The 45,078-nt window shown below is 67.4% G+C and carries 56 protein-coding genes and 1 pseudogene; 6 read left to right on the forward strand and 51 right to left on the reverse strand.

Annotated elements, in window-relative coordinates:
- Positions 1-91: 91 nt before the first annotated feature.
- Complete coding sequence (locus ABEA67_RS17700) at positions 92-397, forward strand: hypothetical protein (RefSeq protein WP_345467846.1); 306 nt, start codon at positions 92-94, stop codon at positions 395-397.
- Between the two features lie 12 nt (positions 398-409).
- Here ABEA67_RS17700 and ABEA67_RS17705 read toward each other — a convergent pair whose 3' ends face one another.
- From ABEA67_RS17705 to ABEA67_RS17835, 27 genes are all read right to left on the reverse strand, one after another.
- Positions 410-1,129 (reverse strand): hypothetical protein, encoded by a 720-nt coding sequence (locus ABEA67_RS17705; protein WP_345467848.1) that lies wholly within the window; start codon positions 1,127-1,129, stop codon positions 410-412.
- Between the two features lie 98 nt (positions 1,130-1,227).
- Positions 1,228-1,518, reverse strand: a complete 291-nt coding sequence (locus tag ABEA67_RS17710) for a hypothetical protein (RefSeq protein ID WP_345467850.1) — start codon at positions 1,516-1,518, stop codon at positions 1,228-1,230.
- A 191-nt stretch (positions 1,519-1,709) separates the two neighbouring features.
- Positions 1,710-2,105 carry a hypothetical protein gene (locus ABEA67_RS17715; RefSeq protein WP_345467852.1) on the reverse strand — a complete coding sequence of 132 codons (396 nt, stop codon included), beginning with the start codon at positions 2,103-2,105 and terminating at the stop codon, positions 1,710-1,712.
- Positions 2,102-2,845, reverse strand: coding sequence for a hypothetical protein (locus tag ABEA67_RS17720; protein WP_345467854.1), 744 nt, complete (start codon positions 2,843-2,845; stop codon positions 2,102-2,104). The genes ABEA67_RS17715 and ABEA67_RS17720 overlap by 4 nt, the downstream gene beginning before the upstream one ends.
- A 69-nt stretch (positions 2,846-2,914) precedes the next feature.
- The gene (locus tag ABEA67_RS17725) at positions 2,915-3,625 is read right to left on the reverse strand and encodes a M15 family metallopeptidase (protein ID WP_345467856.1); all 711 of its coding nucleotides are present in this window, start codon (positions 3,623-3,625) and stop codon (positions 2,915-2,917) included.
- Positions 3,622-3,984 (reverse strand): hypothetical protein, encoded by a 363-nt coding sequence (locus ABEA67_RS17730; RefSeq protein ID WP_345467857.1) that lies wholly within the window; start codon positions 3,982-3,984, stop codon positions 3,622-3,624. The genes ABEA67_RS17725 and ABEA67_RS17730 overlap by 4 nt, the downstream gene beginning before the upstream one ends.
- Positions 3,977-4,450: a hypothetical protein gene (locus ABEA67_RS17735; RefSeq protein WP_345467858.1), complete on the reverse strand. Its 474-nt coding sequence runs from the start codon at positions 4,448-4,450 to the stop codon at positions 3,977-3,979. Before ABEA67_RS17735 ends, ABEA67_RS17730 begins: the two co-directional genes overlap by 8 nt.
- Positions 4,450-4,797, reverse strand: a complete 348-nt coding sequence (locus ABEA67_RS17740) for a hypothetical protein (RefSeq protein WP_345467859.1) — start codon at positions 4,795-4,797, stop codon at positions 4,450-4,452. The genes ABEA67_RS17735 and ABEA67_RS17740 overlap by 1 nt, the downstream gene beginning before the upstream one ends.
- Positions 4,798-4,889: 92 nt before the next feature.
- Positions 4,890-6,872, reverse strand: coding sequence for a hypothetical protein (locus ABEA67_RS17745; protein ID WP_345467861.1), 1,983 nt, complete (start codon positions 6,870-6,872; stop codon positions 4,890-4,892).
- Complete coding sequence (locus ABEA67_RS17750; RefSeq protein ID WP_345467863.1) at positions 6,869-7,663, reverse strand: hypothetical protein; 795 nt, start codon at positions 7,661-7,663, stop codon at positions 6,869-6,871. Before ABEA67_RS17750 ends, ABEA67_RS17745 begins: the two co-directional genes overlap by 4 nt.
- Complete coding sequence (locus tag ABEA67_RS17755) at positions 7,660-9,612, reverse strand: hypothetical protein (protein WP_345467865.1); 1,953 nt, start codon at positions 9,610-9,612, stop codon at positions 7,660-7,662. Before ABEA67_RS17755 ends, ABEA67_RS17750 begins: the two co-directional genes overlap by 4 nt.
- 11 nt (positions 9,613-9,623) lie before the next feature.
- Positions 9,624-17,696, reverse strand: a complete 8,073-nt coding sequence (locus ABEA67_RS17760) for a phage tail tape measure protein (RefSeq protein WP_345467867.1) — start codon at positions 17,694-17,696, stop codon at positions 9,624-9,626.
- A gap of 77 nt (positions 17,697-17,773) precedes the next feature.
- A complete protein-coding gene (locus ABEA67_RS17765; protein WP_345467869.1) occupies positions 17,774-18,172 on the reverse strand; it encodes a hypothetical protein in 399 nt (132 codons plus the stop codon).
- Between the two features lie 5 nt (positions 18,173-18,177).
- Complete coding sequence (locus ABEA67_RS17770; protein WP_345467871.1) at positions 18,178-18,618, reverse strand: hypothetical protein; 441 nt, start codon at positions 18,616-18,618, stop codon at positions 18,178-18,180.
- Positions 18,619-18,635: 17 nt separating this feature from the next.
- Positions 18,636-19,004, reverse strand: a complete 369-nt coding sequence (locus ABEA67_RS17775; protein WP_345467872.1) for a hypothetical protein — start codon at positions 19,002-19,004, stop codon at positions 18,636-18,638.
- 2 nt (positions 19,005-19,006) lie between these two features.
- Positions 19,007-19,303, reverse strand: a complete 297-nt coding sequence (locus ABEA67_RS17780; protein WP_345467873.1) for a hypothetical protein — start codon at positions 19,301-19,303, stop codon at positions 19,007-19,009.
- A gap of 7 nt (positions 19,304-19,310) precedes the next feature.
- Positions 19,311-20,036 carry a hypothetical protein gene (locus tag ABEA67_RS17785; RefSeq protein WP_345467874.1) on the reverse strand — a complete coding sequence of 242 codons (726 nt, stop codon included), beginning with the start codon at positions 20,034-20,036 and terminating at the stop codon, positions 19,311-19,313.
- The gene (locus tag ABEA67_RS17790; protein ID WP_345467876.1) at positions 20,033-20,416 is read right to left on the reverse strand and encodes a hypothetical protein; all 384 of its coding nucleotides are present in this window, start codon (positions 20,414-20,416) and stop codon (positions 20,033-20,035) included. Before ABEA67_RS17790 ends, ABEA67_RS17785 begins: the two co-directional genes overlap by 4 nt.
- A 42-nt stretch (positions 20,417-20,458) precedes the next feature.
- On the reverse strand, positions 20,459-20,836 hold the full coding sequence (locus ABEA67_RS17795; RefSeq protein WP_345467878.1) for a Rossmann-fold NAD(P)-binding domain-containing protein: 378 nt from the start codon (positions 20,834-20,836) through the stop codon (positions 20,459-20,461).
- A 3-nt stretch (positions 20,837-20,839) separates the two neighbouring features.
- Positions 20,840-21,256 (reverse strand): hypothetical protein, encoded by a 417-nt coding sequence (locus tag ABEA67_RS17800; protein ID WP_345467880.1) that lies wholly within the window; start codon positions 21,254-21,256, stop codon positions 20,840-20,842.
- Positions 21,240-21,698 (reverse strand): hypothetical protein, encoded by a 459-nt coding sequence (locus ABEA67_RS17805; protein WP_345467882.1) that lies wholly within the window; start codon positions 21,696-21,698, stop codon positions 21,240-21,242. The genes ABEA67_RS17800 and ABEA67_RS17805 overlap by 17 nt, the downstream gene beginning before the upstream one ends.
- Entirely contained in the window at positions 21,695-22,060 is a 366-nt protein-coding gene (locus tag ABEA67_RS17810) for a hypothetical protein (RefSeq protein WP_345467884.1), read from the reverse strand. The genes ABEA67_RS17805 and ABEA67_RS17810 overlap by 4 nt, the downstream gene beginning before the upstream one ends.
- Before the next feature lie 11 nt (positions 22,061-22,071).
- On the reverse strand, positions 22,072-23,250 hold the full coding sequence (locus tag ABEA67_RS17815) for a phage major capsid protein (protein WP_345467886.1): 1,179 nt from the start codon (positions 23,248-23,250) through the stop codon (positions 22,072-22,074).
- Positions 23,251-23,316: 66 nt separating this feature from the next.
- The gene (locus tag ABEA67_RS17820; RefSeq protein ID WP_345467888.1) at positions 23,317-23,712 is read right to left on the reverse strand and encodes a hypothetical protein; all 396 of its coding nucleotides are present in this window, start codon (positions 23,710-23,712) and stop codon (positions 23,317-23,319) included.
- Between the two features lie 43 nt (positions 23,713-23,755).
- On the reverse strand, positions 23,756-25,027 hold the full coding sequence (locus ABEA67_RS17825) for a DUF305 domain-containing protein (protein ID WP_345467890.1): 1,272 nt from the start codon (positions 25,025-25,027) through the stop codon (positions 23,756-23,758).
- Positions 25,028-25,114: 87 nt separating this feature from the next.
- The gene (locus ABEA67_RS17830) at positions 25,115-26,380 is read right to left on the reverse strand and encodes a hypothetical protein (RefSeq protein WP_345467892.1); all 1,266 of its coding nucleotides are present in this window, start codon (positions 26,378-26,380) and stop codon (positions 25,115-25,117) included.
- A 56-nt stretch (positions 26,381-26,436) separates the two neighbouring features.
- Positions 26,437-27,774 carry a phage terminase large subunit gene (locus tag ABEA67_RS17835; protein ID WP_345467894.1) on the reverse strand — a complete coding sequence of 446 codons (1,338 nt, stop codon included), beginning with the start codon at positions 27,772-27,774 and terminating at the stop codon, positions 26,437-26,439.
- 86 nt (positions 27,775-27,860) lie between these two features.
- Between ABEA67_RS17835 and ABEA67_RS17840 the strand changes: the two genes are divergently transcribed.
- A complete protein-coding gene (locus ABEA67_RS17840) occupies positions 27,861-28,553 on the forward strand; it encodes an HNH endonuclease (RefSeq protein WP_345467897.1) in 693 nt (230 codons plus the stop codon).
- 37 nt (positions 28,554-28,590) lie between these two features.
- Here ABEA67_RS17840 and ABEA67_RS19490 read toward each other — a convergent pair.
- The 24 genes and pseudogenes from ABEA67_RS19490 to ABEA67_RS17955 form a co-directional block, all read right to left on the reverse strand.
- Positions 28,591-28,764 (reverse strand): annotated as a pseudogene (locus tag ABEA67_RS19490) (hypothetical protein); the annotation flags it as partial.
- 86 nt (positions 28,765-28,850) lie between these two features.
- Positions 28,851-29,576, reverse strand: a complete 726-nt coding sequence (locus ABEA67_RS17845; protein WP_345467899.1) for a terminase small subunit — start codon at positions 29,574-29,576, stop codon at positions 28,851-28,853.
- A 25-nt stretch (positions 29,577-29,601) separates the two neighbouring features.
- The gene (locus ABEA67_RS17850; protein ID WP_345467901.1) at positions 29,602-29,865 is read right to left on the reverse strand and encodes a hypothetical protein; all 264 of its coding nucleotides are present in this window, start codon (positions 29,863-29,865) and stop codon (positions 29,602-29,604) included.
- Complete coding sequence (locus ABEA67_RS17855) at positions 29,862-30,074, reverse strand: hypothetical protein (RefSeq protein ID WP_345467903.1); 213 nt, start codon at positions 30,072-30,074, stop codon at positions 29,862-29,864. Before ABEA67_RS17855 ends, ABEA67_RS17850 begins: the two co-directional genes overlap by 4 nt.
- 58 nt (positions 30,075-30,132) lie before the next feature.
- Entirely contained in the window at positions 30,133-30,753 is a 621-nt protein-coding gene (locus ABEA67_RS17860) for a hypothetical protein (RefSeq protein WP_345467906.1), read from the reverse strand.
- Positions 30,754-30,865: 112 nt separating this feature from the next.
- Positions 30,866-31,282, reverse strand: coding sequence for a putative PDDEXK endonuclease (locus tag ABEA67_RS17865; RefSeq protein WP_345467908.1), 417 nt, complete (start codon positions 31,280-31,282; stop codon positions 30,866-30,868).
- Positions 31,279-31,539 (reverse strand): hypothetical protein, encoded by a 261-nt coding sequence (locus tag ABEA67_RS17870; protein ID WP_345467911.1) that lies wholly within the window; start codon positions 31,537-31,539, stop codon positions 31,279-31,281. Before ABEA67_RS17870 ends, ABEA67_RS17865 begins: the two co-directional genes overlap by 4 nt.
- A gap of 119 nt (positions 31,540-31,658) precedes the next feature.
- A complete protein-coding gene (locus ABEA67_RS17875; protein ID WP_345467914.1) occupies positions 31,659-32,240 on the reverse strand; it encodes a hypothetical protein in 582 nt (193 codons plus the stop codon).
- Positions 32,237-32,449, reverse strand: a complete 213-nt coding sequence (locus ABEA67_RS17880; RefSeq protein WP_345467917.1) for a hypothetical protein — start codon at positions 32,447-32,449, stop codon at positions 32,237-32,239. The genes ABEA67_RS17875 and ABEA67_RS17880 overlap by 4 nt, the downstream gene beginning before the upstream one ends.
- Positions 32,446-33,792 carry a replicative DNA helicase gene (gene dnaB / locus ABEA67_RS17885; RefSeq protein ID WP_345467919.1) on the reverse strand — a complete coding sequence of 449 codons (1,347 nt, stop codon included), beginning with the start codon at positions 33,790-33,792 and terminating at the stop codon, positions 32,446-32,448. The genes ABEA67_RS17880 and dnaB overlap by 4 nt, the downstream gene beginning before the upstream one ends.
- On the reverse strand, positions 33,789-34,928 hold the full coding sequence (locus ABEA67_RS17890) for a hypothetical protein (protein ID WP_345467922.1): 1,140 nt from the start codon (positions 34,926-34,928) through the stop codon (positions 33,789-33,791). Before ABEA67_RS17890 ends, dnaB begins: the two co-directional genes overlap by 4 nt.
- Positions 34,925-35,863, reverse strand: a complete 939-nt coding sequence (locus ABEA67_RS17895; RefSeq protein ID WP_345467924.1) for a DNA cytosine methyltransferase — start codon at positions 35,861-35,863, stop codon at positions 34,925-34,927. The genes ABEA67_RS17890 and ABEA67_RS17895 overlap by 4 nt, the downstream gene beginning before the upstream one ends.
- The gene (locus ABEA67_RS17900; protein WP_345467926.1) at positions 35,860-36,072 is read right to left on the reverse strand and encodes a hypothetical protein; all 213 of its coding nucleotides are present in this window, start codon (positions 36,070-36,072) and stop codon (positions 35,860-35,862) included. Before ABEA67_RS17900 ends, ABEA67_RS17895 begins: the two co-directional genes overlap by 4 nt.
- A complete protein-coding gene (locus ABEA67_RS17905) occupies positions 36,053-36,763 on the reverse strand; it encodes a hypothetical protein (RefSeq protein WP_345467929.1) in 711 nt (236 codons plus the stop codon). The genes ABEA67_RS17900 and ABEA67_RS17905 overlap by 20 nt, the downstream gene beginning before the upstream one ends.
- Positions 36,764-36,820: 57 nt before the next feature.
- A complete protein-coding gene (locus ABEA67_RS17910) occupies positions 36,821-37,927 on the reverse strand; it encodes a DUF7666 domain-containing protein (protein WP_345467931.1) in 1,107 nt (368 codons plus the stop codon).
- A 54-nt stretch (positions 37,928-37,981) separates the two neighbouring features.
- Complete coding sequence (gene bet, locus ABEA67_RS17915; protein ID WP_345467934.1) at positions 37,982-39,166, reverse strand: phage recombination protein Bet; 1,185 nt, start codon at positions 39,164-39,166, stop codon at positions 37,982-37,984.
- Positions 39,167-39,269: 103 nt separating this feature from the next.
- Positions 39,270-39,488, reverse strand: a complete 219-nt coding sequence (locus ABEA67_RS17920) for a hypothetical protein (protein ID WP_345467936.1) — start codon at positions 39,486-39,488, stop codon at positions 39,270-39,272.
- The gene (locus ABEA67_RS17925) at positions 39,488-39,745 is read right to left on the reverse strand and encodes a hypothetical protein (RefSeq protein ID WP_345467939.1); all 258 of its coding nucleotides are present in this window, start codon (positions 39,743-39,745) and stop codon (positions 39,488-39,490) included. Before ABEA67_RS17925 ends, ABEA67_RS17920 begins: the two co-directional genes overlap by 1 nt.
- On the reverse strand, positions 39,745-40,593 hold the full coding sequence (locus tag ABEA67_RS17930) for a DNA cytosine methyltransferase (protein ID WP_345467941.1): 849 nt from the start codon (positions 40,591-40,593) through the stop codon (positions 39,745-39,747). Before ABEA67_RS17930 ends, ABEA67_RS17925 begins: the two co-directional genes overlap by 1 nt.
- Positions 40,593-40,760: a hypothetical protein gene (locus tag ABEA67_RS17935; protein ID WP_345467943.1), complete on the reverse strand. Its 168-nt coding sequence runs from the start codon at positions 40,758-40,760 to the stop codon at positions 40,593-40,595. The genes ABEA67_RS17930 and ABEA67_RS17935 overlap by 1 nt, the downstream gene beginning before the upstream one ends.
- Complete coding sequence (locus ABEA67_RS17940; RefSeq protein ID WP_345467946.1) at positions 40,757-40,996, reverse strand: hypothetical protein; 240 nt, start codon at positions 40,994-40,996, stop codon at positions 40,757-40,759. The genes ABEA67_RS17935 and ABEA67_RS17940 overlap by 4 nt, the downstream gene beginning before the upstream one ends.
- Positions 40,993-41,376, reverse strand: coding sequence for a hypothetical protein (locus tag ABEA67_RS17945; RefSeq protein WP_345467949.1), 384 nt, complete (start codon positions 41,374-41,376; stop codon positions 40,993-40,995). Before ABEA67_RS17945 ends, ABEA67_RS17940 begins: the two co-directional genes overlap by 4 nt.
- Positions 41,377-41,664: 288 nt before the next feature.
- Entirely contained in the window at positions 41,665-41,823 is a 159-nt protein-coding gene (locus tag ABEA67_RS17950; protein WP_345467951.1) for a hypothetical protein, read from the reverse strand.
- Entirely contained in the window at positions 41,820-42,059 is a 240-nt protein-coding gene (locus tag ABEA67_RS17955) for a helix-turn-helix domain-containing protein (protein WP_345467953.1), read from the reverse strand. Before ABEA67_RS17955 ends, ABEA67_RS17950 begins: the two co-directional genes overlap by 4 nt.
- A gap of 135 nt (positions 42,060-42,194) precedes the next feature.
- On the opposite strand from ABEA67_RS17955, the gene ABEA67_RS17960 reads away from it, so the two are divergent.
- Genes ABEA67_RS17960 through ABEA67_RS17975 form a run of 4 tightly spaced genes read left to right on the forward strand, consistent with a single transcriptional unit; the run spans position 42,195 to position 45,049 of the window.
- Positions 42,195-42,701, forward strand: a complete 507-nt coding sequence (locus ABEA67_RS17960; RefSeq protein WP_345467955.1) for a helix-turn-helix domain-containing protein — start codon at positions 42,195-42,197, stop codon at positions 42,699-42,701.
- On the forward strand, positions 42,698-43,369 hold the full coding sequence (locus ABEA67_RS17965) for a hypothetical protein (protein ID WP_345467957.1): 672 nt from the start codon (positions 42,698-42,700) through the stop codon (positions 43,367-43,369). The genes ABEA67_RS17960 and ABEA67_RS17965 overlap by 4 nt, the downstream gene beginning before the upstream one ends.
- A 4-nt stretch (positions 43,370-43,373) precedes the next feature.
- On the forward strand, positions 43,374-43,664 hold the full coding sequence (locus ABEA67_RS17970; RefSeq protein ID WP_345467959.1) for a hypothetical protein: 291 nt from the start codon (positions 43,374-43,376) through the stop codon (positions 43,662-43,664).
- On the forward strand, positions 43,661-45,049 hold the full coding sequence (locus tag ABEA67_RS17975) for a recombinase family protein (protein ID WP_345467961.1): 1,389 nt from the start codon (positions 43,661-43,663) through the stop codon (positions 45,047-45,049). The genes ABEA67_RS17970 and ABEA67_RS17975 overlap by 4 nt, the downstream gene beginning before the upstream one ends.
- Positions 45,050-45,078: the final 29 nt, after the last annotated feature.

The raw sequence follows: 45,078 nt of genomic DNA on the forward strand, positions 1-45,078 counted from the left end.
TTCGCCACCAGGATGGATTTCCGGGCAGTCCGTCTGTGCGTCATGCCCCAGGCTAGCGCGCAGCCTGCCCTCCCCCTGCTAGCATTACGCCATGAACAAAAGAATTGTCGTGAAGTTTGTTCCACCCGCACCCGTGAAAGTTCCGAACGGCAAGAGCACCACGCGCACGCGGACCTGGCAGGTGGACAAGCTGATCGAGTTTCTGCGGGCGGGCCTGACCCCTCTCGTGCAGCAGGCCCACCCCGGCGTTGAGCTGGAAGTGGTGGAAGGCCGGGCGGCTGACGTGCGGTTCGACGGCTGGAAACCAGAGAAGCCGAGCGTGGTCCGGGAGCAGATTGGCGAGATGATTGGGACGGTCATGGAGGACCTGGAGGCCGAGGAGTACCTGAGCGCCTGAGTTGTCCGGGCCTCACTCCCCCTTGCCGTGGGCAGGCACCCCCAACGTCATGCGCCGCAACGTCACCGCACTCCGGCTGATGCCCCACCCCTCCGCCAGGTCGCCGTCGAAGGCGGTCCCCAACCGGGCGTCCATCTCGGGCGTCCACTTGATGTTGCGCGTGTCCTTGTAGCTCCGCTTTTTCAGGTGCCGCCGCCGGGTAGCCGCCAGCGTTTTGCTCACGCCCAGCGCCTGGGCGGCCTGCTCGTCCGGCATGGTGCCCAGCACGGCGTCCATCTCCGGCGTCCACGTTACGGCGTGCGGGTGGGGCTGGCGCTCGGCCATGCCTACGGCGATGCTCTCCCGCATCCGGGTCTGCGCCTCCGGCTCCAGCGCCTTCTGGCGGCCTTTGGCGGCCCGCTCGGGGGTGAGCTTGTCCACTACCAGTTCCCGGTAGAGCCGCTGCGTGCCGGGGTTGTTCTGCGCGTTCACGCCCAACGCCTTGCGCCAGCCCCAGACCGTCCCCTCGCTCACACCGAACGCCTCCTGGATGTCCTTCGCCGCCTCGGTTCGCACGGCGCGAGCCAGCGTCTCGGTGAGGATGAGCGAGTGCTTGCCGGTCTTGCGGCGATAGGGCCAGGGGATAGGGGCGTTGGTGTACCCACCCACCTGCACGCGGCCGAGCAGCACGTCATCCAGCCAGTCGCCTGGCTGGACGCTGGGGATGGGATAGCGGGTGGGGTCGAGTGGCATACTGGGGACCTCCTGGACAACTGGGAGAGGATTGAAGCGCATCACTCCTGATGCAAGAACCGCCCCGACTTGGTTGCCGGGGCGGTTCGCCTTTGGGCCTACTCTTCGGTCTCTTCGCCATCCTCGTTGTATCGGGTGCCATCGTCGGTGGTCAGGATCTCGCCGTCCCAATCGCCCCACTCGCTGTCACCACCGAAGCACACTGCACCGCGTCCGTTGGGCCAGCGGGTCATCTGGCCGCGCTGCCCGCCCGTGTAGAGAATGCCCCAGGTTTCGCAGCCCGTCTCCAGTTCGGTGCCTTGGTCGAGGGGCAGCATCTCTCGGGCGTCTTTGATGTTCTCGGCGGTCACGATGTTGCGGTGGTAGGGGGTGTGCGTGTAGTTCGTCATCTTCATCACTCCTGGTCGGCTTCGGGATGTGGATTTTGGTTGCTCCCTCGCCTGAAACAAAGATACAACGTGTGACGTGATATGTCAACACATAGTGTCAGACTTGCCCAATCTCCATTTTTAACCACAAAAAGCCCCCGCGCCGCCAGCAGGGAGCCGGGGCGCGGGGGCAGAGAGGGGTGAGTTGTCCGTTACTTCAGCCAGACCAGCACGGGGCGTGCGCCCACGCTCTCGCGGTAGGCCAGCACGCCCGCGTCGAGCACGGTGCCCGCCAGCGTCACGCGCACCTGCTGCCCGGCGGGCACGTTCGGCAGGTTGCAGGTGAACTGGGTCCGCGCAGCGTTCGTGCGGCACCAGGTTGCCGCCGCCGCGTCGGGCGTCAGCCCTGTCCCCAGCGCCGTAAGGGCAGGGCCGTCCCCGGCCCGGCTGGGGTCGCCGGTCAGGGCGTCGGGGCCGGGATTGGCGAGCACCAGGCTGCCGTTCTCACGGGTGAGGGTTGCGTGTTCGTTCGGCTGCGCGAGTTGCGCCACCGGGGCGCACGAGGCGAGTCCCAGCCCCGCCACCAGAAAGAGCAACATCTTCTTCACAGCAGGCCTCCCTGTTTCAGTTCGAGAATCACGCCCAGGACGCGGTTGCGGCTGTCCGCGCTGAGATGCGCGTCCCCGTCCAGCAGGTCGGGGGCCACCACCGCCAGCCGCCCGCCAATCCGCAGCAGCCGCGCCGGGGTGGGTTGCAGCCCCGCCTGACTCAGCAGGCTCTCCAGCAGCGCGTCCAGCGTCAGCGCCAGGGTGCCCCCGCCCAGCAGCCCGCGGGCCGCGCCCGGCGTGGTGTCCAGCCCCGGAATGACCTCCAGCCCCGATGCGGGCGGCGCGCCCCGCACCTCCGGCGGGGTGACCACCTCGCCCACCACGACCGGCACGGGGTCCGGGAGGCCCGCCGGGGCGAGCGCATTGCCCTTGGCGTTGCTGAACACGCGGGTGATGTAGTCGCCGTTGGCCTTGACGAACGCTACCAGCGCTACCAGCAGCGCCCCTCCCAGGTTCAGGCCACCCCGCGTCGCGGCTGCCTGGGCGAGGGCGAACCCCAGCGCCACCAGCAGGCTCAGCACGGCGCTGACGGCGACGGTCGTGGGGCCGGTCGTGCGCCCCAGCTTCTTGGCGATGCTGGTCAGCGGCTGCACCAGCACCGCACTCAGCAGGCCGATCAGGACCGCGACCACGCCCTGATACTCGGCCGGGATGCCGCTGGGCAGGTCTGTCCCCTGCGCGAGGGCCAGCCCCGTCCCCAGCACCAGCACCGACAACGTGAACAACGACAGTTTCCGCATTTCCCACCTCCGGGAACGAAAGCGGGCGGCCCCGTGAGGGAACCGCCCTGGCGAGTGGCCGACTTGCTGTCAGGTCTTCGCGCGGTCGAGTTGCAGCGCGCCGTCCTGATAGACGGTGAGGATGGACGTGCCCACCTGCACCCGGCCGTCCTCCAGCCGGGTGATGAGCTGCCCGCCGTACACCACGGCCGGAACGTCCATCGTGGTGTTTTTCCCATCCTGGCCGCGCAGGAACACGCGGCGACGGGTGGTGCTGGCGGGCGTGGTACTCGGGGGGCGGGCCGCCGTCACCGGCGCATCCCGGAGGGGCCAGATGCTCCCCACGATGACGTTGGCGCGGATGCCGTGGGCGGCGGCCCAGACGCTGCCGCTGATGTTCTGCTTCGGGCCGTTCACGCCCGCGAGCTGGAGGTGCGGGCGCTCCCAGGGAAACGTCTCCAGCCCGTACCTCGCGGGCGGCACCGCGGCGTAGATGGCGTTGTAGGTCGCGTGGCTCCAGTCCTGCACCCACCGCTCCCCCACCAGTCGCAGCGGCACCCAGTCGGCCGCCAGGCCGTACTCGTGCGAGGAGTCGAGCGTATAGGTGACGACCGGGCCGGGCCGGGTGCGGCCCTGGGCGTAGAGCCAGGCCTGCCGCTCGGCGGTCCGGAAGGTCTCGTAGACGCAGACCTCTATTCCTCGCGGCTTGCCCCAGGCACGGGCGTCGGCCAGCCAGTGTTCGAGGGGTGTGCGGTAGAGCTGGTGGAGGTGGTTGGGGTCACGGTCCTGTGCGGTGCTCATGGCTCTCCTTTGAGGTCAGGGTCCGGCGGCCAGACGGTGCGCGGCTGGCAGTCGTGGAGCTGCTCCAGGAACTCGACCCGGATGCGCGCCTGGTCGCGCTGGTAGCGCATGGTGTGGACGGTGTGCAGGGTCTCCTCCAGCTCGGCGGCCAGCGTGTCGAACTTCGCCTGGAGGGCGTCGAGTTGCGTGCGCATCTGCGCAACCTGGGCAGTCAGGTCCGCCTTCTGGGCGTCCCCCACCTTCCCGCCCCGCACCTCGCGCACCAGCATGGCGAGGCCGTAGAACACGGCGATGATGATGGCCGCCGGGCCGCCCTTCGTGACCAGGCCGATGAGTTGGGTCACGTCCACGTTATCCATCCCGCCCCTCGTCGGACTCGACGCGGGCCAGCCATCTCAGCCAGCGTGGAGGGCGCTCCACCAGCCGTCCCCACCAGCCCGTGCCCTGCGCCCAGGCGACGGCCGCGCGGGCAAGCAGCAGCCCGCTGACGGCCGCCAGGATGCTGTAGGTCATGACGGCGCTGGTGATGCCCACCCCGGCCCCGAAGGAGGCCCCCGCCGCCAGCAGGTACAGCCCCGTCAGCGCATGGGCGAGGACCCGCAGCCCACCGCCGCGGGGCATGACCAGCAGCAGCACCCCGTTCAGCAGGCTCCACCAGCCCCACCAGGCCCAGGGCATGAAATCGTCGAAGCGCTGGTAGGACGGCAGGAACTCGGGCAGGAAGGGCCGGTGGTACACGCTGAAGGCCCAGCCCAGCATGATGACGGCCAGGATGTTGCTGGGATTCAGGGGGTCCCAGCGGCTGAACAGATAGTGCCGCTCCATCACCGCACCCCCAGCCGCCGCCACGTCCGGTCGTCCAGGGTGTAGGTGAGGCGGTGCGTGAACAGCCACACGCGCATCACCTGCCCTACCGGGATGACGTTTGGCTGGCCGATGACGCTGCCGGACAGGGCGTTTTCCTTGCGGACCTTCACGGGGCGGGTGCAGCCGGGTGCAGCACGGACAACGGCCTGATACCCGACGCCGACGATGCGGTCACGGAAGGCGATGGGCGTGCAGTATTTGCCTGTGGGCGGCGAGAGGGTGAGGGGCATGGCGGCCGTGAGGGCCGCCGCCGGAAGCAGCAGTGCCGCCCCTATCAGCAGGGCGGCGCGTCGGTTATGGGCCATGTGGCCTCCAATCTCCCGGCGGTGAAACGAAGCCGCCTCAGGCCGGGTGCTGGGGCGGGGGTGGGCCGATAACGGGCCGATGCTGTGTGGTATCAACTCTCAATCAACCCGTGCGCTCGCATGACCGCCAGGATGGCGTTAATGGCGCGTTTGTTGTCGGCCGCACTACCGTCGCTGTCGGGGATGGCAGCCTGTTGCTCGCCTACCACCTGTTTACCATTGGCCCAAAACGCCGTGCCACGCACGTTGCCGTCAAAAATCGTAGCCAGCGCATTGCAATGCAGCACGCCCGCCTCGCCCGGTGCGGCAAACAGGTCCACGTTGTTGCCCAGCCCGAGGCGGGTTTCCGCTGCCGTGACGTTCAGTCGGAACGCCTGCCGCCCCGCCGCATCCTGATAGAGCGCGGCCAGTCCGTTCCGTTTGCTGTGGTAGGTCGCGGTGGTGATGCCTGCGCCCTGCCCGGAGTACCCGAACGCCCCCGTCGTCGGCTGTGCCAGGAAAGCGGCCTCGGTTGTTTTGCCCGTGGCCGCGAATCCGTAGGTGTGCTGCCCGCTCGCCCCGAACGCGATGGGGGAGCGCGACTCATCCTCGAACCCCACCTGCGGCGACTGGGCCGGGATGCCCTCCGCGCCCGGCTGGTGCTGCACTGCATAGCCAGACTTGTGGCCCCCCAGCACCCGCATCCCGTGGTAGTTGTCCCCGCCCACATCCCAGCCGATGAAGCCACGCTCGCCTTTGTTGTACGTGCCGCCGCCGTACATGTGGACGCGGGTTTTCTCGTCCTCAGCGGGGTCGTAGCCACGTTTGAAATTGAACGTGGTGATTTCCTGGCCGTAGGCCACCGTCGCCATGCTGTCCGGCCTGAGCCAGGCGGTTACGTTCTGCCCCCACATGGCCGTCTGCGGATTGACCGAGACGGCCATGCCGTTCGCGGGGACGCCCGCCTGCCCGGTCCCGGTACTGGTCCACTGCGTCACCGTCAGGGTCTGGGCCTGAGCGTCCCAGCCGGTGAGCAACCCGCCCCATTTCGGGCTGTGGGTGGTGTCCACCCACATGCCCACGCGCAGGCGGCTGTAATCCACCCCCGGCGCTTTCGCACCTGTCGTGGTGTAGGTGGTCTGCGCCGCCGTGCTGAGGTTGGCCGCCCGGCCTTCGATGCCGACATACAGCGCCGCCGTGTCTCTGGCTGGGTAGCTCGCGGCGTCGGCGGGGCTGTTCAGGCCCAGGATGCGGGTTTCGGGGTCGGGGAGGTCGCTGGCGATGATGCTCACGACAGTGGCGTTCTCGCGCAGGCCGTAGGGGTCCCGGTGGATTTTGAGGCCCCGGTCGGTGTAGTGCATCAGGTCAGGGTCGCGCTCCGGCACGCCGAGGGGGCCGTTCGGGATGGACGGCAGGCGGCGGTAGTCGGTGAGTCCAGCCAGGGCAGGTTGTTTGTCCAGCACCTCGGAGCGCCCCGGTAGCCCCTGGCCCCGCTCCACCCACGCTCCGCTCACGCGCTCCAGGCGCACGAGGCCGCCCTCAGCGGTGCGTTTCGCGCCCCGCGTGCCGTCCGGCGCGGCGGGCGGGTCAGCAGTTGTCTCGCTGATATGCGCGGGGTTGATGCCGGTCGTCGCCAGCGCCTCAGCCGCACTCTGCGCGGTATCGGCCAGCGCCTGCCGCGTCTCCGCATGCAGCACCTCCCCCTCATCAAGCATGGTCCCCAGGGCGCGGAGCTGGTCCGGCTGGGCTACCTGCGCCCGCCCCGCCAGCAGGGCCGCGTTGATGTCCAGCACGCCCGCCGCCGTCTCGACCGGCAGGAAAGTGCGGGTGAGCACCACCTCCCCGTCCTGTTGCACCGTCAGGGTCATGCGCGGCGGCGTGTCGTGTTGGCCGGGGACGGCGGCGGCCTCCACGTAGTCACCCACCCCGTCCGGGCCGCGCAACTCGCCGTCCAGGTCGTACACGCCGATGTCCATCCCCGAGGCCCGCCCCAGGCCGTGGCTGCCCATCGGCCCCGAGCCGCCCTCGCTCTCAAAGTGCGCCGTGAAGCGGGCAGCGCTCCCCCGGCGGTCAATGCGGTGCTTGTAAACGGTCAAAGGATTCCCTCCTGCCAGGTCACGCGGGCGGTCGCACCCGGCGCGGTGATGGTGATGGTGCGGTTGCGCGGGGTGAGCTGCGGCTGCGGCCCGTAGAGGCTCACGCCGCGCTCCACTCCGGCCAGCAGGCACAGGCCTGCCCCGTCCAGCTCGTCTATCCGCAGCGTCTGTCCGGGCGGGATGGTCCCCCGCCAGGTGGTGCGCCCCAGCGCCGCGTCGATGGTCGGGTCCACCACGGCGGTCTGCCCGGCGGTGATGTCCACCCGCAGGTCACACGGAGCCTGCCCCCCGATGGGGAGGGTCTGCGGCGACCCGACCGGCACCGGCTGGGAGCGGGGCGAGCGGAAGCGGTAGGCACTACCCGGCGCGAAGTTGGCCTTCACGGTGCCGCCCAGGGCCGCCGCGCCCCGCCAGGTGCGGTCGATGCCGGTGAAACGGGCGATGGGCAGTGTCAGCGCCCCCTCCTGCACGTAGCGGCAGCGCACGGCGGCGTCGGCCACCTGGCTCATCAGCCCCTGAATACCGGGGTGCGTTCCGGCCCAGACCCCCACCACCACGCCGTACTCGCTGCCGGGCAGCACGATGTCGTACCCCGCGTACACCTGCGCCCCGGTGTTCGGCACGGCCACCACCTGCCCGCCGGGTTTCAGGCTGTGAAGATTCTGCTCCAGCACGCGCACCTCCTGCTCGCCCGTCACCTTCAGCAGGCTGAACAGCGGCTGGCGGTCCTCGTCGAGCCAGATGAGCGGGGCCTTCTCTTCCTCGACCGGCAGCGCGGCAGGCAGCTTCATCCCGCCCTCCGCACGTCGCGCTCGACGCGCTCGATGGCCCCGGCCAGGGCGTCGGCGTCGTCGCGCGGCCAGGGAGTGCCGCACTCGACCGTCTTCTGCCTCTCCCCCAGGTGGTAGGTCGCTTTCTGCACGTCCAGCTCCATGTCGCCCCCCGGCGTATCAAAGCGGGCCTGCCCGCCCACGTCCAGCGGGTCGAGGTTGCGGATGGTGCCGGTCCAGACCCGCGCGGGCTGGGTGCGGTTGCGCAGCAGGCCGTGGGCGTAGCTGGCGAGGCCCGCCTCGTCGGTGAGCCGCAGGCCCACCCAGCCGATCTGTGCCGGGTCGCCGCTGACGGTTACGCCGTCCACCCGCACGTCTGCCGGGAGTGTCCACACGCGCCGACCCGTCTCCGGGTCGTCCTCAGCTCGCGTCAGGGTCGCCCGCGCCGTCGTCAGGCTGTCGTACACGCTGACCCCAGTCACATGTGCGTCGGTCACCACCTGGTCTCCTGAGCGCCACTGGTAGTAGAGCGGCAGGTGCAGGCTGGCCGACTGGGGCAGCAGCATGGCAGGAGCCGCCAGCCGCAGGTTGTAGGCGTCGGCGGGGACGATATATTCGTTCTCCACGAATTGCACGTTCGTGGGTTCGACCGCCGCCGCTGCCGCCCGGACCATCACGAATCTGTCCTCCGTGGTCGGCGTGGAGCCGCTGTAGCCCGGAGGGATAGCCCGCAGGTCAAACCCGGTGGGATATGCGCCGTGTGCCGCGCGGTACGCCTGGAGGTCGTCGGGGTGATAGCGGAGCATGATCCCGGCAGACGCGCCCAGCATCGTATGCGTCCATGTGGCCGCGCCAGGCGTGGTGTTGCTGTAGATCGTCGTGGTGCCGTCCTGGGCGACCAGTTGCAGTCGCAGTTCGGCAGGGATGGGACTGGTCGTCAGTTGCGCCTGCACCCGCGTCCTAAACGTGTACGCCTCCTGTCCTGCCGCCCGGAGTTGCAACTCTGCCCCGCTCAGCACCGCTGTATCCCAGGCGATACCATCGCCCAGGTGCCCCGTCCAGGCGGGGTTCATGGCATCGAGCCTCGTCTCCCGATACACGCTCAGACCCGCGTTCTCGCCGGGATACGTCATGGCGCTGCCCACTCTGACCGACTGCCCCGCGTAGGGGTTGAGCTGCGTCGTGGTCACACTTGCGGGCAAGCTCTCCACCGCCCATGCCTCCTGCCGGTAGACGGCCACCTCCAGTGTCAGCCGCTGCTCGAAGACGGCCTCCTCCCCCGAGGGCTTGGTGTACTTGAACCGCACGCAGTTGGCGTAGTTGTCCACCCGCCCCGGCGGACGCTCGCTGCGGCTGCGCGGAAAGCGCACCATCACCGTATCGGAGTCCGGCACCACCTGAAGGCGGGCGCGGGCATCCACCCCGGCCACCCCGCCGGGCAGCGCGGGCAAGAGGGCATCTAGCGTGTCCCCCAGCAGCTCGAAGGGGTTCACGCTGCGGAAGCGGGCGCGGTAGTCCGGAACATCCCCGACCGCCACCGGCCCCAGCCCGCAGCGGGCCAGCACGGCCAGCAGGTAGGGGCGCAGGAAGTCCTCCAGCGGCTGCACCACGCCGCCCACGAGATCCCCGTGCCATGCGGCCTTGCGGATGCGGTCGGTGAGGGCCTGGCAGGTGATGTCCCCCTCGCCCGCCTCCCAGGGTTCGTTCACGGCCTCGCCCAGATAGCGCGGATTGTCCGCCGGGTCGCCCGGCAGGCAGAGGTCCCCGGCCAGGTACACCCGCACCCAGTCGCGCGGTGCGAAGTCCGGGGGGGCGGAAAAGCGCAACGTGCCTGCCCCGCACAGGTTGCCGCGCAGAATCTCGAAGGTGGAACCGGCGGGCAGGAAGGCGACCTGCCCGTCCCGGTAGCGTGTTTTGGCCCGGTACGTCGCGTGGGGGAGCGCGCCGGGCCGGCTGATGGTGATGAGCATGCGTCTCCTCTCTAGCGGGTGAGGCGGCCCTGCAGGGTGGGGCTGCGGCCGGGCAGGTACTGGCCCACGTCGATGCGGGTCGTCTGCTGGAACTGGGCCTGTTTGGTGGCGTCGGTGTTCTCGCGGGTGGCCGCCGTGTTCTCCTTCAGCTCGCTCCTCACGTCCGCCCAGAGGGGGGCGAGGCCGTCAAACAGCGGCTTGAGGGTGGTTCCCGCCGTGGTGACGCCCGCCCGCAGGTCCGTCAGGGCGGCCAGCGCCTCCGCCGAGTTGCCCGCCCCCAGCGCCAGCCGGTAGCGCTCAGCCAGGGGGAGCAGTTGCGCGGTCATCACGCGGGTGATTTCCGCCTCGACGATGGCCTGCACGGTCGCCTTGGCGAGGTTGCCCTTCCAGTTGTTCAAGAAGCTGGAGAAGTCGGCCTTGTCCAGCCCGTCCATGAAGGCCGAAACGCCGGTGCTGGCCCAGGAGTTCAGCAGGCCACGCGCCTGCTCGGCCTGCTGGCGCTGGTGGTCGAGCTGGGTTGCGTCGAGCTGGCTCTGCGCGTCCCTTCTCGCCAGGGCGTACTTCTCGCGGACGGCCTCCTTCATTTCCTCGGTCAGCTCGGTGCTGGCGAGGTCGGCGGCCTCCTCTGCGTCAATCCGCTTGAGCGCCAGCTCCAGGCGGCGCTGGGCGTAGGCCTGCTGGAGCTGCCACTTCTCTTCTTCCGTGCTTGCCGAGGCGAGGGCCAGCCGTTCCTCGATGCCCAGCGCGGTTTCCGCGTTGTTCATGCGGAGGTCCCGGAGGTCCTTCGCCTGCTGCTCGGCCCGGCGCTTGGCGGCGGCTGCGGCGTCGGCCTGAGCCTGCTGGGTCTGGAGGTCGTACTGCTGCTGGATCAGGGCAATCTGCTCAGCGGTCAGCCCCTCGGCGGCCAGCGCGGCCTCCATTTCGAGCCGGATGCGCTCCAGTGCGAGCCGGAGCTTCTCCTGCTCGTATTCCTCGGTGGAGCGCAGGCCCTGGGTGTGCAGCAATTCGTTGGTCTGCTCCTCGATGGTGAGGCGCTGACCGGCGAGTTCGCGGGCCTGCTGCGCGATGGCCTCGGGACTGTAGCGCCCGGTGCCGTTGGCGCGGTCGAGGGCATCGAGCTGGGCGGCCAGCTCTTTGGCGGCCTCGGTGGTCGCCTGGGTCTGCTGGTAGATGCGCTGGGAGGCCGCCTCAATCTGCGCGGGGTCGTGGGTTTTCCAGGCGTCCGTGAATCCTTTGATGGCGTCGGCATACTCGTTTTTCCGGGCAGGGTCGTTCAGGAACCCCTGCACCAGCGCGTCCTTGATGCCGGCCGTCAGTTCAGTGTTCAGGGCCTTGGCGAAGTCCTCCATGTTGCCGGTCTTCAGGTAGGCGTCGAACCCGTTGCTGATGCCGGTCGAGATGTGAGAGGCAAGGGACTGCGCGATGGGCAGGCCAATCTTGTCAATCTCATTGACCACCTGGGGGCCGCCGCCGAACCAGTCCGCGAAGAAGCCCCGGCTGCGGATGCTCACCTTCTGGTAGTCCGTGGCGTTCAGCAGCGGGTTGGCCTGGGCGAACTCGGCCTTGAGCCGCGCCACCTCCGCCTGGGCTTTTTTGAACCCGGCGATAGCGTCCGCGATGCTGGACACCACGTTCACGACCAGCTTCACCCAGGCCCCGATGTCAGCGGGATTGGCAATCACCGCCATCACGTCCGAAATCAGGCTCTGGAGCTTCTGGGCCGCGTTCGCCACCCCTTCGAGGTTGGCCGCGAGGTCCTTCCAGGGCGTCTGGAGCTTCTCGCCCGTCAGGCTGTCGTATTCCTCCTCCGTCTCGCCGATGGCCCCGGCGAGCTTGCCGAACGCGCCCGCGATGTCCACCACGTAGCCGAGGTAGGTCTGCACCTTCCCCAGCTTTTGCAGCACCGCCGCCACGGCGGGGTCCATCGCGTGCAGGCTGTCGGCCAGCTCGCGGAACTGCTGCGCCAGGGCCGGGTTGCCCGCCGCCTGCGCCGCGTCCGCCATCTCGCGCAGCTTGCCCGCCTGCCCGTACAGGGCCTCCGTGAACTGCTGGGCGTTGATTTTCCCGCTGGCGAAATCCTCCCCGAGTTGCTGGATGTTCTGCTGCCACCCGCTGACGCCCCCGCCCCCCTGCGCCCGAGCGAGGTCGTTTTCCGCGTCCTCCACCGCGCGCAGGGCGGCCGCGTAGCCCTCGGCCTCGGGCACCATCTTCGCCAGGGCCGCTTTTGCCGCCGTTACGCGGGCTTGCAGGGCCGCGACCAGCTCCCCCTGCCCCGAGAGGCCGTAGGAGCGGGCCACGGTGCGGCGGGCGGCCTCCACCCGGTCGTCGGCGTTCTTCTGCTCCAGGGTGCGGCGGTCGGCGGCCCCCTGGTTGGCAATCTGGGTGAGTTGAGCTTGCAGCGCCTTTTCCGCCGCGATGTATTCCGGCGCGCCCTCCTTCATGCCCCGCGTGCGGCGGGCAAACTCGTCCCGCGCGCCCTGCTCGGCCTGGGCCTGCCGCTCGGCCAGGTAGCCCTCGGCAGAGACGGTGCCCAGCCGGCGACGCTCCTCCAGGTCTTCCGCCTCCTGCGAACGCTGGGCCTGGAGCGTCTCGTCAGCTATCTGCCAGGTGAGTTGCTGGGTGGCCCGCAGCCCCTCTGCCGTGATATCTCCCAGACGCCGCTGGTGTTCGGCTTCGGCGAGTTCCAGCGCCTTACCGGTCTTGCCCTGAATGTCCAGGCGGTAGCGGGCGTTCTCCTGTTCGGTCAGGACGACGTGGCGCTGGTCGATATAGTTCTGGCCGCCAATGCCGCCCGATTCCTTGAGACGGTCGAGATTGGCAAGGCGTACCTCATACATCATGTCGCGTAGGCGCTGCGCCGCATCTACCTCGCTGTTCAGATAGGTGATGGCCTGCTCAGCCATCTGCTTCAGGGCCGGGTCGGTGGCCGTGTCACGGATGCGTTCCAGTTCGGGCAGCAGCCGGGTCTTCAGGGTGTCGGAGTAGCCTTCCGCCTTGCTGTCCAGCCCGTCAAACTGTGTCAACACCGCCCCGAGCGCGGCATAGCCCTTGCTCTGATCCAGATTCAGGGTCAGTCCCGCCTGCACCGTCTCGCGCAGGGCGGCCCAGTCCTCGTCATCCCCCATCCCGTCGAGCATCCCGCGCAGGGCAGATTCTCCTAATGTGGCAAAGTCCTCCGGGGTCAGTTTGTCCAGCTCGCCCCGAAAGCGGTCGCGGCCCTCCTCGCCCAGCTCGGTCCAGAACCGCTCCCCGAAGAAGCTGTTCCCCTCCCCGCTCAGGTAGTCGCTCAGCCGCATGACGCCGCCCTTGCCCAAAGCACGCACGGTGTCACGGTCGGTAAAGGTCTTGTCATCGCTGGCGGCATCAGCGGCATGTTCAATGGCCTCCGCCGCCTGCTCTGCCTGTTCGGTGATGTAGCGCAGGAAGTTGCCTGCCCGTTCCAGCGCTCCCTTGTCCAGCGAGGCGTTCAGGTGGTCAATCGCGCCCGTGAGGATGCTCACCGCCTCCCCAACCACCTCACCACGCCCAGCGGCCTCCATCACATCATCCAGCGCGGTGTTCAGGGTGGCGAGTGCCCCATCCCGGTCCCCCAGGTCATCCAGGGTGCCCGCGAGGTCTATGGCATGTTGTGCAGCGTTCTCCTGCGCCTGCCCGCTGGCCTCCATCTGGTCATCCAGATCCGAGAGGTGCTGGCGGTATTCGTCGGCCCCCTTCCCGGCCTGAATGGTGGCCCAGGCACTGCGGCGTGCGCCCTCCACGAAGGCGTTCTGAGTCAGCCCCGCCTCCTCGGCAGAGCGACCCAGGGCATTGAACGATTTCACCGCCTCCTGCTGGGCCTCCTCGTCAAACGTTCCAGCTTGCACCTTCTGCCGGATGGTTTCGGCCAGTCGGCTGTACTCGTCCCGCAGACTCCGCACCTTGTCGGTTTCGGTGCGTTGCGCCTCCCGCACCGCCTGCACGGCAGTCTGCTGGCTGCTGCTGACAGCCAAGGAGTAGGCGCGGTAGGCGTTGCTGAGCTTGCCCAGGTACTCCGTCTGTGCGGCGGCTTCCAGAGCCTCCCGCTGGGTTGCCGTGGCATTTTTCGGGATGGCGTCGAGCCGGGCCTGCTTCTCTTCTGCCGCCTGCCGCTTGGCGGCTATCAGGCGGGTGGTGGCCGCTTTCTGTTCCTGGGCCTGAATCGCCCCAGCCGTTTCTCTTTCAATCTGGAGGAGCTGCGCGGCGTTGCCTTTGGCAGCGTTGATGCGGGCCTGCCGGTTGTTTCGCAGACGGGTCAGCGCGTCCTCTTCGGCTTGTACCTGGGCCTGCCGCTGGGCCTGATTCATCCCGGCGAGCTGTTGGGTGACCTGCTTTTCCGTCTGGACGCGCTGATCTGCCACCTGCTTGTTCTTGGCCTGGACAGCCGCAGTGGCGCTGTTGATGCGCTCGGCAGAGGCGCCGTGAAGGGCGGCGAGCTGGGTATCGAAGGTCTTGCCCGCGTTGGCGACGGCGGTGGTTTCCGTCTCCGCGATCTTCTTCAGCAGGTCGGCGGGTTCCTTGCCCTTGCCGTATTCCCTGGTCAGTTCCGCCCGCTGCTTGTTGGCGGTGGCGTGGGCGGCGTCCTCGGCCTGCTTGCGCTCCAGTTCCAGCACGCGCTTCTGGGCGGCGAGAATCTGGGGACCGAGCTGCTGCTCGACCCGCAGGCGGTCGGCGGCGCTGCTCTTGTGGGCGGCGAGTTCGGTGTCGAGGCTCTGCTTCAGGCGGGCCGCATTCGCCTTCGCGCTTTCGAGGTTGCCCGCCGCGATGTCGGCATTCAGCTTGCGTTCCAGCTCGCGGCGCTGGTCGGCCCGCTGCTGGGCCTCGCGGGCGGCTTGGGCTTGGTCGCGGGCGGCTTGCTCGGTGTCGCGCCTGGCCTGCTCGCTGTTCTGCTGCCGGACCTTGTACGCCGCCCCTTCAGCGTCAAAGACGGCTTTTTTCGCCTTGCTCTCGCCCACCCAGGCATCCACCCTGGCCTGGGCGGCGCGAACGGCCTCGGCGCTCCCGCTCCCCTCGGCTTTTTGCAGGTCCTTGTAGAGCCTCAGCGCGTCTGTGCCGTACTTTTTCAGGTCGGCGGCGGTGGCCTGATAGGTGCCGCTGGTCTTGACCCCCTCCTTCTGGATGGCCGCCAGGGCCTCCGCGTTGCTGTCGCTGGCCTCCTTGAACTTGTTCAGCTCGCGCGTGGCCTTGATGACGGCCTGGGTGAGGGGGACGCTCTTGGGGTCCTTTTTGAGGGCCTCCTGCGCCCTTTCCAGCGCGGCGGCGAGCTGCTGAGCCTTGACGATCTGGGCGGCGGTAACGGGAGTGTCTTTGGGGGGAGGGGGGGTGGTGGTGCTGGCCCCATCCCGCTTTCCATACCCGCTGTTGGAAAAGGCCCCCTCTGCCTCGGCGCCCGCGAATTGGAGGCCCGTGGGATTGACAGGCTTCGCGCTGCCCGCTGCATACCCCATCAGGTGCAGGTGGGGGAAGCTGCCCGCTGTCGTCCCCGTATTGCCCACGGTGCCGATACGGGCGCCCTGAGCAACGGCAATGGCCTTTTTGCCGCCCTCTGTCAGCGCCTTGACGACCTCGGCGTCAAACGCGTCCAGATGAAGACCGACCAGCTTATTGCCAGCGGAATCCACCAACTCAAAGATTTTCCCGTTCTTGGCATCCTGCCGAAAAGACAGCGTGCCCGCGAAGGGGGCAAGGATGGGGGTGCCGCGTGGGGCACCATAGTCAATGCCGTTATGGGTGGCGTCAGCTCTTACCGCCCCATCGTGCTTGTAGTTCGCGCCACTCACGCCGAAGTCGTTAAGGACGCGTCGCCCGCCCAGGCCGAGGAGGGCGACCAGGGCAGCGCCGGAAATGGGGGCGCCCGAGGCCTGGCCTCCATAGTCCCCGCCGAAGCGCGGCCCCTGTACGCCCGAAGGGAGGGCCGCCTTCCCGTTGGCGAGGTTGTAGGCCGTCGCGTCTGCCCTGGCCTGCGCGAGCGCGGCCCTGGCGGCCACAATCTGAGCCTCCAATTCCTGGATTTCGCGCAGGGTGTTCGGAAGGCGGCGGTTCTTCCAGTCTTCACGCAGAGCGGCGGGGGCACGGTCTTCCCCGCTGATGATCCTTTGTCCGCCTGCCAGGTATTCCCGCTTGGCCGCCAGACTACTCTCCATCTGCGCGAGCGACTTTTCTGTGTACTGCACGTTCCGGGCGACGTTCCACCGCTCCAAGAACGTATTGATGCCCCCCAGCATCTCGTTCAGGTCGGCCATGATGCCCTTTTTGAAGGGGGCGAAGACCTCACCGACCCCAGCCCACAGGGCTTTCCAGTTGGCGTCAAGCTTGTCGCTTTCCTGCTTCAGGGTGCTGGCGATTTTGCCGTAAGCCTCAGCGGTGGCTCCCGCGCTCTTGGTCTGACCGTCGAGGGCTTCCTTGAACCGCCCGAACTCCCCACTTGCCAGCGAGGTCACGGCGGTCAGCGCACCCACGTCCCCGAATAGGCGGGCGCTGGCGGCGCTGTTGCCCTTTGTGGCCCGCTCCACTTCCTGGAGGAAGCCGAGCAGCCCCTTGCTCTTGAGCGCCTGAACGTCGAACTGGATGCCCAGGTCCTTCGCCATGTTCGCCGCCTGCTCGGATGGCTTGATGATGTTGGAGATCGCAGAACGCAGGTACTCGATAGAGCTGCTGGGACGGATGCCCTGCGCGGTCATGGCGGCGATGGCAGCCAGCACCTCATCCAGCCCGATCCCCGCCTGGGCCGCAACGGGTAGCACCATACCGAGGCTTGTGGCAAGCTGCTCGAAGGACATCTTGCCCTGATCCACGGCCCGGAACAGCATGTCGCTGACCTTCCCGGCATCGGAGGCCGTCATCTTGTAGGCGTTCAGGACGCTGGTCAGGACATCGGTGGCGACCGAGGCATCCGCCACGCCCGCCTTTGCCAGCATGGTCGCTTGACGCAGCAGGGCCATAGAGGCGGTCAGGTCCTCAGTCCCGGCGACCCCGGCCCCGAGGATGTCGTAGAGGCCCGCGTTGAGCTGCTGAAAGCTGGTCCCGGTTTCCGCGCTGAGTTTCAGCACAGCCCGCCCGGTGTTGCCCAGCTGCGCGGTGGTCTTGTCGGTCAGGGTGGCAACGCGCGCCAACCCTTCCTCGAATCGGGCGTATTCGTTCACAGCCTTGTTTGCCGCCGCGCCTGCCGCACCGACAGCAACGGCCAGTCCGCCAACCATCCCACCGGCCACAACTGCACCCGCGCCCAGGGAGGACACCGCGCCGCCTGCTGCGTTCGCGCCCCCCCGCAGGAGACTGGCTGCCCCGCTCGCCGCGCTCAGCCCCTGTCCCATTTGGAGGACGCGGGGGAGTGCCCCCTCTGCCGCGACGCGCACCTGCCCCAGCGCCTGTGCGATGCCTGTGACCTGGGAGGCCGCCGCCCCAATGCTGGGGGACATCTGCACAACCCCCCGGAAGCCCTGGAGGATGCCGGGAAGGGCGCCCTGGAGTGCTGTCACCACGTTCCCGGACAGGCCAGCAGGGTTCACGACGCCTGCGATGGTGTTGCCCTCACGCGCCAGGCGGGCGTGCATGTCCGCGAGCTGCTTGAGTTCACGCGTGGTGAAGTCCGCCCGCTCCCCCATCTCCCGGAGCTGATTGATGAGCTTCTGATTCTGGGCGTGGTAGGCCTGTTCGTCCTTCAGGCCGTCGTCAAACTCGGCGCGCAGGCGGGCCATGCTGAGCTTCACGCGGTCGATCTCCTCGCGTCGGGCCTGCATAGCCGTGCGGGCGACCTGGGCTGCCTCGCGGTCCGCTTGGGCAGAGAGGCGCGTGGTAACGGCAAGCTGAGCGAGTTCGGTGCGGGCTTTTGCGGCAGCAGCAGTCTGTTCGGCAGCAGTGGCTTTTGCGGCGGCTGCCTGCTCGCGGTAGCTCTGAAGCGTCACCTGAGATGCGGCCCGGAAGGCGGCCGTGTCGAGCTTGGCGACTGCGGCCGGGACCTCTACCCTGACTTGCTGCGCCTCCTTGCGCAGGGCCTGTAGGTCGCGCTGGAAGCCGGTGCGGTCAATGCCGCTTGTGGCGGTGAGTGAGCCGAGGGAGCGTCTAGTCATGTGATTACACCGCCTTTGCTTCAGGGCAAAAGGAAGCCGCCCTCAGGGGGCGGCGAAAAGGCTAAAAAGGGCTGGGGTTACTTGCGCTTAAATGCGACAAAACAAAAATCTGTCTTATCGAGATTGCGCTGATTGAAGAAGAACCAGACGCTGACTTCCTTTTTTGTTTCCTCAATAAGCCTGTACTGACTTGATTCGTCGCTAAGAGGCTTTAGCGCTCCATCCAGGGCAAGGGGAGCATTGGCATTGATGCGGTTTTGTACAAGGAGTTCCGCCATGTAGCGGGGGGCGGCAAACGAGTAGCCCCGCGTATAGCTGTCAAAGGTGGAGCCGAGGGCTTCTGCGTACCTGTCGCAAAGATTGGGGCCGTCAACCTTGTATGCCGCAAGTTCTTTCTCCACGCCCTGGGTGTAGGTGGTTTCGAGGGCATGGGCAGTTGCCGACAGCGCCAGAAGGCCAAGCAGGATTTTCTTCACGCCTCTCACCCTACCCCCGCCGCCGCCTCCAGTCGCCCGCAAATCCGGCACAGCGGCAATCCCTCCCGGCTCGCGGCCCAGCTCGACCAGCAAGGCCCCGCCAGCAACCCCAGCCCCAGCGCCTCCAGCACTCCGGCGGCCACCCCCGGCGCCACCGGATACGGCTGCTGCGGCGTGGGTAGCGCGGCCGCCACACTGCCGTCCACGCGCGTGAAGGGATTGGGCACGGCCAGCCCCTCGCCCTGCCGGATGACGGAATCGAAATACTCCTTACTGCCGCCCATCGCCCCGGCGGCGAGCTGCCCTGTCACCGTCGCACGGGCAAAGGCCCGCCGCTCCCCGTCCAGCCAGCGCTCGTACACCGACCAGAGTTGATCAAGGGGCGTGTCGTACCAGTCGCGGCGGGCGTCCACGTGGGCCTGGAGGTCAGCCAGCACCTGGGGCAAATCGGCCCGGACCTTATCTAGGGGCTGTCCGTCGCCCCCACCGGCTCCCCCTTGTCCCCCCTCATCAGGGAGTTGACCCAGGGGTAGAACAGGTCTGCGTTCAGCAGGTCGTGGACCTCCTCCACCGACTGTGGGCCTTTCGTGCCCAGCCGCTTGCAGAGCATGTGATACGCGGCCTCGCTTTCCAGCCAGCGCTTCTCCCGCAGGAAGTCCAGCATCTCGGCATCGTCCAGCCCCTCGGGGGTGGCGGTCGGGATGGCGTCAATCAGGTCAAGCTCCTTGTTGGAGAGCGCCAGATACGGCACCGGCACGCCGCCCAGGTCGTAGGCGAACTTGCGGTCGGGCTGCCCCAGCACCGCCAAGGCGGACTTCGTGCGGTCGGTCATGCTTAAAAGCCCTCCTGGGGCGTTCTCTTTTTGGGTGTGGTGTTCTTCAGGGTGATCGCCTCGTGCAGCCGGTGCCCCGCCGCGCATCTGTGCAGCCGGACGCGCAGGCCGCCGCGCTTCGTGCGCCATTCATCGCCAGCTTTCACCATCTCGCGCAGGGTTTCCGCGCGGGCTGTGATGGGATAAAGGGCGCTGTAGGCGGGAGCAGTGACCGCATCGGGGGCGACCTCGGGGGCGTAGAGAAGCAGAAGGGGCCGGGTGGCCCCCCTGCGTCCGAACGCGAGCAGCGTCGCGCTCATGCCCGCCTCAGCGCCCGATGAGCGTCCAGGCCGGGTTGGTCTCGTTCAGGTCCGCGTCGTACATGTCGCCGCTGAGGTTCATCGTGAACTCCCAGCGCTGGGACTGGTTCGGCGCGGCAGTGGGCTTCCCGGCCACGTTGACAGTGGCAAGGATGGCGTACCCATCGGCGGTCTTCAGCACGACGCGAACCTTGTTGTTGGGGCTGAGGCGGCGGCCCAGGTTCTTCAGCCGCGCGACCACCGGGTCCGTGATGCCCGCCACCGTGCGAACCGTCATGGTGAGGTCCTTGCCATTCACCACCCGGATGGGAGTGGTGCGGCCGTGCACGTTGATGGTTTCCTCGTTGCTGGGCATGTCGGGGTTGAACTGCTCGCCCAGCGGCACCTCGGTCAGCGTGCCTTCGGTCGTGGCCTGCGAATTCTGGGGCAGTGCCCCCGTCAGGGCAGCCACGGTGAGCTGGGTGGCCCCGGCGGCGGCGGGTTCCGTCACGGTGACCTGCACCCCGCCGAAGTCGAGGACGGCGTTGTCCGCGATGGGGGCGTTCAGCGCCGCCACGGTCAGGCTGGTGGCACCCGCGACCGCTGCGGCGGTCGTAGTGACAGTTGCGGGCATGCGGATCGCGTTCGCGTCCGCATCCACCAGGTAGAGGTGCCAGTCGTTGCCGCTGTAGGTGTTCGGCGTGTTGTCGGCGGGGAGGGCTTGGGGCAGCGGCTTCTGGGTAGGTCCGGTCATGGTGTGACTCCTTGCTGGTAGCGGATAAAGAAGCGGACGTGCGCGTAATGGGTCTGGGTGGCGGGGTCGAAGGTGGGCGGCAGGTCATCCCCACTGGTGCACTCGACGACCCGCAGGCCGGGATACCGGTCCACCTCGCGCGCCCGGCGGTGGAGCCAGGCGAGCAGGATGGAGAGCTGGTGTTTCCCGGCGGCGGTCGGGGCGGCCCCGTAGAGGCTGATCAGCACCGGCCGGATACGAACCTGCGCGCCGCCATGCGTGGTGACATCTGCACTGCCCCCCTGGTCCTGCGTCACGGCGTAGATGGTGCCCACGGGGGGGAGGGGGTTGGGCGGCGCGTTGCTCAGGACCTGCCCGGCGGCGTCGCGGCCCAGGCGCACACCGAGGTCATAGAGCAGGCCATCGATGGACTGCGAGATAGGTCACCTCCGGGGGGTCTGGCACGCCTCGGTGCAGGTGCGGATGGCGGCCGTGTTCTCGCGCAGGGCCTCCAGCAGCGCAGCGCAGCCACACCTCGGCGCATTGACCTCGATCCTGGTCGTCTGGCTGAACTCGGTATTCCGCAGAGGCGCGGCATTAGGTACCGCCCATTGCGCTCGCGGCCCGCCCACGACATAGATGCAGCCGTCCTCCTGGGCGGGGGTGCCCTCCCTGGCTTCCTCCTGTAGCGCGGCGAACGCTCGGGCATACCAGGCGCGGATCATGGTGATATCCACATGGTCAAGGCCTGGTGTCTGCAATTCCGACACCAGGCCCATCGCCAGAGCGCGGCTGCGCCGATCAAGCTCGCTCTTCTTCACGAATTACCTCCCGAGAATGGAATCCAGGGCATCCCAGACGACTTTGTGCCCCAGCTCATCGCCCAAGAACTTGCTGAGCCAGGGCCGCGCCCCGTGTGCGGACTGGCGGGTGATGGGCGAGTCTGGCGGGGACGGATATTCCAGTGCCCAGGCCTCCGGCGGCGCGTTGAAGCTCCCGAAGTGCCACTCCTGGCCCACCTTCTGCGCACCAATGGATTTCAGGAGGTCGCCACTCTGGCGAGCTGGGTACGCCCCAGGTGCTGAACTGGGGTTAGGCAACCCCGGCCATTTCACGCCCGCCCCCGGCTGGTCCAGCACCTCGCGCAGGAACCCTGCGGCCGCCTCGGCCATCGCCTCGTCGGCCCGATCGAACAGGGCGTCCATCTCGCGGTCGAGGTCGGGGTTATCCGCCCAGGGCATGACGGGCACCGGGGGCACGGCAGAGGAGACGCCAGCAGACGCGGACGGCCCCGATGTCCTCCGCGTCCCCAATCACGTCCAGAGCGAGCGGCGCGGGCAGTTCGCCGCCATGCAGGGTCAGGCTGAACCCCGGCTCGTCGAGCGGCGCGGCATGATGCACCAGCACCTCCCAGATGGGGACGGGGATGTCCGCGCCGATGCCCTTTTCCTGGCGCTCGCGGGTGCTGAGCTGGTAGCCGTAGGCGGGATAGATGGCACTCTCCTGCGCGCCAGAGGCTGCGGGCGGGAGGGTCAGGCCGCCCCAGGGGTCGAGATCGGGCGGGGGGGCATCCGGGACGGGAGCGGCGCGGGAGACGGTGACGGACATGCCGAGGGCGTCGAATACCTCATCCAGCTCGGGGCGGGCCAGTTCCTGGATCTCCAGCGCCAGAGAGCCGGTCACCCTTCCACCTCCGTGAAGACGGGGCCTGGAAAGCCACTGCCCGACGCTTCCTCCCGCAGACGGGTTGCCAGAGCACACCAGGTGGTGGCCTGAATCCCGTCCACGGTTCCCGCCGCAGACCGTTCCAGTTCAATTGGCCCGACCTTGATACGCCGCTTGCCGGGTGCGGTCGCTGCCGTGCTGCTGGCCTTCAGGCAGGCCGCTTCTAGCACGTCGGCGGCCACCAGACGCAGGTCGCCGTACACCTCGAAAGCGTCCTCGACATTCACCTTCTCCGCTTCCGGCAGGGCGTTGTGGGCGGCCCAGGCGGGGGGTGTGACCAGCACCCGCAGCCGCTTCAGCTCAGCATCGGTAAGGGCCACAGGTCACCGTCCTAGCTGCCCTGGACGAGGACCGCGCCGTTGGGGTCAATCACGCGGGCACCCAGGGTGTGCCCCACCTTGACCCCGAAGGTGTGGTTGCGGAAAGACCCCTGGTCCTGGTACTCGCGGCTGGTGGGCATCTCGGTGTAGGTCAGCGGGCCGCCCTGGAAGCCTTCAAGAAAGGCCACCTGCAGCCACTGCACCATGCTGTCGAAGGCCACGTAATCCTGCCCGAACACACGGCTCCACAGCCGCTCCAGATGCAGGTTGAACGCGCCGCGCAGGATGTTCGGCGTGCGGCCCTGGCGAGCGTCCTCGTACTCCTGGGTATTAGCCAGGTTGAAGACGTCGCGCTGGCTGGTGCCGAACACGATGTCCGTGACGTCGAAGCCGTATTCCAGGTCGTTGCCGTCGCCGTCCTTGAAGGTGCGGCCCGCGAACTTGGTGCGCAGCTTCTTGAGCGTGTCGATGCTGGGCGCACCGGAGCCATCCGTCGCGCCCGTGATCTTGCCGCTGGCCAGGCCGTCCTTGATGGCCTTGAAGATGACCATGACCTCGGTACGGGCCGCGCCGCGCCCCAGGCTTTCCAGGGCGCGCGCAAACGCCCCCACCTCGTCGTTCTTGTCCATCTCCCAGGTGTAGGCGACGGCACGCTCGAAGTTGCCCACGCGGTAGCCACCCTCAGCCTCGCTGAAGGTCGTGTAGGTGACGTCCTCACCTTCCGCGCGCGGAGCCAGCTCGCCCATCTCCGAGAGGCGCAGCGTGCGAATGGTCTTGAAGTCCGGCACGGTGATGATGTCGGGACTGAGGGCCGTGCGCCAGTTGCTTACCGGCCCCTGGTAGGCGGGCAGCAGCGTGCGCTGACGCAAGTTCGCCAGGGCCAGCGGCAGATCGCTGGTGGTGTGGGTGTCGGTGAGGCGCTGGGCCGCCATCAGGGGCGCGAGGGCGTCGCGCAGTTCATCTGCGAGGTTCTCGGCCTGGGCCTCGACCTGCGCGTCGGTGAGCTGCGCGTGCTGCTGCTGGGCCGCCGTGAAGGCCGCGTCCACGTTCGCCGGGCCGTGGTAGCCCCGGTAGAAGGCGCGGATACCCGTCTCGACGACGATGCTGTCGGCGGCAGCCTGCGCGGTGCCCGCGGGAATCTCGCCCCTGGCCTCAGCCAGTTGCATCTGGAGTCGGAGTGTTTTCGACATGTCCCCTCCTTGGGGTACAAGAAAGGCCCGGCGGGAGAGGCCGGGCCGAGTGTCAGGGTGAGACGTTCAGGCGTTGGAGAGGCCAACGGGGATGACGTTGCCGTCGGCCCAGTCCTTCAGGGCGTACCCGATGAAGGTGTTGCCGCTGGCGACGCCGGTGTAGGTCCCGTCTGCCGCCACCTTGTAGACCTTGTCACCGACCACGCCAGCTCCGGCGACAGGCAGATTCACGGCGAGGCTGATGCCCACCAGTTCGACGGTGGCCTGCCCGGCAGCGAGGCCGGGGGCAGCCGTGCCGTCCGCGACGGTGTCGGCGGTAGCCGCGTCCGTCAGCGCCCAGCCCTTCAGGCCCTTGGTGCCAACGAGGACCACGTCCCCGCTCTTGGTACCCGCGGCAACAGCCAGGGCCGCCGTGATCAGGGCCTTGTGGGTCTTGTGGAGATTCTTGCTGATAGTGACCACTTCCTTTCAGGAAACGAGAGGGCGGGAAACCGGGGCGTCGGAATCAGAGGCCGAAGTTGCGCCGCGCGGCCTGAAAGGTGCTACGACTCTTGCTGGCAGACTTGCCGCCTCCCGCGTCCTGCACGCTTTCGCTGCCCAGGCCGGGGTTGTTGTCCGCGTCGCGTTCATCGGTGCGGGTGGTGAGCTTGCGCTCGGCAATCAGGGCGGCCACCTCGGCGCGGGCTTCTTCGTCGGAATCGGCACGCAGGGCCGCATCGGTCACGCGCTTCTCGAAGCGGGCATCGAGGTCGATGTCGCCCGACTTGCCCAACTTGGGCAGCCTGGCGTCGGTCAGGGCGGTGCGGGCGATACCCTCGCGTTTCCCGTCCTGAATCTCGCGCTCCAGCTTCAGGCGGGCGGCCCGTTCGCTGGCGAGCTGGTCCTCGAGGCTGCTCGCGCCCGCCTCCTTCTTGCCGTCAGCCACAGCCTGGGCGTAGAGGTCGGGGTGCTTCTTCTTGAGTTCGTCGAGGTTCACAACATCAACTCCTTCAGCCGAATCCAGTGTTTTGCGGATTCGGCGCATGGTTTTGATTTCCTTGCCCTGGGTGGCAACAATGTTTTTGGCGAGGGTTTTAAGTTCCTCGTGCTCGATAAAGCCGAGGGCCTTCTCCGCCATGTCGATGGCCAGTTGATGGTGCGGAATCATCTCGTCGATGAACTCCGCCTCTGACCGCACCTGGCCCGCTTTCATGGCGTCGGCGGCGTTCAGCTCACCGGCGAGATCGGCGGGACCCATCACCGCGTCGATGGTGATGAGCCGCGCGTCGTCATTGACGACCTGAATGGTTTCCTCCGGGTCCGGCCACTCCGGATCGACTTCCTTCGCGGGCAGGTACCGCGCGCTGCCGGTCACGTTGGTGGACATCCCGACCTTCACCCCGGCATCGAGCACGGCCTGAAGGTCCTTGCCCTTGGTGGTCTGCACGACACTGCCCTCGAAACGCAGCAGGTCGCCGTCCATCCACAGGCGGTCGTACTTCACGCCGATGTTCTCGATCAGCCCCTTGGGTCCCTCCCACCAGGGGTCGGGGTGCTGCACCAGGCCGTACAGCTCGCCGCCCTTCACGGCGTCCTGGGCAGCGCTGCACATGGCCGTCAGGACGGGCAGGCTGAAGAAGCGGCGGTTGAGGTTGATCCGGTCGGCTTGCTTCGCCACGCCGGTGATCTTGCGGGTGCCCTGGCCGTCCTGCAGGGGCTGCAAGGCAAAGGATTCGACGGCATCGGTGAGGATGCCGTCGGGTTTCCTGGTGGGGCTGCGGGTGCGGTGGTCTGCCATGTTCACTCCCTGTCCTGCATGACTTCCTGCCCAGGCTTCGGCTCGGGGTGCTTTCGGGCAGGAAAGGCGGGGGGCGGGGCCTGCTGGTCACTGGCCTGCAGTGGGGTCGTCTCCCGGCTTGGGCCGATTGCCGGGGTCTTTGGCGTCTTCCGCTTCTTCACTGGCAAACCTCTCTTTCTCAAGCGCCGGGTCGTAGCCGAGTTCCCCGGTGAGTGTCTCGCGGCTGGCGAGGCGGTTTTTCGCCGCTAGAGCAACCTTTGCCACCAAGGCGGGCAGGTCCTCGTTTCGCAGACTGGGGAAGCTGAAGGGGAACTCGACCAGGGAGGCCGGGACGCGCTTGCGGCTGCCCTTCTTCGTGACGAAGGTGCCGTCCGGGTAGCGCCGCGCGAGTTCGGTGCGGAAGCTGCCCTGCAACCAGTTCCAGACCACGCGCTGCCGCCGCTCGAATCCCTTGCGGGTGGGTTCGCCCATGCTGTCTGCGGTTGTGCGCGTCACCCCCCCACCCTCCGCGAGGTAGTGCTCGGGCAGGCCCAGGGCGACAGCGAGGAGCTGCTTGATGAGCTTGGCGTCGGTGGCCGCGTCGGTGGCGTGCACGTCCGGCGTGCTGAACTCGAACTTCTCGCTGACCCCCTCGGCGTTCTGCGCGAGGGTCAGGACCGCGCCGCTTCTGGGCACGTTGCGGAAGCGGGCGGCCTTCTGGTTCAGCTCCTTCTCGTCCTTGGCGAAGGCGTAGTAGATGGCGTTGATGCGGCTGGCCAGGTCGTGCACCTTCGTGCGGGCGTTGACGAAATTGACGTAGGCGAGCGCTGGGCCGAGGGCGCGCCCCACAACCGGCCAGCCGCGCACGTCGTTGAGGATGGCGTCGCTGGCCGTCCACACGAACTCGCCCCGTTGCAGGGTGCGCCTGCTGATGCCAATGCTCTCCACCACATCGGGGAGGCCCGGCACGGTGTTGAACTTGAGCTGTCCGTCAATCACACCGTAATGCCCGATGCGCGCAGCCTGATCAAGCCGTTTGAAGCGCTTCGGGTCCGGCCAGATGGTGAGGTTCTCGCCCAGCAACAGGTGCTCGGTGAACCACCGCTCAATCAGGGCGTCGAAGCTGTTGGCCGCCCAGAACTCCTCCATGACGGCCTGCACCGCCTTATCGGGGTGGGCACCGTAGGAGATGGACGCGCCGAGCACGAAGCCCTTGATGACCTCCACCGCGCCGTAGAGCAGCGGATTGAGGTACCACATCACCACGGCGGCGCGCTGGGTGTCTGCACGGGAGAGGGTGCCCAGCAACCGCGCTTGCTGAGGCAGCGTGATTTGCCCGCCGATGCCGCCGGTGAGTTGCCAGCCGCCCTGCATATTGTCCTGCAGGTCGCTGGCCGCACTGAGCGCAGGTTGCCCGTACTGGTCAAGTATCAGAACTCTTCACCTCCTTCCCAGTTGGTGTCCTGTTCGTAGCCCGCGATGCCGGAGGGGGGAAGGTCGGGAGTCCCGAACCCGTCCGCGTACCGCACGGCGTAGCGGGTCGTGTCCATCCCGTCATCAGCTTCCTTCACGGGCTTTTCTTTGAGCGTCTCACCGTTGGCACCCTTCGCCCAGATGTAGCCATCCACCTCGTCCACGGTCCGGACTGGACCAATCGCCAAGCCCGTTTCCTCGTCCAGCAGCGCGGGGTCCACCTCGACCAGGGCATCCTCGAAAAAGAAGATGCGGGCGACCACCCCAGGCTCGTCCGGCTTCGCGGGGTCGTACTCACGCCCTAACCGGTTCTGCACAGCCTGAATCCCGACAGCAACGGCCTTGTCTGCTGCAATGGTCTGGATGCCCAGTTCCTGCTCCAAGGTCGCGCGGCCCTCGGCGTCATGGTCGGTCACGTAGGCCTCGATCTGCTCATCCCCAGTCAGCACCCTGATCTGCCGTGCGTGGTCTTTCACCGTCCGCTGGGTGCGGTAAATCTCCCGATAGAGGTACATCACCCCATCCGGCGAGATCGCCCACCAGTGGCAGACGAACGGGTGGTTGTACCCAAAGTCGATGACAATGATCCGCCGCCAGTCATCTGGGAGCACGAACCGCGGAACAATGTGGATGTTCGGACGCCAGTTGCTGTAGACCATGCCTTCCGCCGCGGCCCAGAGGCCGTTCAAGAGGCGGTCCCGACGCGGACCCGTGAGCTTGTTCAGGCGGGCGATATACGTCCGGCCGAACGGCGTCCACGCATTGGCCCTTGCGTCCCAGAGCCGAGGGTTGTCCTTGTGGTTGCACCCGATTCGGGTGGTGACCCCAGCGTCCATGCGCTTCTTCAGCCAGTGCGAGGGCGGCCCTGGGTTGCAGTCCCCCAGCAACTGCTGGTAGGGAATCACTCCATTGCGAAGGCGGGTAGAGAGGAACTCCCAATCGCGCACGCTCAGCTCGGTCGCCTCCATGACATAGATGACGTCGAACTCGGCGGACATGAGCTTTACAGGGTCGTCCACCCCGGCAACGATGATCTCGCTGCCATTCGGGTAGACGTAGGACTGCCGGACATTGCGCTGCTGGTTCCTCGTATCGCACGCGGGTTTGACATGCTGCTCGAAGGTCACCAAGCCCGTCTCGGTGAGGCTGCGCCGCTTCTTGCGGACGATGGCGAGGCGGCAGCCGGGATACTTCAGCGCCAACATGTTGAGCTTTTCGAGGTTGGCCCGGCTTTTGCCGGTGTTGTGATGCCAGATGCCCTCAGCCAAATAGTGCTCGGCGTAAGGGACATGCAAATCGTAGTAAACATCGGTGCGAACGTACTCTATGCTTGCAAGGGTGTCCCATTGGCCCGTATAATGCAATTTAGAGGAGGCATACGATGGGAACAAAGCACGTAACGCAGGATCAGCAGGCGCAAATCCTTGACCTTCATCAGCGACCAACCGCCCCGCGAGCAATTGCCGAGCAGGTAGGGGTGTCGCTTCAGCAGGTTCGATACGTGCTGAAAAAGGCAGGGGTTCCGCTCCATAACTCGACAAACGGCGCGTGCTACCGGAATGCCGAACGGGTGCGAGAACTGGCGGCCCAGGGTGAATCTCTGTCAGAGATTGCGCGGCGCATCGGCACGAAGCATCAGCTTGTTGCCAAGTTCCTGAAAGAGCACAACATCCCTCATACCCCATTTCGCCAAGTTGGGGCGAATAACCCTTCATGGCGCGGCGGGCGCATGACGGACAAAAACGGTTATGTCCTGCTGCATATGCCGGAGCACCCGCAGGCAAACCGACACGGCTATGTACGGGAACATCGTTATGTGATGGAGCAGACGTTAGGTCGCGCTCTGAAACGGACTGAGGTTGTCCACCACAGGAACGGGCAACGGGACGATAACCGGCCTGAGAACCTTGAGCTTTTCGCCTCCAACTCACAGCACTTGGCAGAGACACTGAAGGGCCAGACGCCGAACTGGTCGGCAGCGGGCAGGGGCCGTCAACGCGCAGCTTTTGACCGGGGCTTAGGTGCATTGAATACCGCCAGCCAGAAGGCGAGAACAGAAGGTGATCCGCAGTAACGACACACTCTCTCCCCGATTCAAAGCGAAGCCTGTAGAGCTTCGCTTTCCCTTTGATGAATGGGACAGTGGCTTGGATGGGGCCAAGAGTGGTCTGAACCACGGGCGCAATTTGAAGGCGGTACAGCTCAGCAATAGGCGTGTGCTCCCCAGTCAGGGGGTTATACAGGCGAGTTTCGCCCGCGACACACCCGGCGGGGCCGTCCATCATGATTTCGTCGGCCCGGCAGCGGATAACCTCCAGAGCACTGCCCCTGGGGGCATAGACCAGCGCACCCGGCGGGAGCTGGGCGGCCGTCACAGGTCGTCCTCCGAAACGCCCACGATGAACTTGATCGGGCTACCGTCCGGGTTCTGATGCACCTGGCGCTGCCCAAACATGTCGTGCAGTTGCCCCAGCAGTTGCAGCGCCTTCGTGGGGTCCTTGACCCGGTACTCAAGACTGCCGTCACGGTTCTTCTTCAGAACTGCCATGCCGCTGATGGCACCCGCCGCCTTCGCCGCGGCCCAGTCGATCACCACGTCCTGGGCGATGGTAGCCACCTTGATCATGACCTCGCCGTCCAATGTCTCGCTGACTTCGCTCGCCCCGAACTCGTTCATGAGGTCGTACTTATCGAGGTCCTCCACATCGACCCGCTTGCGCTTGGCGTACTCGCGCACCGGCTCGTGCTGGCGGGCAGGCACCCAGAAGGTCCGTTCGGTGGGCGCGACGGTCACGAACTCGTCCATGTCTACCGTGCTGCGGGCTTCGATGGTCAGGCGGGCGGCAACCTCTCCCGCGCCCATCACGTCCGGACTCTCGGCCATCACGGCGGCGATATACGCGGCCACATCGGGCAGCCGCACGATGCGCCAGCCCTGCCGGTGGTCCTTGTATCCGGACCGGCGAGCGGCAGCGCTGGCATTCAGGCGGCACTCGTTGAGGTAGAGGTCCGCGAACTTCCTGTGCCGGGGATTGAGGGCCGCGCCCAGTTCCTCAGCGGTGGGTTGTTCGGTGTTCGGTGTTCGGTGTTCGGTCATGGGCGCAGTTCACCTCCTTCGGCAGTCAGGTGTCGGGAAAACGACGGGTGCGAATCACGGGCGGGGGCTGGTAGCGCGGCTCTTGCGGCGGGAACTTCAGGACCGGCATCAGCCCCAACTCCCGTAGATAGAACGGTTCGCACACCGCCTGCCAGCGCAACTCGATAGGCGTGGTCTGCATCCGGCCCCGTCTCTCCAGACTGGCGAGGTAGTCCCGCCGCACATCCGGGAGCGCGTAGCCTTGCTGCTGCTGGCGGCGGCGGTGGCGCTTAGACTGCCGCTTGCTCATGGCGGGTCCAGGAACCGGGGTACCGTCCGGCCCTGGTGCCCCTCGATGCGCTCCACATCCGCCATGCAGTCGCGCAGGGTGGTTCCGCACGGCTCGACCAGCCAGCGGATGACCACCGTGCCGTCACTGAACTCGGCACCCTCAGCCACCACACCGCAGCCCGAGCAGCCGCTCACATCCTCTGACCTAACCAGTTGGAATCGGCGCATGGAGACCTCCGGGGCAAACGAAAACCGCCCCAGGGGGCGGCTTGGCAGGGTCTAGCAACTACTCTTGCGAGTCTACAGAAATTGTAGAGGAATCTTCCGCAAATACAAGATGTTGTAGGCACTCCCCCGCACGGGGGTCTCCGAGGACTGCGGCCAGCCTCAGCACAGCCCGCGCGTAGGCCCTGGCACGCTCGCCAGCCCAGCCGCGCCCGCTGGCGTGCATCAGCGTGGCGAGACCCGCGCCACGGCGAACTTCGGACAGCAGGGGGTCCGCGTTGCAGAGTGCCGTCACGTTCGACTCGCTCACCCAGCCCAAGGGCGTGTGCAGGCGGCTATAGGTGATGAAGCCGCCGGGTGGCCCCCCATAGCTGCCAATGCCCACGACCTGCATCCGGCCACTGGAGCGGCGCGGCCCAGCGCCGCTCAGGTACTCGCCTCGTTCGTTGACCGTCCCCCACTCACGCAGGGCCTGGTACCACGCCTCGGCATGGACCCGTGCCTCCCGCTGCTGCTGCCTGCCACTGGTCAGTGCCTGCACCGTCTCGCGCGGCGAGAGCTTGAGCCGCTGCTTGCCCAGAACGGGCCGTGAGGGGACTTCGGGAGGCTGCACAGGACTAGGAGGCGTGCCGAGAGTTGCTGGGGCCTCTACGGGCTTGCCAGGGGCGAGAAGGCTGGTCATCAGGTCATCCATGCTGGGCTGCTTGGGCATCGGCACCTCGGGGGGAAGCGAGAAGACAGAGGGCGGCTCCCTACGGCTCTCGGGAGTCTGGGCGAAATGCGGGCGTGGAGGCTCACTCCGGCAACCCCCAGATCGTTTGCAGTTCGCGCTCGACCTTCAGGAACAGGTCGAGACGTTGCCAGTACCAGGGCCGCGCATAGGGCATCACCAGCACCCACCAGTCGCGGGCACCGTTCCAGCGGTGGATCACGATGGGCATCCGCCTCCCCCCACAGTCCCGCCGGGCTTGCTCCATCCAGTTTTTCAGGGTCGCCGGGCTGAACATCTGGCAGGTGGCGGTACGCTTCGCCTCGATGTGCCAGCCCTTCAGGCTTTCGCACACCACATCCGGGCTTTCCGCCCCGCCCCGAAACTGCTGGCCACGCCGGGCGGGGTAGCCGAGATCGGTGAGGACCTTCGCCAACTCGCGCTCACCATTGGCCCCCTTCGCGCGGGAGTTCACGGGCTTCTTGCGGGTGGGGGCGGTCACTGGGCACCCTCCCCGCCCTGCGCCTGCCCGGCCTGGGCGAGCGCGGCCAACTTGCGGAGTCGCGCAGGCTTCAGCCTAAACACCGCCTCTAACGCCTTCGCCGCACGGTCCCCGGCCTCAAACGGCGACCCCTCGCGCTCGGATTCAAGCTGCTTTTCAATCATGTCGGCCAGTAGGTTCAGGGGTCGCGCGACCAATTTCAGCGCCTCCCGCAGCCCTGCCTCCCGCTCAGCAGCGCGGGCCAGGGCGTCGGCCACCTCCTCCAGCAGCTCCAGTTCCTCCAGCGTGGCCCCGCGGGCGGTGCGGGTGCGGCGGTAGGTGGCGAGGCGGTCCAGAAGCGTCGGTTTTGGCTGGTTTTCGGCTTTTTTCGGCGTGGTCAGTCCTCCCCCGCTTCCACCGTCTTCCGGTACGCCGCGACAATCCCAGCGAGCGTTTCATCTGAAACCGTCAGGAACGCGCGGAAGACCAGCTCGTCGCGCTCGGCGGGCGGCAGGTGTTCCAGGCCCAGCGTGCCCAGGCGCTGCTGCACCTGCTGGCGAAGCTGCGCGGCCTCGGTGGTCATGCGGCGGCCCACGCTGCCCGTGTCGAGCTGCTGGGCCAGGTCGCGGATGGTGTGGGCATCAAGGGCGGTGTTGACCTCGCTCACGCTGGCCCCGTTGTCCAGGGCGCGGGCAGCGTCCACCAAGTCGCCCTGGTCGGCGGTGGCCGTGCTGCCCAGGTGGAGGGCGTACCCAGCGCGCCAGGCACGCCAGGCGGTCGTGCGCGAAAGACCCGCGTGCCGGGCAAGGGTGCTGCTGAAGTCGCCCTGCTGCCCGGCGACAGTCCAGCGCAGGTAGAGCGCGTAGGCGGCGAGGGCGCGGGCGTTCAGGTCACGCTGGGCGGCCCGGTAGGACTCGCCCCAGGCGGCCATGTCCTGTTCCAGGGTGGGAGCGCGGGCTTCGAGCTGCTGGCCGGTCATGCCTTCACCCTCCGCAGCACACCGCTGGGGACGATGGCGGTGTGTCCGTCCGGCCAGCGCACCATCACGTTGCCCACTGCACCGGGCCGGGGCACGGTTAGCACGGTGCAGGTGGTGCCCCGTCGACTGTCGTCGCCCTTGCCCAGCTTCGGGCCGTAGCGGTAGGCCTGACCCTCGGTGAGCCAGCGGTAACGGCGAGGGTCGGTCATGCGAACCTCGCCAGATTCGAGAAGCGCGTGAAGGGCGCGTGGTACTGGACCTTCACCATGCCGGTCGGCCCGTTGCGCTGCTTGCCGATGCCGAACTCGGCCACGCCCTGCTGGTCGGTTTCCTTGTTGTAGACCTCGTCGCGGTAGATGAACATCACCACGTCGGCGTCCTGCTCCACGCTGCCCGACTCGCGCAGGTCGCTGAGCTGCGGGCGTTTGTTCGGGCGGTCTTCCACGCCGCGGTTCAGTTGCGAGAGGGCCAGCACGGGAATCTGGAGTTCCAGGGCCAGGTTCTTCAGCTCGCGGCTAATCTCGCCCACTTCCTGGGTCCGGTTGCCGCCGCCGCGCCCGGCCACCTTGACCAGTTGCAGGTAGTCCAGGACGAACATACTCAGCGGGTCGCGCTGGTGCTCGCGCCGCACCATGTCGGTGAGCTGGTGCAGGTACAGGTTCTGCTTCCGCACGATGTCCAGCGGCAGGCGGTCCAGGAACTCCTGCGCGGGGACGAGGCGGCCCCAGTCCCGCTCGCTGAGCTGCGCCTTGCCGCGCTGCGCGTCGGTGAAGCGGCTGAGGTCCACCCGCCCCTCGCTGCACAGCAGCCGGGTCATGATTTCCTCGGCGGGCATCTCCAGGCTGAAGCCCAGCACACGCCCCGTGGTGGCCGCGACGTTCACCGCCATCTGGAAGGCGGCGGCCGTCTTCCCCATCCCAGGCCGCGCGCCCAGCACGTACAGTCGGGTGCCCTCGAAGCCACCCACCGCGTCATCCAGGTCGGTCAGGCCCGTGGGTGCGCCGCGCCGCCCGGTGCCGCTGCTGGCCTGTTCCAGCACGCCCGCCAGCAGGCTGCCCCCGCGCACGATCTCCGCCTCGCCGAACTCCATGCGGGGGGCGCTGGCGGCCAGCGCGTCGATGTCTTCCAGGGGCATCTGCTGCTCAAAAGCGGCCTGCATGGTCTTCCCGGCGTGGCTGATGACCTGGCGCAGGTGAGCCTTCTCCAGCACGATGCGCGCGAAGTGTTCGGCGTAGGCGGCGGTGCTGGTCTGGTCGGACAGGCCCATCAGGTACACCAGCCCCCCCACCTCGTCGAGCTGGCCGCGGCGAATGAGTTCCTCGGAGAGGGTGGCGAGTTCGACGGGGCCGGGGCTGCCGTCGCTGCCGCGCTTCTCCCGCAGAGCCGGAATGCAGGCCCAGATTTTCCGGTGGCTTTCGCGGTAGAAGTCCACCGGGATGACTTGGCCGACGACAGCGTTGGTGAGGGCGTCGTTGTCCAGCAGGACGCTGCCCAGCAGGCTGATTTCCGCCTCGTTGCTGTGGGGGGGGACGCGGGGGGTGAAGTCGGTCACGCCTCCACCTCCCACTCCGCCGCCACGCGGTCCGGCACGTCCAGCGGTGCGCCGCTCTCAGCGAAGAACACCATCCCGTACTCGACGGCCTCCACCGTCCAGACGCGGCCATCCGGGGCGCGGCGGCGCTCGCCGGGCATGCAGGTGGCCTCGCCGAACGCGCGGCGGGTCTCGTCAAGGTTCTGCCGCTGCGCGTGCTGGACGGCTTCTGCGCGTTCCATGCGCTTCACCAGCGCGGGGAACGGGTGGGCGAAGCTGCCCGCCACCACGATGTCGCGGGCATTCTGGCGCAAGTCCTCGACGAGGCCCGCTTGCACCCACGTGGCGAACTGGGCAATCTGCGCGTCCTGGGCGGCGCGGTTACGGCTCAGGCCGGGCACGCCGGGCACCCAGCCCTGCCAGATGTCCCACGCCCCGGCGGCGGCCAGCGCCTCCTGCGCGGCGCGGTAGCCCTGCGGCGCGGCGGCGGGCGGCGGAACTTTTTCAGAGTCGGTCACGTTCTCGGTTTCCTCGTGCTGGTGAGCGGTTTTGAGCTGTGAAGGGGAAGGCAGGTCAGCCCTGGCCCCGCCAGGGGCCGCGCTCTGCGCCTGCTGTGTGGGGTCTGCCTGCTGTTCGGAAGCTCCTCCAGCAACAACAGCCGTGGGGGCCGGGGCGGGCTGATCAGAGTCAGAGACGTAGGTGTTGTTGGTCTTTTCTTTCTTCTTTACTTCTGTTCCTTCTTTAAGGGGCGGAGTTTCACCGTCCTGCACGGCATTTTCGGGTGCCGTTTCATCGGATTTCCGAACGGGTTTCCGAGCGGATTCCCGAACGGGTTTCCGGGCAGCGGTGGACCCGGCCCAGCTCCACAAGTCGCCCTGCGCCACCGCCAGGCCCAGTTCGGCGAGGCGCGCCAGGCCCTGGCGGGTCTGGGTGGCTCCCCGGCGGCTGTAGGTCGCCACCTCGCCCCAGTGAACCGGGCGCATGTTGCGGTGCATCAGCAGGCACAGCGCGGGCTTCAGCAGGGCGTTGGGTAGCTCTGCCAGCAGTTCCATGTCGGTGGCGTTGTCCAACCGCGTGAAGGGGGCCGTCTTGGCGGGCTTCGGGCCAGCAGGGGGAGACGCGGGGGCAGGGAACCGGATGTTCTTGGCCGGGGTCATGGGGTGCCTCCAAAGAGCGGCCCGAATGCCTCTTCCTGCTCGGCTTCTTCCACCGGTTCGTCTTTGGGGTGCGTGGCCCGCGTGCGGACTCCGGCGCGGCGGCCCGTATCGGCACCGACCATCTTCCGGAGCGCCTCGAAGGTCGCCCAACCACCGTCCGCGACCATCGCGCAGAACTCGTCCAGCACCGGCACACCGCGCGGCGTGACCATGCTTTGCAAGCCGGGGACGTTCTCCAACACGAAGGTCTGCGGCTGCAACTCCACCACCAGGCGCGCAAACTCGAAGATCAGGCTGTTGCGTTCGTCCAGGACGTTCCGCTTCCCGGCGGTGCTGAAGCCCTGGCAGGGCGGCCCGCCGAACAGCACGTCCAGCTCACCGGGCCGCAATTCCAGCGCCTTCAGGACGTCCTGACCGCCGAACTTTCGGATGTCGCCGAAGAACACGTGCTGAGTGCCGGGCACGTCCGGCTGATCCCGAATCCATCCACTGCCTGCGGTAGGCAGGAGGTCCAACTGGTGAAGCATCTCCGGCGTGAGGTCCACCCCGGCTGCCTTCGCATCCGCGACGTCCTTCTTGTGGCGCTTGGCGCTGCGCAGCAGCTCGTCGTTCATGCGCTGCGCGTCGGCCGGGGTCGCCCAGTGCGTCTCCACCTGGCCGTACCGGCACAGGTTCATCATGTAGGTGATGGTGGCGTCGGCGGCCCACTCGAACATGCCGATGACCTCGATGCCAGCCTGTTTCATGCCCAGGCTGAATCCACCGGCACCGGCGAAGAGGTCCAGCCCCAGAGGTCCAGGGCCGTAGCGGTGGCGTCCCTTCCGGGCAAGGGTGTCGGGCACGATCAGGCCACTGCGGACCTGCGCCCAGGTGGAAGAGTCTGTGCGGGTGGGCACGATCAGGCCGGAGGACAGGCGGTGCATAGCAGCCGTCATGCCCCCACCGCCTTCCTGACTTCATCCGCGGCGGCCTGACCGTACTTGTGCTCCAGGCACGTGAGCATGGCCGCCTGGTGAGGTGCGGACAGCGCCCGCAGCTCCCCGATCCAGAACACCCGGAGGTCATCCGTCAATTCCGGGCGCACCTCCACCTCGGTGGGGGGAAGGGGCCGCAGCCCCCCCGCTTCAGTCGGCGGCAGCCGCATGACCTTCCCCCTCCACCTGCGCGCGAATCTCACTCAGCGTCTCGGTGCCCTGGAGCTGTTCCCAGTGGTGGCAGATGATCTCGCGCCACTCGGCCATGTCCTCTTCGTCGCTGCGCTTGGGGTCGTCCCAGTCGGTGGGGTCGTAGCCTGCCTCTACCAGCAGGTCAGACAGGTGCTTCATCGAGCAGCGGGCCAGGAACGCTTCGGGAGTGTCCTCGGCGGGGGTGAACTCCGCGTCCTCGACCTCCGGCGCGGGCAGGGCCAGCACGTCCTTCGGCGCGTTCAGCACGCCCGCGGCCATCGCTTCCGGCTCTTCCCCGAAGAGGCCGGGGCCTTCCTGCAACTCGCGCACCTGCACGATCAGGGCCAGCTCGTAGGACACGTGGTCGAACAGCTCGGTGAGGTTGTCGTGCGAGTTGTGCCACTTCTCCAGCGTGGCGACCGGCACGAAGTCCTTCATCTTGCTGCCCTTGCTGGTGAAGGCCAGCTTGCGGAACTCGCCGTCCTCGCGGTTGGTGACTTGGATGGTGAAGGTCACATCCTTACTGTCCTGGGCGCTGTGGGCCGCGCGCAGGAACTCCAGGGCGTCGGCGGGCACTTGCACGTCCAGCAGGCTGATCAGGTCGTCCTTGGCGTTGTATTTCGTTTCAGTGCGGTAGGCGCAGACGGTGTAGTGCTGGGTCTGTTTCATCTGAAACCTCGGGGGGAAGGGGAAGTGGCCCGCTCCGTGGGGAGCGGGCCAGAGGGCCTACTTGCTGTCCTGTGCTGCTGCGGCCAGAGGTTCGCCGTCGATGTCCACCTCGTGCAGCACCACGCACCTGCGGGCCTTCACCTTGTCCTGGCCGCGCTCGCCCTGGTCAATAACCACCGTCTCGTCCGTGTGGATGCGGCATGCTAGGAAGCGCGTTGCGCGACTGAAGTAGCGCATGGCCTCGCGTGGGGTGGCGCTGAAGTGCAAGCCGTACCCGCAGCAGTCCTCACGGTTCCAGTCCGCTGCCTCAACCTCGGTCCCGATGCTGTACACAGCCCCGTGTGGACTTTTCAGATCGTCCCCCACGGCCTTGAACACGGTCAGCTCGCCGTCCTTGCTGATTACCAGCCCGTGGTAGTCCGCCCACTCACGCACGGTGTGGATGGGCGGCACCACGATTTGATGGCCGCCCTCGGCGGTGGCGCGGGGGTCGTGGATATGGACGCAGACCAGCGGGCTGGCCTTTGCCGTGCTGCGCTCGTAGAGCGCGAGGCCGGCAGTATGCCGGGCGAGCGCGTGGCTGTTCCCCCACAGCTCGGCGTGGCTGTTCCCCCACAGCTCGGCGCGGCTGTTCTCCCGCAGCACGGCGCGGCTGTTCCCCCGCAGCACGGCGCGGCTGTTCTCCCGCAGCTCGGCGTGGCTGTTCCCCCACAGCTCGGCGCGGCTGTTCTCCCACAGCTCGGCGCGGCTGTTCTCCCGCAGCACGGCGCGGCTGTTCTCCCGCAGCTCGGCGCGGCTGTTCTCCCGCAGCTCGGCGTGGCTGTTCCCCCACAGCTCGGCGCGGCTGTTCTCCCACAGCACGGCGCGGCTGTTCTCCCACAGCACGGCGTGGCTGTTCCCCCACAGCTCGGCGTGGCTGTTCCCCCACAGCTCGGCGCGGCTGTTCTCCCGCAGCACGGCGCGGCTGTTCCCCCGCAGCACGGCGCGGCTGTTCTCCCGCAGCTCGGCGCGGCTGTTCTCCCGCAGCACGATCTCGACCTCGCTGTCATCGGGGACGCGGATGGTCAGCCAAGTGCCGCCACTTTCCACGTAGATGGTTTCCAGTTCGTTGTTCTTGAGGGCGGTGTCCAGCTCGGCCTGGGTCTTCACGGTGATGGTCGTCATGTCATTTCTCCTGAGAGTCAAGAGGGCCGAAGCCCCCAGGAAAGGGGCTTCAGGTCAGAAGGGCAGGTCGAAGTCCTTGAGGAACTCGGCCCCGGTCTGCGCCAGGTCGCTGGCGTCCATTGCGCCCAGCAGTTCCAGCAGCCCGCGCGCCTGCTCGAAGGTCAGAGCATTCGTGCGCGTTCCGGCGGGGATACTGTTGGGGGCCATATGCGTGTAGAACGCACTGCGGGCCTCGCTGCTGTCGGGGATGCCCGCCCGGTTCAGGTAGCCCATCAGGGCCTTGCGCTGACCGTCGTGGATACCGGCGGGGCCAGCAGCGGGCGTGAACTCGGCGTCCACCACCTCGCCCTGTTGGGCCGGGGCCGCTGCCGGCGCTTCCTGGCGTTGCTGGGCGTACTTCAGGCCCAGTTCCTTGAGGTTGTCGTAGCAAGCCCGCGCCCCGTCGATGCTGGCCCGCCGCTCATAGGTGTCGAGGACATGCTGCACGTCCTCTGCCGGAGCCACCTTCCGCACCCGCGCGGCCAGGTCACCAATCTTGCTGGCCCACGCCTTCAGCGCCTCTTCCTGTTGCGGGTCGGGCAGGGTCTGCGGCTGCACGCCCGCGGCGTCCGCCACCTCGCGCGTCACGTCAGCACGACGGCTCTGGGGCGCGGGGGCAGCCTGAGCGGGGTTGTCCGCCTGGGCCATCTCGACATCGCTGTAAACCCCGCTCAGCTCAGCCGGGAACGCCTTCCGGAGCGCCAGTGCCTCCGCACACTTGCCCAGCATGGTGTGGGGCATCCGCTTCCACATCGCCGTGGGGCCTTCCTTCCCCATCTGGACGTACTCACTCCAGCGGGCGGTGGCGGGGAACTCAGCCACGTGACCATGAACCAACTTCCGCACGATGACGCGGGCGAACTCGGGGAATCCCTCTTTGCTGACCGGGCCGAACTCGGGGTCAGTGGTCCCCATGTGGACGCCACTGCGCGCTGCGATGAGGCGATAGCCGTCGATGCCGGTCTGAATGACCATCTTCTCTTTGCGGGTCTTGGCGTCCCAGCGCATGACGGCGTAAATCTGGCGCTGGAAGGGATTCAGGCCGCTGGACTTCGCCACTTCCAGAAACAGCGCGAGTTCGAGGTCGCTTGTTCCAGCGGCGACGGTCTGCTTGATCAGGTCAACCTGCTCGTTGCTGAAGTCGGTCGGCTGAGCCAGCGGCAGGTGCTGAGTGGTGGGTTGAATCGCAGAGGCAGTCACAGCACGGCTCCAATCCACTCGCCCACGGCGAGCACGGCGAAGAAGGCGAGGAAGAACAGCACCACCCGCAGGAAGGTGCGCAGGCTGAGGTCGGGCTGGCCGTTCACGCCGCCCTCCGGTACTCAGTGCGGGTGTAGGGACGGCGGGTCTGTCTGGTGCGCCGGACAGGCCGGACGTGGCCGGTCTGCACCAGCCCCCACAGGGCGAGGTTCACGCTGGGCAGCCCTAGGCCCAGGGCGCGGGAGACAAGCGGCGCGTCCAGGGCGCTGAACGTCTGGTACAGCCGCCAGAGGCGGGCGCGGGTGCCGTTGTGGGCGGCCATCAGCGCCGCCCCCACTCGACCGGGCACGCCTCGTCGCCGGGGCAGCCGCGCAGGGTGCAGTCCGGGCAGCGCAGGGCCACGACCACCTGGGCCGCGCGGATGCAGTGGACGTGTTGCACCACCTGCACGCCCCGCACCCTGGGGAGCCGCGCAGTGCGCCGCCGTGCCCGCCACATGCCGATGCCGTAGGCGGCCAGCAGCACCAGCAGGGGCAGGGCGTTGGCAGCGAGCCAGGAGAGGACGAGGAGGCGCAGCATCAGGCGCTCACCCCCTGGGCCAGCAGCGGCACGAACACCTGCTCAGCGATGGCGCGGGCGAGGCGCGGCGGGACAACATTCCCCACCAGCGTGAACTGCGCCTTCTTCGGCAGGTGCTTCGGCGGAACGGGCACGCCCTGAAGCTCGGCGCACTGCTCGATGCTGCGCCCGAAAAAAATCTGCTCCCCCGTGCGCGGGTCAGTCGTGCTCATGGTGTCGCTCTCGGTCGCATAGACGCTGCGCTGCCGCTTTTTCTGGGTCTGGCTGAAGACGTTGTAACCACTGCTGTGGCAGGTCACAGCGTTGTTCTCGGCCTTCACGCTGCCGTAGGGCTGGATCAGGGTCAGGGGGATGCCACGCCCCAGGACAATGAACACACGGCGGCGTTCCTGCGGGACGCCAAACCAGTTGCTGTAGATCAGGTGAACGGTCATCGTCAAGCCCAGCCGGTTGCACTCGTCGGCCAGCGCCTGCAATTCCGCCTGGCCGTCCTGGGTTTCGACAAGGCCCGGCACGTTCTCAATGACAGTGCAGCGGGCGTACTGCACCTGGCGGGCAAAGTGGGCCAAGCTGTAGTAATGCGGATGCTTCTTGCCGCGCTTCTCCGTGCGAACATTCGCCCGGCTCCACGGCTGGCAGGGCAGAGACGCCCACACCAGCCGCCCGCGCAGTTCCTCGGGCGTGATGGTTGCCACGTCGCGCGCCTCGCACGGCACCTCGGGATGCCAGGCACGGTGCTGCTCCACGGCAACCGGCCAGATGTCGTAGGATTTCTCGATGGTCAGCCCAGCGGCCAGCATCCCCGCCGTCGCCCCGCCGTAGCCGCAGCACATCTCCACGACCCGCATCAGCGCCCGCCCCGCCGCGCGTAGTGGCGCGTGTGGTAGACGCTGCTGGCCGCCAGCCCCTGCCGCGCCGCCTGTTGCCGCTCCTGCCGGATGCGCCGCCAGACGGCGAGGCCGACCAGCAGCAGCACGGTGGGCACCAGCAGGGGGAGGAGGGTGAGGGCGGTCATTGGGGGCCGCCCAGCTCGGCCTTATCCGCCATTTCCTTCAAGTAGCGGGCGATTTCGCGCGCCTCCTCTGGGGTGTACCAGCCGTATACGAGAGCCGTGACGGCAGCGTCGCCCTCAACGTCCACGCCCTCGGCCTGGACACGGACCATGCCGAGTTCGCCCAAACCCGCGTTGCTGAAGTCGGCTTGCAAAGTCAGCACGATGTCGCCTTCCCCTTCAAAGGCCACGCGCTTCACGCCCCCACCCCCGCCTGCACCAACACGGTGCCAGTCACGGGGTTGCTGAGCGGCAGCGCCACGCGCTCACTGACCAGCCGCAGGTGTGTGCAGGTGTCCAGCAGCGTGAGGGCGAGGTTCGGGCTGGCAAAGTCGCCGTCCACCTCGAACTGGAGGCCGTTGCCGTTGTTGCTGACCGTGACGGTGTGGCGCTCGCCCCGGTCGCTGACCAGGTAGGTGCGGCTCAGGGCCGCGCGGCGGGGCGCGGTGCGGGCCGTCCAGCCGGTGAGGTGGGAGTAGTGGGCCTCGACAATCATCTCGCCCTGCTGCGCCACGTGCGCGCGCAGGTCGGCCATGCTCCAGATGCGGGTGTTGGGGATGCGGCTGGGCTGGGGTATCATCACTGCACCTCGTCGGCAATAACGGGTGGGCGCGTAGTTCGGACGCGCCCGATTTCTTTTGGTCAGGCCAGCCAGCCGCGCTCGGCACCGGTCGGCAAACCGGGAGCGCGGCCCCAGGCTGGGGTTACTCGTGTGCGATTCCCCACATTGGGGGTGTTGACAGGTGTAAGATTCACGTCAGAGGCCTCTCCTTTGAGGTGCCTGCGCTCCGCTGTTTTGCCGACGAGGGAGCAACAGGTTGTGGGGTTTCTGGAGGTGCCTGGGCGAACGCTCAGGCGCTTTTTCGTTTCAGGCCGGGCGGGCCTGCTCTTCACGCGCGGGCTGCGCGGTGGGAGTGAGGGGGGTTGTGCTTTCACGGGCGAGGCGAGCGGCGTGCATCCGAATCAGCAGGTCCGCGGCCCAGGTCAGCCGGGAGACGGGGCGAAAGGGCTGGGGGGTGGAGGTCATGCGGCACCTGCTTGACCACTGCTACATGCGACACCTAGCAACCTATCAATCGAACAATCGAAGAAGCGGGCGATCTTGACCAGATTGGCGTGCGAGGGTTCATTCTTGCCACTCTCCCAGCGGCTGACCTCCCCGGCTCTGTCACGGCGTCCAAGAATGGCCTCCGCGACGTCATACTGCGAGAGTTCGCGCTGCTCGCGCAGCTCTCGCAGTCGCCGACCGAACGTGCTTTCCATGTCAATGATGCTACACGTCGCAACATCAGGAGTCAAGCGAGGTGCAGCATGTGCTATTTCGCATTGGGGAACTTCCAAATATTGTTTGTCGTATCACGTCGCATGTTCGTTCTACGTGCGCCCCAGGTGCCCCCCATGCCACAGGAACCTCCCGTTGATATCTATGCGAAGCTGCGCGAGTACATCAAGCGCAGCACCAAAACGCAGCGGAAGATCGCGGAGGAGGCGGGGATACCCAACCCCAGCTATCTGAGCCACATGGTCAACGGTCGTGTGAATTGGGTTGAGGGCGATTATTTTCGTCCGCTCAGTGAGGCTCTAGGGTTGTCGCGTGATGAAATCCGCGAACTCAAACCCGAGATCATTTGGGAAGAACCTTCCCCTCCCCCCTCCCGCGCCCTCTCGGCCGCCGCAAAGGGCCACCGCATCCCCAAGCCCCAGGTGATGATTCCTGACACCCTGCGGGAGGCCGCCGAACAGTACGGGCACCTGGCTGCCTTCGCTGGCCTGGGCGAACACCGCTGGCAGCATTTCATGGCCTCGGTCAGCCGCCGCCATACCCCGGAGACGCCTGAAGGGTGGCTGGAGGAGTTCACGGCCCTCAAGCGGCTGGGCTATGACCCCCAGGAGCCGGAGGAATGACCTTTGACCCCGACGCTTACGACCTCTTTGCCTACCAGAAGGCTCGGCACGAAGAAGTGGGCGGGACAACGGACATGGAGGAGCTGCCGACGCTGCTGGGCTGCACGGTCATTGAGGCTGACGCCTCTCGTCTGATTGGCACAGACCTTCACGTGCAGCGAAGGCTCATCTACGCGGGCCGCCGCTCTCACATCGCGCACGAGGTCAGCCACAAGCTCGCGCAGGAGCGGGATACGGCACATGACCCCAACTACGAAGAGGTTATCCGGCATCGTCATGCCCAGGCCCCAGACGTGGACGCCCACCTCGAAGCCCTGATCACAACAGGGCAAGACGGCCTGCTCATGCCTGACAAGGTGGTCCAAACGATCATCAACATCTGCGGCCTGAACGCGATGGTGGTCTGGATTCTCCACCAGCAGGAAACGGTGTACCTGCATGAGGCCCTGCGGCGCATCGTGCAACACAACGAAAACGCCCGGATAGGCGGGTTCATCGGCGTGAACGGCATCATCCGCCACGCCTATTCCTACCGCTGGCGGATGCCCTGCTGGATAGGCCATCCCGTCCCCGACCCTGATGACGAGTTCCAGGGCGAGGGCGTAAGCCTGTTTCAAGTGCCTGGGCGGCGCAACACCGTTATTGGCCTGATCGTCATAGAGGAGTGATGTAATGAAAAAGACCATCCTTACGCTTGCTGCCGCCCTCGGTCTCTTCACTGGTGGCGTCGGCACCGCCCAGTTCTTCAAGTCCCTTGACACCAGCGAAACTCGTGACGCGACACTGGCCGAGCTGCCCGCTCAAGCCGAGGCTCTCATTCGCCGCACTCAGGGATTGGGAAACCCGAGCGCGGCCCAGATTAGCCAGGTCAACGCTGAAGTAGCAGTGCAGCTTCAGTACATGCAGGTCCGGCAGAACGCTGAAATCATCCGGCTGCTGACCCAAATCGCCGCTAAGAAGTGACCCCCCGCGCCTTCTCCTATGCCCGTGTCTCTGGCCGTGATCAGGCCGACTCCGGGTACAGCCTCCCCGCCCAGCGCGAGCGGGCCGCGGCCTTCGCGCAGTTCCACGGCCTGCCGGTGCCCCTGCACTTCGAGGACCCCGCCGTCTCCGGCCGGCGCGACGTGCGCCCCGCCTGGACCGCGATGATGGGGCAGCTTCGTGCCGGGGACACCGTGCTTGCAAAGGACCTCACGCGCATCGCCCGCGGCGGCATCGTGCAGACGCTGACCCTCATCCGCGACATCGAGGCGCGAGGGGCGCGGTTGGTCCTCATTGACCAGAGTCTCGACACCAGCACGCCATTCGGGCGAGTGGTCCTGAGCATCCTCGCCACCCTGGCCGAGTACGAGCTGGAGCAGACCCGCGAGCGGTCCATGATTGGCCGGACCTTCGCGGCGAAGGCGGGTATCTGGCCCCAGGGCAGCGTGCCGTTCGGCTACCTGCGCAACGCTCAGAAGCGTCTGGAGCCGAACCCGGCCACCCAGGAGCGGGCCCGCGCCGCCCTGCGCGCGCTGATTGGCCGGTCGTATCAGGAGGCGGCTGACCACCTGCGGGAACAGGGCGTCCTCTCCCCCACCGGCAAGCCCAACTGGTCCCCTACCCGCCTGCACGCGATGGCCCAGCAGACGGCCTACATCGGGCAGGCCATCTTCCGCGCCGGCGGGGAGGCCCTGGAAGTGCCCTGCCCGCCGCTGCTGACTCAGGAGGAGTGGGACGCCATCCATGCCCGCCGTGCCCTGCCGCAGGGCGGCACGCGGCGGCCCGAGGTCTACCCCCTGGTCGGCCACCTGCGCTGCCCGCACGGCGCGCCCATGAACGGCCGCCAGGAGAGCCACCGGAACGCGGGCATGGTGAGCCGCTACCACATCAGCGGGCGGCTGAAGCGGCACTACGGCTGCGACTGCCCCAGCTTCCGGGCCGCCCAGCTCGACGATGCTGCCCGCGCACTGCTGGCCCGCGTGCTGACGGACCCGACCGACCCGGCCCACCTCGCCCTGCTGACCGGGGCCGCGCCACTCTCTGATGGTCGGGAGCAGGAGCGCCAGGAGGTGCAGGAGGCCCTCTCCAATCTGGCCCGCCTGCGCGTGCTGGGGCAGATTGAGGAGCGCGACTACCTGAGCTTGCGCGAGGAGCTGAAGGCACGGGAACGCGCCCTGGCCCCGCGGCCCCGCCCGGCGGCCGAGATGCCGCTGATGCCCGAGCTGGCGGCCGACGTGCGGGAGGCTGCCCCGGAGCATCTGGCCGAGCTGCTCGACCTGCTGGAAGTGCGGCTGCTGGTGCGGCCGGACGGGGCGCTCGAACTGCTGGGGCTGCGGCCACTGGAGGCCGCGCAGCAGGCGGTTTAGGGTGCCCGGAAAACCGTGCTGCTGTCATT

Source organism: Deinococcus carri (assembly GCF_039545055.1).
Lineage (GTDB): Bacteria > Deinococcota > Deinococci > Deinococcales > Deinococcaceae > Deinococcus > Deinococcus carri.

Bases quoted from the DNA above. Each gene is read 5' to 3' on its own strand.
- ABEA67_RS17700 (WP_345467846.1), top strand. From the start codon at position 92: ATGAACAAAAGAATTGTCGTGAAGTTTGTTCCACCCGCACCCGTGAAA.
- ABEA67_RS17705 (WP_345467848.1), bottom strand. From the start codon at position 1,129: ATGCCACTCGACCCCACCCGCTATCCCATCCCCAGCGTCCAGCCAGGC.
- ABEA67_RS17710 (WP_345467850.1), bottom strand. From the start codon at position 1,518: ATGACGAACTACACGCACACCCCCTACCACCGCAACATCGTGACCGCC.
- ABEA67_RS17720 (WP_345467854.1), bottom strand. From the start codon at position 2,845: ATGCGGAAACTGTCGTTGTTCACGTTGTCGGTGCTGGTGCTGGGGACG.
- ABEA67_RS17725 (WP_345467856.1), bottom strand. From the start codon at position 3,625: ATGAGCACCGCACAGGACCGTGACCCCAACCACCTCCACCAGCTCTAC.
- ABEA67_RS17730 (WP_345467857.1), bottom strand. From the start codon at position 3,984: ATGGATAACGTGGACGTGACCCAACTCATCGGCCTGGTCACGAAGGGC.
- ABEA67_RS17735 (WP_345467858.1), bottom strand. From the start codon at position 4,450: ATGGAGCGGCACTATCTGTTCAGCCGCTGGGACCCCCTGAATCCCAGC.
- ABEA67_RS17740 (WP_345467859.1), bottom strand. From the start codon at position 4,797: ATGGCCCATAACCGACGCGCCGCCCTGCTGATAGGGGCGGCACTGCTG.
- ABEA67_RS17750 (WP_345467863.1), bottom strand. From the start codon at position 7,663: ATGAAGCTGCCTGCCGCGCTGCCGGTCGAGGAAGAGAAGGCCCCGCTC.
- ABEA67_RS17755 (WP_345467865.1), bottom strand. From the start codon at position 9,612: ATGCTCATCACCATCAGCCGGCCCGGCGCGCTCCCCCACGCGACGTAC.
- ABEA67_RS17760 (WP_345467867.1), bottom strand. From the start codon at position 17,696: ATGACTAGACGCTCCCTCGGCTCACTCACCGCCACAAGCGGCATTGAC.
- ABEA67_RS17775 (WP_345467872.1), bottom strand. From the start codon at position 19,004: ATGACCGACCGCACGAAGTCCGCCTTGGCGGTGCTGGGGCAGCCCGAC.
- ABEA67_RS17780 (WP_345467873.1), bottom strand. From the start codon at position 19,303: ATGAGCGCGACGCTGCTCGCGTTCGGACGCAGGGGGGCCACCCGGCCC.
- ABEA67_RS17785 (WP_345467874.1), bottom strand. From the start codon at position 20,036: ATGACCGGACCTACCCAGAAGCCGCTGCCCCAAGCCCTCCCCGCCGAC.
- ABEA67_RS17800 (WP_345467880.1), bottom strand. From the start codon at position 21,256: ATGCCCTGGGCGGATAACCCCGACCTCGACCGCGAGATGGACGCCCTG.
- ABEA67_RS17815 (WP_345467886.1), bottom strand. From the start codon at position 23,250: ATGTCGAAAACACTCCGACTCCAGATGCAACTGGCTGAGGCCAGGGGC.
- ABEA67_RS17825 (WP_345467890.1), bottom strand. From the start codon at position 25,027: ATGGCAGACCACCGCACCCGCAGCCCCACCAGGAAACCCGACGGCATC.
- ABEA67_RS17830 (WP_345467892.1), bottom strand. From the start codon at position 26,380: ATGCAGGGCGGCTGGCAACTCACCGGCGGCATCGGCGGGCAAATCACG.
- ABEA67_RS17840 (WP_345467897.1), top strand. From the start codon at position 27,861: ATGGGAACAAAGCACGTAACGCAGGATCAGCAGGCGCAAATCCTTGAC.
- ABEA67_RS17845 (WP_345467899.1), bottom strand. From the start codon at position 29,576: ATGACCGAACACCGAACACCGAACACCGAACAACCCACCGCTGAGGAA.
- ABEA67_RS17850 (WP_345467901.1), bottom strand. From the start codon at position 29,865: ATGAGCAAGCGGCAGTCTAAGCGCCACCGCCGCCGCCAGCAGCAGCAA.
- ABEA67_RS17855 (WP_345467903.1), bottom strand. From the start codon at position 30,074: ATGCGCCGATTCCAACTGGTTAGGTCAGAGGATGTGAGCGGCTGCTCG.
- ABEA67_RS17860 (WP_345467906.1), bottom strand. From the start codon at position 30,753: ATGACCAGCCTTCTCGCCCCTGGCAAGCCCGTAGAGGCCCCAGCAACT.
- ABEA67_RS17875 (WP_345467914.1), bottom strand. From the start codon at position 32,240: ATGACCGGCCAGCAGCTCGAAGCCCGCGCTCCCACCCTGGAACAGGAC.
- ABEA67_RS17880 (WP_345467917.1), bottom strand. From the start codon at position 32,449: ATGACCGACCCTCGCCGTTACCGCTGGCTCACCGAGGGTCAGGCCTAC.
- ABEA67_RS17890 (WP_345467922.1), bottom strand. From the start codon at position 34,928: ATGACCCCGGCCAAGAACATCCGGTTCCCTGCCCCCGCGTCTCCCCCT.
- ABEA67_RS17895 (WP_345467924.1), bottom strand. From the start codon at position 35,863: ATGACGGCTGCTATGCACCGCCTGTCCTCCGGCCTGATCGTGCCCACC.
- ABEA67_RS17900 (WP_345467926.1), bottom strand. From the start codon at position 36,072: ATGCGGCTGCCGCCGACTGAAGCGGGGGGGCTGCGGCCCCTTCCCCCC.
- ABEA67_RS17905 (WP_345467929.1), bottom strand. From the start codon at position 36,763: ATGAAACAGACCCAGCACTACACCGTCTGCGCCTACCGCACTGAAACG.
- ABEA67_RS17910 (WP_345467931.1), bottom strand. From the start codon at position 37,927: ATGACGACCATCACCGTGAAGACCCAGGCCGAGCTGGACACCGCCCTC.
- ABEA67_RS17920 (WP_345467936.1), bottom strand. From the start codon at position 39,488: ATGGCCGCCCACAACGGCACCCGCGCCCGCCTCTGGCGGCTGTACCAG.
- ABEA67_RS17925 (WP_345467939.1), bottom strand. From the start codon at position 39,745: ATGCTGCGCCTCCTCGTCCTCTCCTGGCTCGCTGCCAACGCCCTGCCC.
- ABEA67_RS17930 (WP_345467941.1), bottom strand. From the start codon at position 40,593: ATGCGGGTCGTGGAGATGTGCTGCGGCTACGGCGGGGCGACGGCGGGG.
- ABEA67_RS17935 (WP_345467943.1), bottom strand. From the start codon at position 40,760: ATGACCGCCCTCACCCTCCTCCCCCTGCTGGTGCCCACCGTGCTGCTG.
- ABEA67_RS17945 (WP_345467949.1), bottom strand. From the start codon at position 41,376: ATGATACCCCAGCCCAGCCGCATCCCCAACACCCGCATCTGGAGCATG.
- ABEA67_RS17950 (WP_345467951.1), bottom strand. From the start codon at position 41,823: ATGACCTCCACCCCCCAGCCCTTTCGCCCCGTCTCCCGGCTGACCTGG.
- ABEA67_RS17955 (WP_345467953.1), bottom strand. From the start codon at position 42,059: ATGGAAAGCACGTTCGGTCGGCGACTGCGAGAGCTGCGCGAGCAGCGC.
- ABEA67_RS17960 (WP_345467955.1), top strand. From the start codon at position 42,195: ATGCCACAGGAACCTCCCGTTGATATCTATGCGAAGCTGCGCGAGTAC.
- ABEA67_RS17965 (WP_345467957.1), top strand. From the start codon at position 42,698: ATGACCTTTGACCCCGACGCTTACGACCTCTTTGCCTACCAGAAGGCT.
- ABEA67_RS17970 (WP_345467959.1), top strand. From the start codon at position 43,374: ATGAAAAAGACCATCCTTACGCTTGCTGCCGCCCTCGGTCTCTTCACT.